This is a genomic window from Sporosarcina highlanderae, from assembly GCF_030433715.1.
Classification (GTDB): domain Bacteria; phylum Bacillota; class Bacilli; order Bacillales_A; family Planococcaceae; genus Sporosarcina; species Sporosarcina highlanderae.
Window position 1 is genome coordinate 115,343 of sequence record NZ_JAROCC010000002.1, and the last position, 57,671, is coordinate 173,013.

67 protein-coding genes and 5 tRNA genes (1 of these 72 cut by a window edge) are annotated in these 57,671 nt (G+C 42.1%); 16 read left to right on the forward strand and 56 right to left on the reverse strand.

The genetic code is table 11. The annotated features are described in order from the left end of the window. The 3 genes in view from P5G49_RS02945 to pxpB are tightly spaced (at most 11 nt apart) and all read right to left on the reverse strand, a layout consistent with a single transcriptional unit that may run on beyond the window. On the reverse strand, positions 1-95 hold the 5' end (the start) of the coding sequence (locus P5G49_RS02945; protein WP_301241982.1) for a LamB/YcsF family protein. The gene continues 673 nt to the left of window position 1, outside the view; 95 of the gene's 768 nt are visible here — the first part of the coding sequence; it begins with the start codon at positions 93-95; its stop codon lies beyond the left edge, outside the window. 11 nt (positions 96-106) lie between these two features. After that, complete coding sequence (locus P5G49_RS02950) at positions 107-1,099, reverse strand: 5-oxoprolinase subunit C family protein (RefSeq protein WP_301241983.1); 993 nt, start codon at positions 1,097-1,099, stop codon at positions 107-109. After that, positions 1,096-1,797 (reverse strand): 5-oxoprolinase subunit PxpB, encoded by a 702-nt coding sequence (pxpB, locus tag P5G49_RS02955; protein WP_301241984.1) that lies wholly within the window; start codon positions 1,795-1,797, stop codon positions 1,096-1,098. The genes P5G49_RS02950 and pxpB overlap by 4 nt, the downstream gene beginning before the upstream one ends. Positions 1,798-2,001: 204 nt before the next feature. Here pxpB and dacB point away from each other — a divergent pair, with 204 nt between their 5' ends. Beyond that, positions 2,002-3,531 (forward strand): D-alanyl-D-alanine carboxypeptidase/D-alanyl-D-alanine endopeptidase, encoded by a 1,530-nt coding sequence (gene dacB, locus P5G49_RS02960; RefSeq protein ID WP_301241985.1) that lies wholly within the window; start codon positions 2,002-2,004, stop codon positions 3,529-3,531. A 197-nt stretch (positions 3,532-3,728) separates the two neighbouring features. On the opposite strand, the gene P5G49_RS02965 is transcribed toward dacB, so the two are convergent. After that, on the reverse strand, positions 3,729-4,133 hold the full coding sequence (locus tag P5G49_RS02965; protein WP_301241986.1) for a hypothetical protein: 405 nt from the start codon (positions 4,131-4,133) through the stop codon (positions 3,729-3,731). 94 nt (positions 4,134-4,227) lie between these two features. On the opposite strand from P5G49_RS02965, the gene P5G49_RS02970 reads away from it, so the two are divergent. After that, positions 4,228-5,112: a hypothetical protein gene (locus P5G49_RS02970; protein WP_301241987.1), complete on the forward strand. Its 885-nt coding sequence runs from the start codon at positions 4,228-4,230 to the stop codon at positions 5,110-5,112. Then, positions 5,105-5,593: a DinB family protein gene (locus P5G49_RS02975; protein WP_301241988.1), complete on the forward strand. Its 489-nt coding sequence runs from the start codon at positions 5,105-5,107 to the stop codon at positions 5,591-5,593. The genes P5G49_RS02970 and P5G49_RS02975 overlap by 8 nt, the downstream gene beginning before the upstream one ends. Before the next feature lie 49 nt (positions 5,594-5,642). Here P5G49_RS02975 and P5G49_RS02980 read toward each other — a convergent pair whose 3' ends face one another. The 11 genes from P5G49_RS02980 to P5G49_RS03030 all read right to left on the reverse strand — a co-directional run bounded on the left by P5G49_RS02980 (position 5,643) and on the right by P5G49_RS03030 (position 12,503). Next, the gene (locus P5G49_RS02980) at positions 5,643-6,023 is read right to left on the reverse strand and encodes a CopG family transcriptional regulator (RefSeq protein WP_301241989.1); all 381 of its coding nucleotides are present in this window, start codon (positions 6,021-6,023) and stop codon (positions 5,643-5,645) included. Between the two features lie 155 nt (positions 6,024-6,178). Further along, on the reverse strand, positions 6,179-6,565 hold the full coding sequence (locus P5G49_RS02985) for a hypothetical protein (RefSeq protein WP_301241990.1): 387 nt from the start codon (positions 6,563-6,565) through the stop codon (positions 6,179-6,181). 118 nt (positions 6,566-6,683) lie between these two features. Continuing rightward, positions 6,684-7,034, reverse strand: a complete 351-nt coding sequence (locus tag P5G49_RS02990) for a VOC family protein (protein ID WP_301241991.1) — start codon at positions 7,032-7,034, stop codon at positions 6,684-6,686. Beyond that, the gene (locus P5G49_RS02995; protein ID WP_301241992.1) at positions 7,031-7,573 is read right to left on the reverse strand and encodes an NUDIX hydrolase; all 543 of its coding nucleotides are present in this window, start codon (positions 7,571-7,573) and stop codon (positions 7,031-7,033) included. The genes P5G49_RS02990 and P5G49_RS02995 overlap by 4 nt, the downstream gene beginning before the upstream one ends. Before the next feature lie 10 nt (positions 7,574-7,583). Then, a complete protein-coding gene (locus tag P5G49_RS03000; protein WP_301241993.1) occupies positions 7,584-8,291 on the reverse strand; it encodes a nucleotidyltransferase domain-containing protein in 708 nt (235 codons plus the stop codon). 28 nt (positions 8,292-8,319) lie between these two features. Then, positions 8,320-8,703, reverse strand: a complete 384-nt coding sequence (locus P5G49_RS03005; RefSeq protein ID WP_301242277.1) for an NUDIX hydrolase — start codon at positions 8,701-8,703, stop codon at positions 8,320-8,322. Between the two features lie 10 nt (positions 8,704-8,713). Then, complete coding sequence (locus P5G49_RS03010; RefSeq protein ID WP_301241994.1) at positions 8,714-9,253, reverse strand: GNAT family N-acetyltransferase; 540 nt, start codon at positions 9,251-9,253, stop codon at positions 8,714-8,716. Between the two features lie 171 nt (positions 9,254-9,424). Continuing rightward, positions 9,425-10,519, reverse strand: coding sequence for a helix-turn-helix domain-containing protein (locus tag P5G49_RS03015; RefSeq protein ID WP_301241995.1), 1,095 nt, complete (start codon positions 10,517-10,519; stop codon positions 9,425-9,427). A gap of 119 nt (positions 10,520-10,638) precedes the next feature. Further along, a complete protein-coding gene (locus tag P5G49_RS03020; RefSeq protein ID WP_301241996.1) occupies positions 10,639-11,256 on the reverse strand; it encodes an NUDIX hydrolase in 618 nt (205 codons plus the stop codon). Further along, positions 11,253-11,900 carry an HAD family hydrolase gene (locus P5G49_RS03025; RefSeq protein WP_301242278.1) on the reverse strand — a complete coding sequence of 216 codons (648 nt, stop codon included), beginning with the start codon at positions 11,898-11,900 and terminating at the stop codon, positions 11,253-11,255. The genes P5G49_RS03020 and P5G49_RS03025 overlap by 4 nt, the downstream gene beginning before the upstream one ends. 63 nt (positions 11,901-11,963) lie before the next feature. After that, positions 11,964-12,503, reverse strand: coding sequence for an AAA family ATPase (locus P5G49_RS03030; RefSeq protein ID WP_301241997.1), 540 nt, complete (start codon positions 12,501-12,503; stop codon positions 11,964-11,966). A 374-nt stretch (positions 12,504-12,877) separates the two neighbouring features. Between P5G49_RS03030 and P5G49_RS03035 the strand changes: the two genes are divergently transcribed. Genes P5G49_RS03035 through P5G49_RS03050 form a run of 4 tightly spaced genes read left to right on the forward strand, consistent with a single transcriptional unit; the run spans position 12,878 to position 15,261 of the window. Continuing rightward, on the forward strand, positions 12,878-13,597 hold the full coding sequence (locus P5G49_RS03035) for an ABC transporter ATP-binding protein (RefSeq protein WP_301241998.1): 720 nt from the start codon (positions 12,878-12,880) through the stop codon (positions 13,595-13,597). Between the two features lie 12 nt (positions 13,598-13,609). Further along, positions 13,610-14,353 (forward strand): ABC transporter permease, encoded by a 744-nt coding sequence (locus tag P5G49_RS03040; protein ID WP_301241999.1) that lies wholly within the window; start codon positions 13,610-13,612, stop codon positions 14,351-14,353. A gap of 42 nt (positions 14,354-14,395) precedes the next feature. Continuing rightward, a complete protein-coding gene (locus P5G49_RS03045; protein ID WP_301242000.1) occupies positions 14,396-14,854 on the forward strand; it encodes a LytTR family DNA-binding domain-containing protein in 459 nt (152 codons plus the stop codon). Then, a complete protein-coding gene (locus P5G49_RS03050) occupies positions 14,851-15,261 on the forward strand; it encodes a DUF3021 domain-containing protein (protein ID WP_301242001.1) in 411 nt (136 codons plus the stop codon). The genes P5G49_RS03045 and P5G49_RS03050 overlap by 4 nt, the downstream gene beginning before the upstream one ends. A gap of 16 nt (positions 15,262-15,277) precedes the next feature. Here the strand turns inward: P5G49_RS03050 and P5G49_RS03055 are convergent, their stop codons facing one another. From P5G49_RS03055 to P5G49_RS03070, 4 genes are all read right to left on the reverse strand, one after another. Then, the gene (locus P5G49_RS03055) at positions 15,278-15,898 is read right to left on the reverse strand and encodes a LysE/ArgO family amino acid transporter (RefSeq protein ID WP_301242002.1); all 621 of its coding nucleotides are present in this window, start codon (positions 15,896-15,898) and stop codon (positions 15,278-15,280) included. A gap of 95 nt (positions 15,899-15,993) precedes the next feature. Then, positions 15,994-17,190, reverse strand: coding sequence for a class I SAM-dependent rRNA methyltransferase (locus P5G49_RS03060; protein WP_301242003.1), 1,197 nt, complete (start codon positions 17,188-17,190; stop codon positions 15,994-15,996). A 203-nt stretch (positions 17,191-17,393) separates the two neighbouring features. Next, on the reverse strand, positions 17,394-17,990 hold the full coding sequence (locus P5G49_RS03065; protein WP_301242004.1) for a hypothetical protein: 597 nt from the start codon (positions 17,988-17,990) through the stop codon (positions 17,394-17,396). 336 nt (positions 17,991-18,326) lie between these two features. Further along, the gene (locus tag P5G49_RS03070) at positions 18,327-19,049 is read right to left on the reverse strand and encodes a MerR family transcriptional regulator (RefSeq protein WP_301242005.1); all 723 of its coding nucleotides are present in this window, start codon (positions 19,047-19,049) and stop codon (positions 18,327-18,329) included. A gap of 163 nt (positions 19,050-19,212) precedes the next feature. On the opposite strand from P5G49_RS03070, the gene P5G49_RS03075 reads away from it, so the two are divergent. After that, positions 19,213-20,187, forward strand: coding sequence for an MraY family glycosyltransferase (locus P5G49_RS03075; protein WP_301242006.1), 975 nt, complete (start codon positions 19,213-19,215; stop codon positions 20,185-20,187). A gap of 82 nt (positions 20,188-20,269) precedes the next feature. Here P5G49_RS03075 and P5G49_RS03080 read toward each other — a convergent pair whose 3' ends face one another. From P5G49_RS03080 to P5G49_RS03095, 4 genes are read right to left on the reverse strand one after another with little or no spacing between them, the layout of a single operon-like run. After that, on the reverse strand, positions 20,270-20,689 hold the full coding sequence (locus tag P5G49_RS03080) for a GyrI-like domain-containing protein (protein ID WP_301242007.1): 420 nt from the start codon (positions 20,687-20,689) through the stop codon (positions 20,270-20,272). A gap of 26 nt (positions 20,690-20,715) precedes the next feature. Beyond that, positions 20,716-21,459, reverse strand: a complete 744-nt coding sequence (locus P5G49_RS03085; protein WP_301242008.1) for a GyrI-like domain-containing protein — start codon at positions 21,457-21,459, stop codon at positions 20,716-20,718. A 58-nt stretch (positions 21,460-21,517) separates the two neighbouring features. Next, on the reverse strand, positions 21,518-22,288 hold the full coding sequence (locus tag P5G49_RS03090) for an aminoglycoside 6-adenylyltransferase (protein WP_301242009.1): 771 nt from the start codon (positions 22,286-22,288) through the stop codon (positions 21,518-21,520). Between the two features lie 15 nt (positions 22,289-22,303). After that, the gene (locus P5G49_RS03095; RefSeq protein WP_301242010.1) at positions 22,304-23,191 is read right to left on the reverse strand and encodes a DMT family transporter; all 888 of its coding nucleotides are present in this window, start codon (positions 23,189-23,191) and stop codon (positions 22,304-22,306) included. A gap of 145 nt (positions 23,192-23,336) precedes the next feature. On the opposite strand from P5G49_RS03095, the gene P5G49_RS03100 reads away from it, so the two are divergent. Continuing rightward, the gene (locus tag P5G49_RS03100) at positions 23,337-24,086 is read left to right on the forward strand and encodes a DUF3888 domain-containing protein (protein WP_301242011.1); all 750 of its coding nucleotides are present in this window, start codon (positions 23,337-23,339) and stop codon (positions 24,084-24,086) included. A 48-nt stretch (positions 24,087-24,134) separates the two neighbouring features. Here P5G49_RS03100 and P5G49_RS03105 read toward each other — a convergent pair whose 3' ends face one another. The 6 genes from P5G49_RS03105 to P5G49_RS03130 form a co-directional block, all read right to left on the reverse strand. Further along, complete coding sequence (locus P5G49_RS03105; RefSeq protein ID WP_301242012.1) at positions 24,135-24,551, reverse strand: PhoU family transcriptional regulator; 417 nt, start codon at positions 24,549-24,551, stop codon at positions 24,135-24,137. A gap of 17 nt (positions 24,552-24,568) precedes the next feature. Next, positions 24,569-25,573 carry an NAD(P)H-dependent flavin oxidoreductase gene (locus tag P5G49_RS03110; protein WP_301242013.1) on the reverse strand — a complete coding sequence of 335 codons (1,005 nt, stop codon included), beginning with the start codon at positions 25,571-25,573 and terminating at the stop codon, positions 24,569-24,571. 21 nt (positions 25,574-25,594) lie between these two features. Beyond that, complete coding sequence (locus P5G49_RS03115; protein ID WP_301242014.1) at positions 25,595-26,743, reverse strand: PstS family phosphate ABC transporter substrate-binding protein; 1,149 nt, start codon at positions 26,741-26,743, stop codon at positions 25,595-25,597. 120 nt (positions 26,744-26,863) lie between these two features. After that, complete coding sequence (locus P5G49_RS03120) at positions 26,864-27,055, reverse strand: YwbE family protein (protein WP_301242015.1); 192 nt, start codon at positions 27,053-27,055, stop codon at positions 26,864-26,866. 30 nt (positions 27,056-27,085) lie between these two features. Then, positions 27,086-27,547, reverse strand: a complete 462-nt coding sequence (locus P5G49_RS03125; protein ID WP_301242016.1) for a DUF2691 family protein — start codon at positions 27,545-27,547, stop codon at positions 27,086-27,088. A 29-nt stretch (positions 27,548-27,576) separates the two neighbouring features. Further along, entirely contained in the window at positions 27,577-29,145 is a 1,569-nt protein-coding gene (locus P5G49_RS03130) for an amidohydrolase (protein ID WP_301242017.1), read from the reverse strand. Positions 29,146-29,248: 103 nt separating this feature from the next. Here P5G49_RS03130 and P5G49_RS03135 point away from each other — a divergent pair, with 103 nt between their 5' ends. The 5 genes from P5G49_RS03135 (at position 29,249) to pstA (ending at position 33,700) form a co-directional block, all read left to right on the forward strand. Next, the gene (locus P5G49_RS03135) at positions 29,249-29,689 is read left to right on the forward strand and encodes a YtoQ family protein (protein WP_301242018.1); all 441 of its coding nucleotides are present in this window, start codon (positions 29,249-29,251) and stop codon (positions 29,687-29,689) included. 132 nt (positions 29,690-29,821) lie between these two features. After that, entirely contained in the window at positions 29,822-30,637 is an 816-nt protein-coding gene (gene pstB / locus P5G49_RS03140) for a phosphate ABC transporter ATP-binding protein PstB (protein WP_435877178.1), read from the forward strand. A 184-nt stretch (positions 30,638-30,821) separates the two neighbouring features. Further along, a complete protein-coding gene (locus P5G49_RS03145; RefSeq protein ID WP_301242019.1) occupies positions 30,822-31,802 on the forward strand; it encodes a PstS family phosphate ABC transporter substrate-binding protein in 981 nt (326 codons plus the stop codon). A gap of 70 nt (positions 31,803-31,872) precedes the next feature. Continuing rightward, on the forward strand, positions 31,873-32,814 hold the full coding sequence (gene pstC / locus P5G49_RS03150; RefSeq protein WP_301242020.1) for a phosphate ABC transporter permease subunit PstC: 942 nt from the start codon (positions 31,873-31,875) through the stop codon (positions 32,812-32,814). 37 nt (positions 32,815-32,851) lie between these two features. Continuing rightward, entirely contained in the window at positions 32,852-33,700 is an 849-nt protein-coding gene (pstA, locus tag P5G49_RS03155) for a phosphate ABC transporter permease PstA (protein WP_435877179.1), read from the forward strand. 64 nt (positions 33,701-33,764) lie between these two features. On the opposite strand, the gene glmM is transcribed toward pstA, so the two are convergent. From glmM to P5G49_RS03215, 12 genes are all read right to left on the reverse strand, one after another. Then, positions 33,765-35,117, reverse strand: a complete 1,353-nt coding sequence (glmM, locus tag P5G49_RS03160; RefSeq protein ID WP_301242022.1) for a phosphoglucosamine mutase — start codon at positions 35,115-35,117, stop codon at positions 33,765-33,767. 43 nt (positions 35,118-35,160) lie between these two features. After that, entirely contained in the window at positions 35,161-36,432 is a 1,272-nt protein-coding gene (locus P5G49_RS03165; RefSeq protein WP_301242023.1) for a CdaR family protein, read from the reverse strand. Then, on the reverse strand, positions 36,425-37,261 hold the full coding sequence (gene cdaA / locus P5G49_RS03170) for a diadenylate cyclase CdaA (protein ID WP_301242024.1): 837 nt from the start codon (positions 37,259-37,261) through the stop codon (positions 36,425-36,427). Before cdaA ends, P5G49_RS03165 begins: the two co-directional genes overlap by 8 nt. 316 nt (positions 37,262-37,577) lie before the next feature. Next, positions 37,578-38,210, reverse strand: a complete 633-nt coding sequence (locus P5G49_RS03175; RefSeq protein WP_301242025.1) for an anti-sigma factor family protein — start codon at positions 38,208-38,210, stop codon at positions 37,578-37,580. Between the two features lie 13 nt (positions 38,211-38,223). Next, entirely contained in the window at positions 38,224-38,787 is a 564-nt protein-coding gene (gene sigW / locus P5G49_RS03180) for an RNA polymerase sigma factor SigW (RefSeq protein WP_301242026.1), read from the reverse strand. 160 nt (positions 38,788-38,947) lie between these two features. Further along, complete coding sequence (gene rocF / locus P5G49_RS03185) at positions 38,948-39,853, reverse strand: arginase (RefSeq protein WP_301242027.1); 906 nt, start codon at positions 39,851-39,853, stop codon at positions 38,948-38,950. A gap of 76 nt (positions 39,854-39,929) precedes the next feature. Beyond that, complete coding sequence (locus tag P5G49_RS03190) at positions 39,930-41,657, reverse strand: putative bifunctional diguanylate cyclase/phosphodiesterase (protein ID WP_301242028.1); 1,728 nt, start codon at positions 41,655-41,657, stop codon at positions 39,930-39,932. A gap of 216 nt (positions 41,658-41,873) precedes the next feature. Next, positions 41,874-41,945 (reverse strand) — tRNA-Gln (locus tag P5G49_RS03195). Between the two features lie 45 nt (positions 41,946-41,990). Continuing rightward, a tRNA-Tyr gene (locus P5G49_RS03200) sits at positions 41,991-42,075 on the reverse strand. Between the two features lie 120 nt (positions 42,076-42,195). After that, positions 42,196-42,270: transfer RNA gene (locus P5G49_RS03205), tRNA-Glu, on the reverse strand. Between the two features lie 157 nt (positions 42,271-42,427). Further along, positions 42,428-42,503 (reverse strand) — tRNA-Thr (locus tag P5G49_RS03210). 7 nt (positions 42,504-42,510) lie between these two features. Then, positions 42,511-42,585, reverse strand: a tRNA-Asn gene (locus P5G49_RS03215). A 179-nt stretch (positions 42,586-42,764) separates the two neighbouring features. On the opposite strand from P5G49_RS03215, the gene P5G49_RS03220 reads away from it, so the two are divergent. Beyond that, complete coding sequence (locus P5G49_RS03220; RefSeq protein WP_301242029.1) at positions 42,765-43,430, forward strand: polysaccharide deacetylase family protein; 666 nt, start codon at positions 42,765-42,767, stop codon at positions 43,428-43,430. A gap of 108 nt (positions 43,431-43,538) precedes the next feature. On the opposite strand, the gene P5G49_RS03225 is transcribed toward P5G49_RS03220, so the two are convergent. Beyond that, positions 43,539-44,198: a KinB-signaling pathway activation protein gene (locus P5G49_RS03225; RefSeq protein ID WP_301242030.1), complete on the reverse strand. Its 660-nt coding sequence runs from the start codon at positions 44,196-44,198 to the stop codon at positions 43,539-43,541. 142 nt (positions 44,199-44,340) lie between these two features. Between P5G49_RS03225 and gerD the strand changes: the two genes are divergently transcribed. Beyond that, the gene (gerD, locus tag P5G49_RS03230; protein ID WP_301242031.1) at positions 44,341-44,973 is read left to right on the forward strand and encodes a spore germination lipoprotein GerD; all 633 of its coding nucleotides are present in this window, start codon (positions 44,341-44,343) and stop codon (positions 44,971-44,973) included. Between the two features lie 15 nt (positions 44,974-44,988). Here the strand turns inward: gerD and P5G49_RS03235 are convergent, their stop codons facing one another. The 14 genes from P5G49_RS03235 to rplM form a co-directional block, all read right to left on the reverse strand. Further along, the gene (locus P5G49_RS03235; RefSeq protein ID WP_301242032.1) at positions 44,989-46,047 is read right to left on the reverse strand and encodes an Mrp/NBP35 family ATP-binding protein; all 1,059 of its coding nucleotides are present in this window, start codon (positions 46,045-46,047) and stop codon (positions 44,989-44,991) included. A gap of 78 nt (positions 46,048-46,125) precedes the next feature. After that, on the reverse strand, positions 46,126-46,839 hold the full coding sequence (locus P5G49_RS03240) for an N-acetylmuramoyl-L-alanine amidase (protein ID WP_301242033.1): 714 nt from the start codon (positions 46,837-46,839) through the stop codon (positions 46,126-46,128). Positions 46,840-47,122: 283 nt separating this feature from the next. After that, positions 47,123-47,419 carry a rhodanese-like domain-containing protein gene (locus P5G49_RS03245; RefSeq protein ID WP_301242034.1) on the reverse strand — a complete coding sequence of 99 codons (297 nt, stop codon included), beginning with the start codon at positions 47,417-47,419 and terminating at the stop codon, positions 47,123-47,125. Positions 47,420-47,519: 100 nt separating this feature from the next. Further along, positions 47,520-48,737, reverse strand: a complete 1,218-nt coding sequence (locus P5G49_RS03250; RefSeq protein ID WP_301242035.1) for a NupC/NupG family nucleoside CNT transporter — start codon at positions 48,735-48,737, stop codon at positions 47,520-47,522. Between the two features lie 45 nt (positions 48,738-48,782). Then, positions 48,783-49,742 carry a nucleoside hydrolase gene (locus tag P5G49_RS03255; RefSeq protein WP_301242036.1) on the reverse strand — a complete coding sequence of 320 codons (960 nt, stop codon included), beginning with the start codon at positions 49,740-49,742 and terminating at the stop codon, positions 48,783-48,785. A gap of 207 nt (positions 49,743-49,949) precedes the next feature. Further along, positions 49,950-50,264: a DMT family transporter gene (locus P5G49_RS03260; protein WP_301242037.1), complete on the reverse strand. Its 315-nt coding sequence runs from the start codon at positions 50,262-50,264 to the stop codon at positions 49,950-49,952. A gap of 1 nt (position 50,265) precedes the next feature. After that, positions 50,266-50,619, reverse strand: a complete 354-nt coding sequence (locus P5G49_RS03265; RefSeq protein WP_301242038.1) for a DMT family transporter — start codon at positions 50,617-50,619, stop codon at positions 50,266-50,268. 82 nt (positions 50,620-50,701) lie between these two features. Next, the gene (locus P5G49_RS03270) at positions 50,702-51,274 is read right to left on the reverse strand and encodes a TetR/AcrR family transcriptional regulator (protein ID WP_301242039.1); all 573 of its coding nucleotides are present in this window, start codon (positions 51,272-51,274) and stop codon (positions 50,702-50,704) included. Positions 51,275-51,447: 173 nt separating this feature from the next. Continuing rightward, entirely contained in the window at positions 51,448-53,004 is a 1,557-nt protein-coding gene (locus P5G49_RS03275) for a hydantoinase/oxoprolinase family protein (RefSeq protein WP_301242040.1), read from the reverse strand. After that, complete coding sequence (locus tag P5G49_RS03280) at positions 53,004-54,098, reverse strand: S-methyl thiohydantoin desulfurase family protein (protein WP_301242041.1); 1,095 nt, start codon at positions 54,096-54,098, stop codon at positions 53,004-53,006. The genes P5G49_RS03275 and P5G49_RS03280 overlap by 1 nt, the downstream gene beginning before the upstream one ends. A gap of 28 nt (positions 54,099-54,126) precedes the next feature. After that, a complete protein-coding gene (locus P5G49_RS03285) occupies positions 54,127-55,452 on the reverse strand; it encodes a purine-cytosine permease family protein (protein ID WP_301242042.1) in 1,326 nt (441 codons plus the stop codon). A gap of 149 nt (positions 55,453-55,601) precedes the next feature. Then, positions 55,602-56,204 (reverse strand): TetR/AcrR family transcriptional regulator, encoded by a 603-nt coding sequence (locus P5G49_RS03290; RefSeq protein ID WP_363322154.1) that lies wholly within the window; start codon positions 56,202-56,204, stop codon positions 55,602-55,604. Between the two features lie 459 nt (positions 56,205-56,663). Beyond that, on the reverse strand, positions 56,664-57,056 hold the full coding sequence (rpsI, locus tag P5G49_RS03295; protein ID WP_301242043.1) for a 30S ribosomal protein S9: 393 nt from the start codon (positions 57,054-57,056) through the stop codon (positions 56,664-56,666). Positions 57,057-57,075: 19 nt separating this feature from the next. Beyond that, positions 57,076-57,513, reverse strand: coding sequence for a 50S ribosomal protein L13 (gene rplM, locus P5G49_RS03300; protein WP_301242044.1), 438 nt, complete (start codon positions 57,511-57,513; stop codon positions 57,076-57,078). Positions 57,514-57,671: the final 158 nt, after the last annotated feature.

The window sequence follows — 57,671 nt, forward strand, 5'->3', positions numbered from 1 at the left end:
GACGTAATCGTCTCCAAGATCGCCTCATCATTCCCCATCACATACGCACCAAAGCTTTCACCCATATCACAATTCAAATCGACAACAAATCCCAATCCGCCCACTCCTATCTAAGTCTATTGCGTATTGCAGCACGCAGTACCCTCAAATCCATTTCCTGCTTAATGAAAAGCCTTTGCGATTCCTCGATTGTCACTTCCTTGAATGAAAGCTGGTCCCCTGCCTTTGCCTGCGCTAACTTCGCGAAATCAACTGATGATATCTGCCCGACTTTCGGATAACCACCCGTCGTCTGTCGATCTGCCGCCAAAATGATTGGATTCCCATCCGCAGGGACTTGGATGGAACCATATGTAACTGCCTCTGAAACCATTTCAATAGATTCCCTTAATCGCAATGTCGGTCCGTTAATGCGGTAGCCCATCCGGTCCGATTGAGAGCTGACAGTGAATGATTCATTCCAAAAATGGTGTCGACTCTCTTCATCGAACAATTCGTACTGCATGCCTCGCATGACTAAAATTTCATAATGCCCCGATAGATTAGGTAGAAGTTTCGGCGTGATCTGCCAGTCCGCCGCACGTAAAGGCAGGCCGGATACAAGTTTTCCTTTCATCACTTCCGCCAACCTTGATGACGAATTAAAACGAAGGATGTCCTCTTTCCGCAATGCCCTTCCATCCAACCCGCCAAGCCCGGCCTTCACATACGTTGACCTGCTACCAAGCACTTCCGGTATATCAAACCCGCCGGCAACCGCCAAATATGCCCGGCATCCGGCCCTTGCTGCCCCGAACCGTAGTTCACTACCTTTGCGAATTAACACCGGCTTCCACATCGGCACAGGCTCGTCCGCAACCATTGGTGTTAAATCTCCACCACCTATTGTGATCAATGCATCTTCCTCAAACAATAGATGTGGACCAACAAGCGTCAATTCTAAAGTTGCAACCGCCTCTTCATTCCCAACAAGCATGTTTGTAACCCGATGTGAGAAAGGATCCATGGCTCCGCCCGCCACAACTCCAAATCTCTGATAGCCATACCTTCCCAAATCCTGAACCGTATCATGAAGACCTTGTTTGATGACCGTTATCATTCATCATCACCTCGCAAGTCCTTGTACTCCTCGATTGTTATCTCGTAAAAACGTATTTTATCCCCGGGTGCAAGCAAGCTTGGTGGATGTTCATTCGGAAGGAAAAGCTCAAGTGGCGTCCGCCCCATCAATTGCCAGCCCCCAGGTGTTTCAATTGGATAAACTCCAGTCTGCATTCCGGCTATGCCAACCGACCTTGCAGGAATCTTTAACCTCGGAGTCTCCTTCCGAGGTGCGCTGATTTTCTCTGACATTCCGCCAATGAATGGAAAACCCGGTGCGAAGCCTATCATATGTACTGTATAATCACCCGAAGTATGGATTTCGATTACTTCACACGGCGTCAAACCGTTATACTCAGCAACAAAATCGAGGTCCGGACCATACGATCCTCCATATAAGACCGGAATGCTTACAATCCGTTGTTCAGTATCTGCAACATCTTGCACACCAATGAGTATTTCTTGTATCCGAAGGCAAACCTGTTCAAAAGGCGGGTGCTTTCCAATGAACTCTCCAAGTTCATAAATAACCGTGACCGTTGTATAAGCTGGTATATATTCGACCATCCAAGAAGGCGCAACTTCATCCAATCGAGCAACAATCGCATTCACTTTACGTTGCGACAAGTTGCTGATGGCTGCCTCGACTGCTATCATCACCGCTTGATCACCAAGTGGTGAAAAGGTATATTCCATATTTCCGACACATCCTGACTGAGTCTTATGAATATACATTATTTTACCTTATACTATCGGATTAGTAACCTATGTAATTTTCTTGCTTCTTACTATTTGAATGAACAACAAACAAAGAAATTCTAAATTATCTGTATTTAGATATGTCCAATCTAAAAAATATGAAGTACAATCAAACAAATGGATGAAGGGATGTAAGCAAAGATGAAAAAGAACTACATACTAAAAAGGTCGTACCTCGCATTGGCAGTTGCGTTTATTGCATTGTTCCCAGTCACACATAAAATACCAAATCAGCCTATCGCTGCATCCACAGAAATGATTTACGTAGCATCCATTGAAAAAACCACTATCGACGAAGACCTCAGTCAGAAAATAAATGCGATACTGCAAGATCCGAAGCTACAAGGTGCTATTACAGGGGTAAGTATACGAAAAGCTGTAGACGGGGAAATCCTATATTCACATTTCAGTGACATCCGCCTCCGCCCCGCATCCAATATGAAATTACTGACAGGTGCGGCGGCATTGGATATCTTGGGACCGGACTATCAATTCTCGACAGAAGTACTTACAGACGGACAAGTAAAAGGAGTAGTTCTCCACGGAAACCTTTACCTAAAAGGAAAGGGTGACCCCACATTGATGAAGATGGATTTAGATCAGTTCGCAAAAGAATTAAAGGCGAAAGGCATAACCAATATCAACGGCAGCCTGATCGCCGATGACAGCTGGTATGATGATATCCGCTATTCGCAGGACCTGAACTGGTCGGATGAACATAGCTATGTCGGGGCACAAGTTTCTGCTTTGACACTTTCACCGAACGAAGACTATGACGCGGGTACTGTGATTATCGAGGTGCACCCTAACACTAAAATCGGCAGTCCACCAAAGGTGACACTCAACCCGAATAATAGTCACGTTGAAATCGTCAACAAGGCTACCACTGTCTCAAAAGGGCAGGCGAAAAGCATCTCAATCGAGCGTGAGCATGGTACAAATCGAATCTTTATTGAAGGAAATATGCCGCTTGGTGGTACAATGTCCCGATCCTGGGCAGCTGTATGGGAACCAACTATGTACGCATTGGATGTATTTCAAAAATCACTTGAAGCGGAAGGCATCCAGTATGTGGGGGGAATGAAAACCGGAGTTACACCTGAAAATGCAACCATTCTTGCTTCAAAAAAATCAATGCCACTTGAAGAGCTATTTATTCCATTCATGAAGTTAAGCAACAACGGACACGGGGAAACATTGGTGAAGGAAATGGGGAAAGTTCAGAGCGGGGAAGGCAGCTGGAATGCGGGTCTCTCTGTAATGAAAGAGAAACTGAAGGAATTTGGCGTCAACACAGATTCTGTCATGCTGCGGGACGGCTCCGGCATGTCGCATAAGAACCTTATTTCAGCAGATGAACTCTCAACAATGTTGTACAACATACAAGCAAAAAGCTGGTTCCCTGCCTTTGAAACATCGTTGCCAATTGCCGGTATCCCTGAACGAATGATCGGCGGCACGCTACGCAATCGCATGGGAGAGGGAATGACCGCAGTAAATGTCAAAGCAAAAACCGGTACCATAACAGGAGTCTCAACCCTTTCCGGCTACGTCACTGCAAAAGACGGTACAGAATTAATTTTTTCGATTTTGATCAATAATTACATCTCCGGACCGGTTTCGCCAATTGAAGATGCGATTGTATCAGCGCTTGCGGAATATGAATTTTGATTAAAAAAAGGACTGCATAAGCCGCTCCATGCAGTCCCATTCTATTTTCACTTTTTTGTTCGCAATCACGCATAAAAGTCCCGAAATGCGCATAAACACTTGCGATTCACGCATAAATTCTCCCAAAAACGCATAAAAATAATTTATGCGTGTTTAGGAGGATTTATGCTTCTTTCAACGAATTTATGCGTCAATATTCATTCGCACCTCACAATATTGAATAAATGATCGGTTTCCTTATACTTTTGATTTTCATAGTCCACTGAAAAATGATACAGGATGCTCTCATTTTCCTTAAATATATGGTTAACTGTGAAAATGCCTTTCCTCCCTTCACTCTCCCCGATTAAAACCTTCTGTGAGGCAGTATTTGTCCCCGTTGGTGTCAGATAAAAATACATTTTCTTAGTGTTTTTCGCTTGAACTCCAACAGTAAGTTCGTGTTCGCCTTCCGGAATGCATACCCATCCGTCTTTAACCTCAAAAGGAATGGTTTTGTATTCTACGATCTCAGGTTCCACCGAATTTGAATTAACAATTTGTTGTACACCTATTAGAGCTCCAAAAATGAAGAAGATAAGGATATCTCTTAGCAGCTTCAACTATATTCCCTCCATTGTTTTCATTGTTGCTTGAAGGATTCCCTATTTCAAATAGCGAATACGTCTATATCATACTTTTGAAGGAGGGAATCAATTGGAACAATTATTAAATGACCACTATCAACATGCCGTAACATTTCTAAAAACGAAGGCCCGGCCATTGGAAAAAGCCCTTTATGAATTTGAATTCGAAAATGGTAGTCGCGAGCAGGTTTTAGAGGAGCTTAAGGTTTATCAAAATGAAGATGGCGGTTTCGGCAAGGGACTTGAACCCGACTTCCGATGCGACGCTTCTTCAGCATTGGCGACAACAATCGGATTGCAGCTTTTGGCTCGAGTTGGGGCAGATGAATCGGATCCGATGGTGCAAAAGGCTATTCAATATGTGCTCCATACATTTAACGAGGAAAAGATGGGTTGGGAAATCGTACCGGAGGAAGTGGAGACCGCACCACGCGCCATTTGGTGGAATTACGGCGGTGATTGGCCCTGGGGAAATCCTAACGCTGAAATGACTGGTTTACTTCACCATTATAAAGGGCTTGTCCCATCTACCTTTTTGGATAAACTAACGGCTCACGCTTTTTCATACATCAACCAATTAGAGACAGATGATCATCATGAATTGCAATGTTTGGTGAAATTGATGAGAGCATTACCTTCTGAAGATGCAGAGAAGATTTCAGTTAGGGTACGCGAGACTGCACAAAAAAGCGTAACGACCGACCCAGAAAAATGGCATGGCTACTGCCTTCTCCCTCTTCAGGTCGTACCTTCTTCAAAGTCATTCTTATATGAGGAATTCAAAGACATCATTCCTGCAAACATCAAGCATCTCCTTGACACTCAAGCGGAAGATGGCAGCTGGAAACCGGCTTGGGAATGGGGACGGTTCGAAGATGTGTGGGAAATCGCAAAGCAGGAATGGAGCGGTGTACTTACACTTGATAATTTGAGGGTGTTGAGAGCATTTGAGTAAGGAAGTAGAACGGAATCAATATATAGAAACTGTGTTACATCAAATCCATATTGCTGTAAAGTCAACAATTGAAATAATGGACAAGTTAGACACAAGAGATTTAGAAATAAGACCTACAGAAAACAAGTTTTCCATTGGGCAGCTGATAGCCCACATATCGCTAATTTGTAAAGCAGACTTGCTTATTTCGGCCGAGGCTAGCGAGGAAGAGATGAGGAACTTTTATTCTTCAAATGCCCTTCACTCAATAGCTGAAATGAAAGAGGCTCTGCTTTCTAACTTTGCTTTATTGGAAAACCGATATCTCAGTTATACAGAGGAAGAGCTAATGCAAAAGATGGCTTCTTATTGGGGCGTATACTACACACGGTTTGAATGGCTATTAGAAATCTCTTCCCATCTTTATCATCACCGCGGACAGCTTCATGCCATGCTCGTGCATTGTGTTAGGAAAGATCCTGAAGTCGCGTTGTTTGATTAAATTTGTTTATAAAGCCTCCCGGCATATTCATCACCGGGAGGCGTTTCTTTCATAATTCCTGTAAAGCTATTTTCACTTCAGCATTCGCTTTCAGCACACCTCTAACCTGCACTGAAGCCAATGTCTGTTTTACAAGGTCCGCATCTACATCATCTGCAAACACTAACAATCCCGCAACTTTCACATCAATCTTCGTCCTTGAGTCACGAAGTTTTTCTAACTCTTTCTTTCCATATCGGACTACCCCAACGACATACGACTTCCTGATCACGATGTCTTTAACTTCATCCGAATGCGTTTCCAACTGACTTCGAATTGCAGTTCGAATGAAATCCGTTCTGTTGGAATAGAATCCTTGGTCGACCAATAAATCAACTTTCCCCAAATCGACAACGTTCATGTTGATTGTGATTTTTTCCGATTCAGCCATCCTTACCATCCCCTTCCTTTGGTATGAATATTATAGCACATTTACCATCCATATGGATGGTATACAGATGATAAATGATAAAATAAAAGAATGCCTGCGCAAGATTGAATCTGAAATTCAATCTTGTACAGACATTCTTTGCCCCTTATTACTATTCACAACTCGATATTATCACTCATCTCAAACACATCAAAAACATTTTTCTGTATGATCAGCGACATGATTTTGCCCTTTTTCTCAAAATAATGAACGTGGCCGACCCGCTTTTCTTCAAGCTCCGTCCAGCCCCATTTTTGAATTTCCTCCAAATAGTCTTCAGGCGGAGTACCCTCTTCATCCCCGATGCCCTTCAACTTATACTTCGCGGACTTCGCAATTTTCGTCGTGCAATCTTCCGGTTTCACTTCATAGGCATTTTTCGGAACTGGAAATCCTTCATTGATGACCGCCATCCGATAGCCATCTTCTTCCGTGTATTCATACGCACAACCAGTCATTATCACAGCGGCAACAAGCAGTATCGGTATCAATATTTGCCTCACCACGGCAACCCCCTCACGGACTTCACATCTGTTACCTTTAGAGTAATAGGAAAGTTACCGTTTGTCACTCGACGAAATTGTGACAACATGAATCTTTAACTGGACAGTTTGTTTTCGATTATTTCTCCCATAGTTCAATCCATCTTCCTTCTGGATCAGCAATCCAAACAAATGTCCCATATTCGCTTTTTTCTGGTTGTTTTAAAAGTGGGATTCCAATTTTCTCGAAATGTTTTAGCCAAGATTCGATATCTTCCACTTGAAAATTCAGCATTACAGATTGTTCCTTTGGAAAATAATCACTATCTTCTTTAAACAAAGAAAAGATTGTTTCGTTGTCTACTTCTGGTTTTAGAATCGTACCATTCCACTCTTCCATCGATAAACCAAGGGTTTCTTTATACCATCTTCCCAGTACATTAACGTCTTTTGTTCTCCAAAAGACACCACCGAAACCTTTAATTTTCATAATCCTAACCTCCTATTAAATAGTTCATTGTCACATAATCCAGTTCTTCTCTTTTTTACTCCTAATGCTGCATCCATAATTTCATCAAAGCCCTTCTGCCATCCCTTATGATAGTGAGCAGCCTCTTCCGGCCTGATCAGCATACGTTCCGACGATTCAAAACCTGCATCAAACGGCAATAATTCCGTTATATCCATCCTATAAAACACTTGGTAACCCACTTTTGGATAAGGACTGGATGGATTCCATAATGGATTTTCCTCATGATTCACTTCTATTGCGCCCAAAAGTGTCCAGTCCCCCGTCACATAAGCCTCCTCCATTACTTCACGAATGACACATGCTTCCACAGTCTCGCCATCTTCGATATGTCCTCCTGGAAAATCCCAACCACGATCATTCAAATTAACCAAGAGCAGCTGCCCCTCATAAAAACAAAAAGCATGGACACTTGTGATCAATTCCCTTTGCGGCATCAAATCTTTCATCCACATGAGCTTCAGTTTATGTCCGCCCCAATCGACATATATTCCCGTCACCAGGAATCCCTCATTTCCCCAAAGAATAACCTTCAAATAGCCTTCCCCCGTACGGGGCAAGCACTTCGTCGGTGATATTGATAATTCCTTCCCGATCACCGGTCTTATAAAATGAATGAAACGCACTTACAAACCGATTGGCAAAATCCTCGTCGTATTGTTTCAATGCACGGATAATCCACTTGGACGCACCGATCCATTTACCATTCGTCCGGAGTACAAATTCATGAATTGCTTCACCAAGTGTATTAGCGATGAAAAGCGCTTCCGCCTCATTTTGCGTGCCTAATAAATCGCCGAGTGCGTCCGTTAGCATATATCTCTTTGTTAACAAGGTCTGTTCAGACCAGGGGGCTGGTCCATTATTTAACAGCACCGCTGCTTCATTTTTGATGTTCGATAGAATTCCTGCATCCACTAAAACAATTCCTTCCGCCACCATTCGCGGCAAGGTGGGACGCGCTCTTTCTGCGTCTGTTTGAAAGTAGGTTTTATAGGAGGTCAAAGTATGTACGAATACTTCAATTGGCCAGTTGTATTCAATGCGGGATTCGCGATAGGCATTCTGAATTTGATTATCAAAAATTACGATATCCAAATCGGATGTAGGCGTCTCTTCTCCCCTCACAACGCTTCCCGCAAGGACTGCAGCTTGACACTGAGGGTAATATTCATCGACAAACCGGTTTGCTGCAAATAGTGCTTCCATCCTTTTCATCTTGGTTCCTCCAACCATTTTCGAGTCTTTATTTAATCAATCTCTTTACAATTTCCATAGGGCGAACATCCAACATTTCAAGCTTGTCAATAGGTATCCACATCGGCTTATAAATTCCCCTATTCCGATCTGCCTCATATTCCTCACCTTTTCCCGCACCAAATGTCCCTCCGACAATCGTTGAAAGAAAAAAATGCTGAGTCCCATTATTATTCACAGTTCCAATAAGCGTCTGTATTTCAATTTGTACACCTAACTCTTCCATCGCCTCCCGGACGGTTGCTTCCTCAGGGCTTTCCCCGTCCTCAATTCCACCGCCAGGAAAAACGTAATATTCCGTTCCATCGCGAATCCTCTGAATGACTGCCACCATATCTTCTTTAATAATTACAGCAGTTCCTCGATTTCTCAGTTTCAAAACGTCACTTCCTCACATACTCAATCAACCAGCAATCCCGGTACTCTCCCTCATGCCATTCATGCTTCGGCAGGAGCTTCACCTTCTTGAATCCGCACTTTTCATAACAACGAATTGCCCGCTCATTCCAAACTTGCGGATCCATGACAATTCGGTCTGCATTTTTTTCATGCAACAAATATGTAACTATCATTTCGACAAGTTGCGTTCCAATTCCTTTATTCCAATAAGCTGGTTCGCCAATGAACTGGTCCATCCCGTAAAGGATTTCCAACGTATCGGCATATCCATAAATAAATCTTTCTTTATCTCCGACTGGATAAAACTGCACAAATCCAATCGGCTCCTCATCGTATAAAATGAGGCATCTTGTTTCACCATCCGCTTCCCCGTAAAAACCCTCTTCTACTTGGGCGAGGTCCAACGGCCGATCCCGCCCCTCATAATATTGCAATACCTCCGGATCGGACAACCATTTGACCAAAAGGATTTTATCTTCATGAACCAATTCCCGAATCGCCACACGACTGTGTTTTGTTAACATCTATACACCTCTTGATTTTTTTCAATCAATGGACTTTGTAATTTTGAAAACTATGCTATTAGTCTCGCATTATACCATACGCACGTTCCTGATTACCAAATAATTCACACTTGAGGGATAATAATTAATGCAACAAAAAAACAGCACCGTTTTTACAGTGCTGCTTCCCAATCACTTTGCCAACAGACCTTGAATCCATCTACTTAACGTCCCTTTATCCACAAACGGCGCTAATTCCGCAATAGTTTCCGGAGCAAATTTGCTCATATCCATCCGATCCACAATCCTGCTCAAAACTTCCCTGTCAATGAAAGGTGCAAGGGAAATTAGGCGACTTGAGTCCAATTCACCCTCTTTAATTTGTTCAGCTAATCGATTCAACATTGCTCGGCTGCAAAATGGAGCTAATCTGACGACAAATGCCCATTCCAAATCCTCATTTACAGCCCTCTCAATCAATTTATCTACACTTTCTCTTCCGATAAACGGAGCTAACTTGATAACGGCATCATAATCCACATTATCCGTAACAGCCTTATCAAGTAAATCCCCTAAGGCTTCTCTGCTAACAAAAGGGGCCAATTTCCCAATCTGCTCCAATTCAACGCCATCATCCATCGCCTGAATCACGAGCCTATCCAATGATTCCCTTCTCACAAACGGAGCCAGCCGAACTAAGGCATTAAAATCCACCCCGTCCGTAATAGCCTTTTCCAACAATTGCCCCAACGCTTCACTGCTGATAAATGGAGCTAATTTGCCGATCAACTCTATTTCAACACTTTCCTCCGCCGCTTGAAGCACAAGTCCATCCAACAACTCAGTTTCCACAAAAGGTGCCAGCCTCACAATCATATCCTGATTGAATAAGCTTTTATCAACTTTTTCCGTCACTGCGGCTAACTCACTCGCTTTTAATAAAGGAGCTACTTCAATTAATTCATCTATTTCTGCTTCTCCCGTATTAATCATTTCCGCGACTTCTTCCCGTCGGTCTTCAGAAAACCCCTTCATGATACGGCCAAGATTATGGACATACACCGAATCCTCCTTCTCGGCACCCCCATTCATCAACTCATCCACCGACACTCCAAAAGCCTGTCCGATGTTCATCAATGTCCCAAGGTCCGGCAATGATTCTCCGCGTTCCCATTTAGAAACAGCCTGATGACTCACATTCAACCGATCCGCCATCTCCACCTGCGTCCAATCCTGCTCTTTTCGTAGTTTTGAAATATAACTCCCAATCTTTCGTGTATCCAACATCCAAACCAACCTCCCCAATAATTTTCAGCGCGCACTGTTAACTTCAGCGTAGCATATTGCTCCCAAACCGCCTATCAACTATTGGTTGAATGTTAGATTCTACTTGTGGTGGAATAGAATCAATCAAAAACAGTTTCCTTTTCAGGATCCCTTAAGAATTCAAACATAGTTGTGATTTGAGACTCGGTATTTCGATTTATAGAAAGCGGAGGTAAATTGTTCTTAGAAAAGAACTTAACTTGATTCGTTTCCGGTCCTACAGCAGGCTCCCCTCCAATAATTTCACACAAAATGAAAACCTTATAATAATGGTATGGTTCTGGAGGATGAGGATGCTTGTTTTTATCTAATAAGGCAATTAATTTTACTGGGATTACATCATATCCAGATTCCTCTTTAATCTCCTTTACTACATTCTCTGTAGGTGACAATTCAATGTCGCAAAATCCGCCCGGCAAAGCCCATTTATCATCTATCTTTTCTCTCACCATTAAGAGCTGATCATTTTTAAAAACGACACCTCGAACATCAACTTTTGGTGTTTGATAGCCCGTTTCATTCGTAAATAAGCCTTCAATTTTATTCATTTCAAGATTGGTATACTCCGCTATTATCTCAACACTAATTTTTCGTAACTCCTCGTAACGCTCTATATCATAAATATCCTTTGAAAAGGCTAACCCAGACTGAGACAATGCCTGAATTCTTTTGGCCCAATTCAACCACTGCGTACTCATTTGACTCCCGCCTTTACATAATTCTCAAATTCCGCCACGCTACTTATCAGCAAATTTGGTTGTTCACCAAATGACACAGTTTGATATTCAGGGAGCCACTGTACACCAATTGTAAAAACATTAGCTTGCACACCGGCAATTATATCCGCGTCGCTATCCCCAACAAAGATCGCTTCAGAACTATCCACTTTTAGTAAAGATAAGGCTGTCATAAGCCCTTCTGGATCAGGTTTAGGCTTACATACATCATCGCCCGTAATGATTACATCGAATAACCCTTCCATATCTAATTTTTCCAAGGAGATGTCTAAGCTTCTTTTTGCCTTACCTGTGAAAATCCCCAACTTTATATCCATTCCTTTTAGAAAAGTAACCATTTTATGTATGTCTTGATTAGCTTCCACCAAGTCCATATGAAACTCTGAATATTGTTGGTAGAAATATTCGATTGCCTCTTCTTTACGAGCGCTTAAAAGATTCTTTCTAAGAATGCCAACTTCGGAAGGACCAAACATACCTATAATTTCATTTGGCGTAATTTCCCTATTATCGTATTTCTTAAAGACGCTTTGAAATGCGTAATAACAAATCGGTAATGTATTCGCCAATGTCCCATCAAAATCAAATATAATTGCTTTCATTATTAATTCCCCCTATACTCGACCTTCTTTTTTGCCTAAAGAGATCCCTCGATTTGTAACCTGCACTCAATTCATCTCTCCTTTTCCGATTTCTTTGCAAATGAATTCCACAACCTTATCTATCCCAATATCTTCAGTCGGTATAAATTGACCGAAATGCGGATCTTCAAATCCTGCGAGGCATTTATCCGTTTGTTCAAAGCACCAATTTCCTTGCTCTTCACCGCGTTCGATAAGCCTCTGATGAATCGTTTCCTTTTGCGCAGTTAAACAGAAATGGTAGGTTTTCGGATCAATTTGTAAAAACCCATCGTGAATCGTGTTGAAATACTCTTTATTATAAATCGTCATCGGCACGATCAAATCCTTGCCATATGTTCCTTGTAGCTGTCTTGCCACTCCAACAGTCAACGGTTTCCACATGTCTAAGTCCTGAAAATCTCCGGTCTGCTCATGTTCCAATCTCACATCTTCCGATATGATATGCCTTAACATGAAGCCGACTTCTTCCGGATCAAACAGCATCGCCCCGTCGAGCTTGCGCAGCAATTCATTCGCCACAGACGTCTTCCCTACCCCGAACGCTCCATTGATCATCACAATCATTTCCTGTCCTCCCTCATATGTAAATAATGGTTCACTTGTAACCCAATCTACCTTTAATTCAACAAGTATTCTCTATTCTCCTTCATTACTGGCCTCTTGTACGAGAGAATGGACCCTGAAATGGAATGAATGGACCCTTGTGCGAGAGAATAGACCTTGAACTGAAATGAATGGACCCTTGTGCGAGAGAATGGACCTTGAACTGAAAAGAATGGGCCTTTGTACGAAATAATGGACCTTGAAACCGAATGCAACTGACCGCCGTTTTTCTGCAACTGACAGTAGAAATATTGCCGGTCATCGAAAACCGGCATACGAATCCGGAGCTTCCGTATATAGTAAGTTTACGAAGAACAACAACGGAGGGATTCGGAATGGAAATTGTGCGCGTCAACAATTTGAAAAAAGCGTATGGGGATAACAAAGTGTTAAGGGGAATCGATTTTAAAGCAAATGCAGGAGAAGTTATTGGAGTCATCGGTAAAAACGGGGCTGGCAAATCGACATTTCTTGAAATCCTGATGACACTGAAGCCGTACGACTCAGGGAATGTTTTATTGTTTGGTAAAGAACTTAACGGTTTATCCACTAATCAGCTTGAGCATATAAGAAAAGACATTTCGGCTGTTTTGCAGCCAACACAGTTTTACAAGACTTTAAAAGTTGTCGAACTGCTGAAGTTGTTCAAAGCATATTACAAATCACCGGTTGATATCGAACAGATCATCACAGATTTCAAACTTCAACCGCACCGGAAGAAATACTTTGATAAACTATCCGGCGGATGGAAGCAAATCGTCAGCTTGGCAATCGCTTTTTTATCCGAACCGAAAATGCTAATTTTAGATGAACCGACTACCGGGCTCGACCCGCATATGCGAAATATGCTTTGGTTGTATATTACTGATTACAACAAACGTACAGGCGGGACGGTCATTTTGACGACACATAATATGGATGAAGTCGAACTGTATTGCGACAAGGTGATGCTACTGAATGACGGCATTAATGAAATGTTCGATACGACGGAATGGATTTTATCCACCGGCTATAAATCAATCAATGACTTTTACCTTTCAAAGGTATCCATTTAAGGAGGAATTCATATGTTAGCGACTCAATTGAAATACGACTTACTCATGTTTACACGCGAGATCTTTTATATGGTATTCACAATCATCATACCCCCGGTCACTTACCTATTCATGGGGCAGCTTTTCGGGGACGCCATGTATGCAGGGAATCTTAGTTATGCCGAAACGTACACCCCTTCTTTCATTCTTCTAATCACATTCGGGGTGGTCTTTTTCGCTTTCGGATTCGACCAAGTGATGAACCGTACGACTGGAGTTGAAAAGCGAATTAATTTAACGCCCGTCTCAAAAAGAACATTGCTTGTTTCAAACATAATTAGATCCATCATCATTACAAGCTTCGGGTATTTCCTAATTTTCTTCATTGGAATGATTGCGTATGACCTTTCATTTCAACCTGCAAATTTCATAATAGCATTCATGACGTTCATGTTATTCAATGCGGCATTGCTCATCATTTCTTCAGCAATCTATTCTTTATTCACAAGCATGAATGGTGCGCTCGTATTCTCCATCGTCATTTTTCAAGTCGTCATGTTCACTGGCGGATTCACGATGCCAATCGACATGATGCCAAAATTCGTGCAAGTCATTGCGGATTTTAATCCTGTCTATCATATGAATCAATTATTCATTGCCGTCTGGAATGGACAGTTCCAAGTCGATAACAGCTCTCTTCTATCAAGTGGTTTTATTATCGGCTGTGTAGTTGCATCGCTCGGTGTGCTTCGCTTAGTTAATAAAGTAAGAAAATAAGTTCTCCCGAATGGTATTATATGGTCAGGGGGGATGGACGAAATGAAAGTTACATTGGACATCGACAGTGATTATGAAGAGACGAAAGTGACCATCCAGTGCAATGAAGTGGATGATTCGATAAAGGATATCCTAGATTTTTTGAAGGGAAAGAAAACAGAGTTTCTCGTTGGGCGGGATGGCGAGATGCAGCATATTCTGAAACCCGATGAGATTTACTATTTCCATACGGAAAAGGAAGGCGTCATGGCCGTCACGGCTTCCGGCTCCTATTCATTGAAAGAGAAATTGTATGAACTGGAGGAAATGCTGCCTGCTGCGAAATTCATCAGGTTATCGAAATCGGTCATCGCTAACTTGCATGAACTAAGCCGTTTTGAAGCCTCTTTTAACGGGACATTGGTCGTCCATTTCAAATCAGGGACGAAGGAATATGTATCAAGGACGTATGTGAGTGGCATAAAGGAAGCATTGAAAATGAACAGGAGGAAAAACGGATGAAGTCGTTTATGACGAGAAGCATATTAGGCATCTTTTTCGGATCATTCTTAGGGATAGTTACAATCTTGGCTGTTGTTTATATTGGCAGAAACGAAACGTTAGATGCAGCAATCCTTGCGAAAAACATGCTCGGCACTGTGTTCTGCGGCTGGTTTTTCTCAGTGACCCCATTACTGTTTGAGAATGAAAAACTGACATTAATAGTGCAAACAACCTTGCATTTCCTCAGCGTCACCGTTTTGTATTTCATCGTCGCGTTTGTTATCGGATGGATTCCGTTCACAGTGAAAGGATTCCTTGGTATGCTCGGTATTTTCATTGCGTTCTATGCCATCATTTGGTTCGCCTTTTACATGTATTTCAAGAAACAGGCAGAGAAATTGAATGAGGAGCTAAGGGGGTTGTAATCCCTCGCTCCCATTTTTATCCAAACCCGCCGATTAACCGGACCGCCATATAGACCGCAACTCCCCAAACGACGAATGCGGAGACTTTATTCAAAACACCTATGAATCTTCCACCTGTATCCATCTTACCAAGTAGCCTTCCTGCAAGTGCGAGCCCGAAAAACCAACACCATGAAATGATGATTGTCGTCAACGTGAACGCGAAACGAGCATCCCCTGAATAACTCAATGCGTTCGATCCGATGACACCGATCGTATCAAGGATTGCATGAGGGTTCAATAAAGACACCGAGGCAGCGAACATGATTTGCTTTTTAGGAGAAAACCGTTCCCCTTCCGGTGTTGCCGAGGGTGGAGTACTTCTCCAAAGGGAAATTCCGATAAAAATTAAAAATAGGATTCCTACCGCAAAAATAATCGTTTCCAGCCAGTGGAATGTCAAGATGAGCAAAGATACTCCCGATACAGCCGCCACTATCAAAATCGTATCGCAAATTCCCGCGGTAACTACGACTGGAAGTGCTCTTACTAACCTCGGTTGCAATGCACCTTGATTGAACACAAACACATTTTGAGCACCCAATGGTAAAATTAGCCCCAAGGCCAAGACGGCGCCATGCAAAACAGCCTCGATCATCCACTCTCCCCCTTTTCTCTCTCTTTCTATCTATTGAACGGTTTTCTTCCGTGATTTGCAAAAAAACCACCTCCGCGTGGGAGATGGTTTTGTCCTTATTTCAACTTCTGTAAAATAACGACTTTCAAATAATTGAATTCAGGGAAATCACGGTTAGTACGGAAATCCTTCGGCAATGAAGACTCCTCAAGTATCTTATAGCGTGAATTAGCATCCGCAAAACCTTTATCGATAAACGACTTGAACTTCTTCATGCTGAAGCTTGCGTTATTCGTCGAAGCGATAATGATACCGTTCTTTTCTGTGAGCGCAACAGCGTCCATTATCAATGCAGGATAATCCTTCGCTGTACTGAATGTGTATTTCTTTGATCTTGCAAAGCTTGGCGGATCAAGTACGACCACATCAAACTTCAACTCATGGCGTTTCGCATAACGGAAATATTCGAACACATCCATCACTTGGATGTTTTGTGCTTCGTAATCAATACCGTTTACGCTGAATTGCTCAATCGTCTTCGGCAAACTGCGCTTTGCTAAATCGACGCTCGTCGTCTCGCGTGCACCGCCAAGGACCGCTGCGACCGAAAATGCACCAGTGTATGAAAATGTATTCAACACATGCTTGCCTTCTGAGTAGTTGTCGCGCAACGCTTTCCGAACATCGCGTTGGTCAAGGAAAATCCCGGTCATTGCGCCATCATTCAAATCGACAGCAAAGTTCATGCCGTTTTCCTTTACGATGATCGGGAAATCGCCAGGAGTCCCCTTCACGAAGTCATCCTGCTCGATGTATTGACCTTTCGTATCGAATCGCTTTTTCTCATAGATCGCCTTATAGCCAACAAGCTTGTCCAGTACACCATACACATGATGCTTCATGGAATAAATTCCTTCACTGTACCAGCTAACCATGTAATAGCCGTCAAAGAAATCAATCGTTAAACCACCGATACCATCACCTTCACCGTTAAAGACACGGTATGCAGTCGTCTCACTATCTTCGAAGAATGATTCACGTCTTGACAAAGCCGCTGAAATCTTCGACTCGAAAAATGCAAAGTCAATCTCCTCGTCGTCATCCCTTGTCAATACCCAGCCGACCCCTTTGTTTTGATTGCCATAATAGCCTTTCGCGACAAACTTTCGGTATTTATCGACCAAGCGGATGAGCGTGCCTTCCTCTTTCAACACTTCCGGATTCACCACAGCGTCTTTTAAAATGAGTGGATATCCTTTCTTAAACGCCGCTATACTTTGTGCATTTACTTGTACATCTATTGTTTTCGTCATCGTGTCATCCTTTTTTTCGTCTTTTTTTCATTATCGCACTAAAATTGTGCAAAAGCGAATGGCGCCTGCTTAGGGGCGACAGGCATAAGGCAAAGATGAGGCGTGGCGATCTTTGCCACAGAACAGCTTTGACTTATGACCCCGAGCCCCTGGCGCCAGTAGCTGGATGTAAAAAAAGCTTCCCATAATGGAGAAGCTTTCATTCAAGCAAGCAGACGAAACGCTAAACTTTTCAAAAGTCCCATGCGTATTGGACGTTCCACTTGCGGCTCTCTTACTTTATCTAAATAAGTCTTTAAATCGCCTTCATAAATTAGCTCTAAATGCGGCAGGCATGTCAAATGATGCGGCATCGTCAGGTAAGGTGTTGTCAGGAGACGGTGCGTTTCACTCTCCTGCATGACTGTTGCCACGAATTGCGAACAAAAGAATGCTCTTTCACGACGGATTTCTCTATTCAAAGCCACTCCGAACAAGCCGATAAAATTATATTTATAATTGCTTTGATTCAACTCAAACTGAACGATTTTGTCACGAATTCGTGTATATGCATCAGCTGATACTTCACACCGATACACAGCGCAATCAGCATCCTGAAAAATGCCTTCTGCCACATTTTCTCGTACGAATCCACCGATGAACGGATTATATTGCTGTTTCCGTCCGAAACTGTATATTTCCATCAATTGCTCGTCAAATGCGATTGAGGCATGATTCAAATCCTTACGTGTATACATACCTATTGCCTTTGACAACAATGTCCCTGTGTCAGTAAGTACTATATATATTGTTTTTTCCATCTCCCCAACCCCTAACTCATCTCTGTCTACAAGTATGTACAATTTTTTCCGGAAGCTAAACCGTCTGCAGTAGGAAACATCCTAAGACTAAAGTTGTATGTAGGCATGATGCTTGAGCGGACAGTTATGCTTATCTATATCTATTATACGTTTGAACCCCACTTGGAGTTTCACTTCACTGAAGATTTTCAATTCTTAAACGCAAATGATGTGAGATAAAAAGCTGCTGACCTGTTAGTGGTTTTCCTATTATACTACTTATCGTGAAAACAATCTCCTGTTTTTTTAAAAAAATAAAAACACCGTAAGAATAGCTTCCTACGGCATTTTTATCGGTTAATTCTTCTCCGCATATACTTTCATCGCGTCTCGCATGAAAACGGACAATCCTTCCCCGAATTGGTCAATATTCTTCATGAATCGCTCGTCTGCGACATACATTTCACCTAAACCAGCAAATGCCTCCAATGAATAGTCGGCAATTTTATTCAAAAATGTGTACCAATCGGCAATTGCTGCCTGTGCTTCGACTGAAGCTGGATTAGTACCACGCAGTGCCGCTAAGACGGAATAAATTCGGTTCATCTCCTGTTGTTCTTTCTCGCCAAACTGGGCAACGTTTTTGTTCGCCTTGTCGACCGCTTCATCCCCCCACCGATCCCGCGCTTCTTGCTCATATGGATTCGAACTGAAGTCGAACCCTTTAAATTTCTCTTCGTTTGTCATTGTCCTTTCTCCTCTCTCAGATTGGAGCGTGTTGTCAATCGTCTCAATCATCGTCTCCAATTGCTTGCGTTTCGCCACTAACATGTCGCGTTGCAGCTCGAACGCCTCCAAGCGGTTAAACGAAGGACTATCCAATAGCTCCTTAATTTTCTTCAAAGGGAAGCCAACTTCACGAAAGAATAAAATTTGCTGGAGGGTTGTCAAGTTCTCATTAGAATAAACCCGATAACCCGCCTCCGTCACTTCGTCCGGTACAAGTAAACCGATTTCATCATAATGATGAAGCGTACGCACACTCACACCGGTCAAATCTGCAACTTCTTTCACTTTCATACTCCCCGCCTCCCTTCACTATTGACTATAGAGCATGACGTAACGTGAGAGTCAATACTAATGTATGAAGCAACCTTACTTTTAGTAAAACGTCCATCTATTAAACATAGACATATATCGACAATATTATTAAAATTCCGTATACTAATAGGGAATTAATAAAATGGTGGTGAGAAAGATCTTTTACCTATTGGCATTTATAACATCACTTCTTCTTGTATATGGGTTAATCCCTCCACTACGAAAGCTTGCTTTCCATCTTGATTTTGTGGACAAGCCGCAGGAAAATGTCGAACGAAAATTGCACCGAAAACCAATTCCACTAACAGCAAGTTATGCACTATTCATTGGTTTTTTTTCCGTCTATCTACTATTCACTAAGGAGTTTACTTGGGAAACCGGCGCAATATTTGTGGGCGGTGTGTTGCTTTTAACTATCGGGACTGTCGACGACTGGTTCAAGACAAAGGGGAAAGATTTCCCGGCATTCCCCAAATTCATAGTACAAGTATCCGCAGCAATCTTAGTTTTTGCGTCGGGCATAACATTTAATGGATTTGTAAATCCACTATCAGGTGAATATGTCACCCTCCCATTCATCCTTCAGTTTATACTGACAATTTTATGGATATTTGGGGTAACGACGGTAATTAATTTTTCGGATGGCATGGATGGACTGGCGGGAGGATTAGTCTCGATATCTGCTGTTACTCTTTTCATTGTAGCCATTGCCAAAAATCAGCCCAATTCCGCCATGATGGCCATTGTGCTTGTTGGCATTACAGTTGCCTATTTACGCTTTAATAAGCCACCGGCCAAAATATTTATGGGAGATGCAGGTGCCAGCTTCCTTGGGTTTATGCTTGCAGTTATCGCCTTGGATGGAGCCTTTAAACAAGCAACTGTTCTATCATTGTTCATTCCCATTTTGGCATTGGGAGTGCCGATCTTCGATAATCTCTTTGTTGTAGTAAAAAGATATATGCAAGGTAAGTCAATTTACCAAGCGGACGCTAGCCAAATTCACTATCGGCTGTTGCGTGCCGGTCTGAAGCCTAAGCAAGTACTAGCCTTTTTGTTTTTGGCAAGTGCATGTCTATCTTTATCTTCGATTATTTTGTTACTCATACAGTTTTAATATATTTTTCCCACCACAATCTGGTGGGTCTTTTTATGTCGTCTGAAACAAAAAAAGACCCGGCTACAAGCCAGATCCCGTCTTACTCAATCGCCACCCAAACTTCTATCTCGTATCCTTTAGAACCTGAAGGATGGACGTATCGTTCAAATCCGTAGCTATGTCTAAGTTTCACATCCGGATTGCGCAACAATTCATTAAAAGCAGCTGGAATTGCTTCAATTCCACCTTCGACTGTCGCGACAATGAAGTTTCCGCTTGGAATGATTAATTCCTTTGTATTCGTAAACCCTTCTGCTAACTCCGATTTAACACCCGCCATGTAGTGATAATTTCCATTGCCCATTCCTAACGTGATTCCAAATGACTCCTCAGGCATAGCTCCTTTTTCCTGAATAACCCTGTTCAATTCATCCCATAGCTTCGGAATTTGTGTAACTGGCCCATTCACTTCATACCCTTTTACCGTGAATTGTTCAACTTTTTTAATGCGTGTCCCCATTGGTTCCATCCCTTTCTGAACTTACCTTATTCAATTGGCATCCAAATTTCGATTACGTCCTCTGAAACTCCTGCCGGATGGACATAGCGCTCAAAATCATAGCAATCTCTTAGTTTAATATCTTCCATTTGAATAATGTAATCATACGCAGCAGGGATTCCTGGAATTCCGCCTTCCACTGTTGCAACGATGAATTTGCCCGCTGGAATGATGACTTCTTTCGTATCCGGAAACCCTTCTGTTAACTCAGATTTCAGCCCCGCAATGTAATGGATAATGTCATTCTCCATCTTCAGGCAGACGCCAAATGATTCCTCTACGACAACATCGTTCTCATTGATTTCTTTAATCAACCGATCCCATTCTGCTGGAATTGCTGATACAGGCCCCACCACCTCATATCCTTTTACTGTAAACCTTTCGCTTTCAACGATACGTGTTTCCATGTCATTCTCCCCTTTGTTTAATAATTGATCAATTCCTTCCATCTTCCCTTGTAGCTCATTGATCTCCTGCTCAATTTCCCTCTTTCGGTGGAGCAACAACCGGTCCATCTGTTCATCCCCCTCTCGTAAAATGTCGGAAAGGGATACTCCAAAACTCCTCATTGTTCTGATTCGTATTAGTTGTTGCTGTTCCTTTTGTGAATAAAACCGGTATCCCGATTCGGGATTTACATAAGCAGGTTGGATAAGTCCAATTTCCTCATAATGCTTGATCGCCTTAACCGTCAACCCGACAAGATAGGCTGTTTTTCCGATTGATAGCATACCCTCCCTCCCCCTCTACGTATACTTTAAACCCGTCCCCAAGGGAGAGGTCAATCAATTATTTCAGCAAATCATACAAATTTTCATCTATTATCATAGAAGGGGTTTGCCTTGCAATTTCCACAAACAGTTCTTTTAATTGATCAGCCGAGGTCGTCAATTTCTCCACTGTTATTTCATCCGGATAAGTGGAAAGATACGCGTCAATGAAGGAAGAATCCAAACTGTCATACGCCTTAAACTGGTGTAGCTTTTTCTTTTCATTCATAGCCTGTACAAGTAAAATGTACTCTCTCATATTTTCAAGCATCTTCAGTGCATAGATAAGATTATTTCTTTTCAGCTCTTTCTTTACACTCAATGCACTATAAGCAAATTCAAATTGTATATCGATGTTCACCTCATATTTGACAGGCTTGTTTTGAAAGATTTCATTTTCTCCACGCATTTTCTCAGTTACTAACCCATTTTTATCAACAACGACTTTCCACAGAGGGGATTTCACATTCAACAACTCACTTGGTAGGACGGAGATATTGAACTCAAGTGAGTTTTCCATGAATACTATGAAAAGGAAGATATGTTGTGTGAATTGCTTTTCCTTTATATAAACAGGATTGAACTCTTTAAGAAACTTGTAAATTGCATGTTTAGCATCTTCCATGTCTTCCTTTTTATATGTAGAAACCATTAAATCGATGTCAGAGTATGCATCGGTGTACCCTTTCACTCCGGACCCTAATTGGACAACTCCTTCAATTAGATTATTCGATTCGAACTTATCAACGATTCTCTTAAAACAATGCTCCCTTTCTCCAACACTAAACAAAACCCCACCCCATTTTCACTCGACTTTGATTAAACCCGCTTTTTTCCTATTAATAAATCCTAACTTCGTTTCCGATAAAACGATTGCTGCAAGTATTAAAACAGCACCGATGCCCATTTTAAGCGTAATGATCTCACTCAATAAAATTACTGAAAAGACCATTCCCCATAACGATTCTGTCGAGAGGATAATCGCTGCTTTCGTTTCCGTGATAAATTTCTGTGAAACTGTTTGCAATAAAAATGCAATCGTTGTCGAGAAAACACCTAAATAAAGTAATGATGTCAGCCCTTCCGGCTGCATACTGAATGCCATTTCACCTTTTAGCAACACAACGATGATTCCGATTATACTGGCTGTTGCCATTTGGACGATCGTTAAAACGATCGGATGCTCTTGTTTTACGAATTGTGCCGTATAAAATATATGGAAAGCAAAGCCGAACGCACAACATAACGATAGGAAGTCGCCAAAATTCACCCCTGCAGACCATTGAAGCGACAGGACCGCGACACCGAACATTGCGAGAAAAGCGCCAGTCAATTCGAAAGCGTCAAGCTTCTTTTTGTAAATCGCAAGACCGATAAATGGTACGACAACAACATTCACCGCTGTTAAAAATGCGTTCTTGGATGGAGTTGTAAATTGAAGGCCGACTGTTTGTAACGCAAAAGCGATATACAAAAATATCCCCAATATTGCCCCTTTAATTAGTACGCTTTTTGAGATGAATTTTAATTTCTTATAAAAAACGGCGCATAGTAAAACCGCGCCAATTAAAAACCTTCCAGCCAAGATTTGATATGGCGTATATGAATCGAGCGCAACCGCACTACCGACAAATCCACTTCCCCAAATAATTGCGGTTAGCATCAACCCGATTTCACCAATATATTTCTTCATATAATCCCCCGATACAGACTTTTCATTTTTTCCATTATATCGCAACATCGTGAATCCGCTACTACTTGTTTTCGAATTTGAATAGCGTATTGTTTCATTCGCATTGGAAACGCTAAGTATAAACTCGGACAAGGAGGTATTTAGTTTGAAAAAAATTTATTTCTTAAGCATTTTACTTGTTCTAACACTACTCCTCCAACCTCTTATACCGAAAGCAAACGTGTCTATAGATGATCCGGACTCCCTTGAAGATGCACTGTTGGTCACACTTCAACCCTTTATCTCACAAGGAATTATCGATTTTTACGGATACGATAAACCTTATAGGATGCACGACGCTGAAGTGGTGAAGATCACGCGGGAGAAAAAAGGCAGTTTTGCGTTCATCGTGGAGGTTCGAGTGAAAACGTTTGAAGCTGCTGAAAATCCACCTTACGGAGATGAAACAATGCGATTTGGCATTAATTCCAAGGGGACTAAACTGTTAGAATTCAACCATGTTGGTGATGAGGAAGAAAAGAAATTAAAACAATTTTATAAAGAGGTGATAATTGATATTAAAAAATCGCTCCGCTTAAATTTATTGCCATACGAACAATACAATTACAATCAGCTGCGATACAAAGCAGAAAAGAATAATGAATACGATTCCCTTGCACATATCGCAGAGGAAATCGTCATGAACATCCTTAGCCCCGAAATTCAACCCCCTTACAAAAACGTCATTGACCCAGTAACGTTCGTAAAAGACGATGAAGGCTTTATCCTTTTCAAAAAAGCCGACGGGACAAATTTCTATTACAAAGTACAGAAAGAGAACGGAATTTGGAATGTCGTCGAACAGGGAAGTGAAAAAGGGAAAAAGATGGATTATGAATTGTTATGGTATATGTAAAAAGAGGCGGGAGAACCGCCTCTTTTCTTATAAATTTGGATCTAATCCTTACATTTTACGCTCTTGGTCTGTTCCATCAGGATTAACCTGGTATTGCCAAAGTTCACCGTCACTGCCTTTATAAATAAATAGGTACATAAATGCACTCTCTTCGACAAAATTCACATATAACTGGTAATCTACATGTTCTTTTCGTATTGCATCGAACGGTACGATTTGAGTGCTTATTTCATATTTATAATCATCACTAACCCTGTCGTAGACCCATACTTCATTTGTCTCAAATTCACCTTCACCAGAGAAATAATCCTTGCCGAATATTTCTTCGACCTCGGTTTTGGATAGCCCTACTTCCGCATGGGTCTCAATAAATTCTTTAGTTAAAATTGGATCCGACTCGCCATTTTCTTTTGAACAGCCAACCAATAGAACGCAGAAAAATAGTGCTAATAGAATTCTTTTCATTTCAGACTTCCCTTCTATTAAATGAACCTCTCAACTATTTCTTTCACCGTTCCACCAACCGTTTCATGTACACTTTCTCCGGCCCATAACGACATGAATTCGGGACGACCTTTAGCTGCCGCCTCACTGCGAATCTTTTTCGTCAAGTCGTTTTGGTATGGATACGGGGCAATCGGTATATCTTTCATCATCTCGATAAACTGATTTCGGATACCTCTTGCAGGTTTTCCCGAGAAAGCTTTCGTCAGATCTGTGCTGTTTTCGGTTGCTCCTAAGATCGCTTCTTTATAAAGCGGATGGGCTCCGCTTTCCTCAGTTGCAAGTAATGCTGTGCCAATTTGAACCGCTACGGCTCCTTGGGCAATTTGCTGGTCTAAATGCTCCTTATTAGCGATTCCACCAGCCGCTATGACTGGAATGCTAACGACTTCGACGATTGAAGGCAATAATTCATCAAGCGGCACAAGTATTTTGTCAAGGAATGACCCACGATGACCTCCTGCTTCCTTTCCTTGTGCGACAAGAGCGTCCATTCCGACTTTCTCTGCCATTACCGCTTCTTCTACTGTTGTTGCGGTACCGATCAAAAAGACATCATGCTCTTTCAACTTCCGAACTACCGCTTCATCCGGCAATCCGAATGTGAACGAACAGATTTTAACGTCTTCTTCAATGATGACGGCAACCTGTTCCACAAAAGATGACGCCGACAAAGGCGCCTTCCAAAAAGGCATGCCAAGTTTCTTTCCGACCGGTTGTAATCCTAAATACGCCTGGCGAATAAGTTCTTGGTCCATTTCTACGTCTTCCGGCACGAATAAATTGACGGCAAACGGCTTATTCGTAAGCTTCTTCACTTCTTGGATGAATTCCCTTGTTGCCTCCCCGGATAGATAACCTGCTCCAATAGATCCAAGGATATTAGCCTCTGCAGCAGCTGCCACGAATACCGGTGTCGACACCCCCGCCATTGGTGCCTGAATGATTGGAAACTTAATTCCCAAAGTATCTGTAAAACTCATAGTTCAGCTCTCCCTTGATCATCACTTCCCGACCGGCACATACCCCGTCTTTTCTATGATTTCTTGCCCTTCATCCGACAATATCCATTCAATAAACGCTTCGACATGCGGATTATCACTGCCCGCCGTCACGGCATAGAACTCACTCGTAATTGGATATTCCCCCGAACGGATTGTATCCACTGTCGGTTCAACCCCGTTCACACTAAGCAGGCGGATTTTATTATTTTTCACCATCTGAGTCGAGTAGTACCTGAACGTATAGCCGATTGCATTTTTATGATTTTTATAGTCAGACACTTCCCCGATTATTCCTCCCATTAGCGACATGACATCCTCTGTCGGCGGCTTCATGATTGGTGTGAGACCCATGAATTGTTGCAATGCAGTTTGACTGCCGCTATTTTCAGGACGTTGGAATGCACGGATTTCCACGTCTTTCCCACCGACATCTTTCCAATTTGTTATTTTCCCAGAATAAATCCCTTTGATTTCCTCCTCCGTCAGGCTTGTCACCGGATTCTTGGAATTGACGAAGAAGACGAAGGCCTCTTTCCCAATCGGAGTAAGCTTCAATTCTTTTCCTGCGTTTTCCGCCTGGTTCAGCTGCGTAGTAGATGGCCCCGAAACAAAAATGATATCCACTTTGCCGTCAATCAAGTTCGTATAGGCAGCACCGGTCCGATTGGACATTACCTCACTGTCATAAGGCGGGTACTCTTTTTCAGGATAAACTGATTGCACAAATGCAGCATAAATCGGATAAAGCGCCGTTGCCCCGTCGATAATTGGCAAGTCATCTTGAATGTGTAAAGATGCAGGTCCCTCTAAAAATACAGCCTTTGTACTTTTTTCAAATGGCTGGTATTCAGTGAGATCGACTTGAACGTCTGTTATTGTGGGCCGAGTTTTCTCATAGACGCTTGGTATTGTGAAGACAAGTGATAAGGCTATGGCAGCCGCTGTGCCGAACCAAAAATATTTCTTATACGCGAATAGTTCAAAACGAGCCATGACGAGCATTGCACCGAATGATAAATACGCCGCGATAACAAGCGGTACAAAATACCCCTGGTTTGAAACATATAGAAAAAACGCGGCGATACCCGCAATCGGAAAAACTAACGCCCAAATGAATAAAACTGACAGTATTCCCCAAACAGTTTTCAAGGTGGTTCCTCCTAACTCTCTCTCTTTCAAACAGTATACAATATTATGGAAACTTTTGGTTGATGCGAAAGAAATAAAAAATGCCGAATGGAATAATCCATCCGGCACATAAAAAACTCACTATAAAATATCGCTGACCCTTCCGACTTGCCCGTCTTCCAGTCGGACTTTGATACCATGCGGGTGGAAGCTTGAGTTGGTCAATAAATCCTTGACGATTCCTTCCGTCTTAGCACCTGTGCGCTGATCTTTTTTTAGAATGACAGCAACTTTCATTCCCGGTTTCACATCACTTCGATTGCGTCCGTCCATAGTTACACTTCCCTCTCACTTTGCTGTAATTCAACCCCATACATTCAAGATTGTATTATCATCATCGCCATCAGATATGGCCTTTATGTTTGTATAGCCATTGGCTTCCGCACACTTAATCAGATTTTGAATCAACTGCTGGTCTTTTGCAAGTATCCAAACATACACTTGATCAACCACAATGAGTGAAAGCTGGCAAGAACTGTTCTTGAAATCTTCATAGACTTTTACTTCCACAATGCTTTCTTTTGTCGGAAAGGCTTTTATATCCGTAAAAATAAGATAAGATTCAACGTCGGAAATATGATTCAGGAATGATTGGCCATCCATAATCGTTTCATCAAAAAGCGGGACGGTCAGTTTACCATTTTCTACACGATAGGACTCCACGAGATCGATGGACCAAAACCAGGATGGGTCGACAATGCCTTTTAATATATTTGACAACTGTTTACCAAACACGTTTTTTATTTCAAAAAACAGCCCACGCATTTCCCCACCTCTTATGGTTACTGTACAATTCATTTCCGATACATAATTTCCCCCGCCACAACCGTCATCACAACTGCCGCATCAAGGATTTCCTCTTCTTCCACTTCAAACAGATCCTTATCAAGAATCGTGAAGTCTGCGTCGAAACCGACAGCTAATTTTCCGCGTGAATCCGCCTTTCCGATTGTCGCTGCACTGCCTGAAGTAAATAAGCCGATTGCCTCAAAACGGCTCAATTTCTCCTTCGGCAAATACCCCTCATGCGTCTGGCCAGGTTTTCTCCTTGTCACCGCCGCATAAATTCCAAACCGCGGATCTACTTCTTCTATCGGTGCATCCGACCCTGCTCCACAAATGAACCCTTCGTCAAGAAGACGTTTCCAAGCATACGCCCAATCGAAGCGCTCTTCCCCCAAACGATCCATCACCCAAGGAAAATCGGATGATACAAAAACAGGCTGAATATCAAGCACGACAGGAAGTTTCTTCATCCGCTCCACCAAATCATCACGCAACACATTCACATGGATGAGCCGATCGCGCTTCCCTTCAGGCGCTGGATGGCGCTCAATTGCATCCAACCCTTTTTCAACCGCTCCGTCCCCGATCATATGCATTGCAACGGCTTGTCCATATTTCCGGGCAGTCGCCACAAGTTCATCAATCTCCTCATCCGTCAACACTGCTGTACCGGAAGTGGACGGATTATCCGCATACGGTTCGCTCAACAAAGCTGTACTCCCACCAAGTGCACCGTCGATGAAGAACTTCATTTCACCAGGCTCAATCCACGGTTCATCATAGGTAGCCTCATCTTCTATCAATTGTGTAAACACCGTCGACCTCCGCAATAAATGCGCACGGAACTTCTTCTTTTCCCCAATTACATTTCTGAATGCCTGCAACGGATTACGATAATCCCCGTAATAACCAAGATCATCCGTCACAGCACCCGTCAATCCAAGCGACAGCAGATCATCTACCGATTTTTCAAGTGCCTTCGTCAGCATTTCCTCCGTTGGCTCCGGAATAAGCTGCAACAGGCGATTCATCGGGCCTTCTTTCAGCAAACCGTTCGGCTCTCCATTCTCATCCCGTCCAATGACACCGTCATTCGGATTCGGCGTGTCCTTCGTAATGCCGGCAAGCTCCAACGCCTTCGAATTGACAAGCGCCGCATGCCTGCATGTCCGTTTTAGGAACATCGGTGAATTTGTCACCTTGTCCAGTTCGTAACGCGTAAAAATCTTTTTATCATCAAAATTGTTTTCATTCCAACCCTCGCCTATGAACCACTCATCCTCTTTCAGATCTCTATGGGCATTCATGAGCATATCCATCATCTCATCTGCTGACTTCGACTTTGACAAATCGAGGCTAAGCAGTTTCTGACCATGCCCAATCATATGCATATGATTGTCAATGAACCCCGGATAAAGGACTGCCCCTTCGAGGTCAACCGCTTCCTCCGCTTGAACCTTCAAGTCATCATAATTGCCGACAGCAATAATTTTTCCATCTTCAGTAAGAATTGCTTCTACCGTTTCCCCTACTTTATCCATTGTATATAGCTTTCCATTATGCCAAATCGTTTTCATCTTGACGCCCCCTTTCCTTTATTCTAATCTTTCAGGCAGTTGCGGGCAATCTTATTTGGGAATGAATGCTATAATGGGTCTATCATATAGAGGAGGGGTTTTTATGAGATTGACCGTTTATCTTGCAGGTGAAATCCATACTTCATGGCGTGAAGAGGTGAAACAGAAGGCAGCGGCTCTAAAATTGCCAATCGATTTTGTTGGACCTATGGAAGACCACGACCGTTCAGATAACATCGGTGAAGAGATTTTAGGCAAGCAGCCAAACGCCATTTTCAAAGACGCCGCCGCTTCCAACTTCAATAACTTAAGGACTGAACTCTTAATGAAGAAAGCGGACCTCGTCATCGCATTGTTCGGAGAGCAGTACAAGCAATGGAATACGGCAATGGATGCAAGCGCAGCAGTTGCATATGGAAAGCCGCTCATCCTCATCCGTTCCGAACAGCACCATCATCCACTTAAGGAACTTTCCCGCAAAGCTCACGCCACGGTCGAAAATGTCGACCAGGCGGTGAAAGCACTGAAGTATATTTTCGACTGAATGAATGGCTATCCATGAGGATGGCCTTTTTACTTCGTTTACAAAACCTTTACATCCCCTTCATACTCACTCAATAATCCTCCCGTACACTATACGTAAGCCTCAATCCAACAAGGAGGATTTCAATTGACAATTACATTTCAAGAACGTATTAAGGAAAAACCGTTATCAGTCGTGCGAAACGAAAACTGGAAAAAGCCGATTTATGAAACAAACGGCCTGAATCTCTGGTATGGCACCTCGCATGCTTTAAAGAATATAGATTTGGCAATCAATGAACGCGAAGTAACAGCCATTATCGGTCCATCCGGTTGTGGGAAATCGACTTACCTTAAGACACTTAATCGAATGGTCGAAACGGCAACAGATGTCACCATTTCAGGCAACGTAACATTCAAAGGGAATAACATTTTAGGCAAGGCGATGCCTGTTGAAATCCTACGTTCAAAAGTCGGCATGGTATTCCAAAAACCAAATCCTTTCCCTAAATCGATTTATGAAAACGTCGCATTTGGACCGAGAGTACACGGAATCCGCAATAAGGCAACACTTGACGCCATCGTTGAAGAAAGTTTAAAGAAAGCTGCCATATGGGATGAAGTGAAGGATCGGCTTCATAAAAATGCGTATGGCCTTTCCGGCGGACAGCAACAAAGGCTATGCATTGCAAGATGCCTTGCCATTGACCCAGAAGTGATTCTCATGGATGAACCGACATCGGCTCTTGATCCAGTTTCCACACACAAGATTGAAGAATTGATTCATTCGATTAAAAATGACGTTACGATTGCGATCGTTACGCATAATATGCAACAAGCTTCACGAATTTCCGATCGTACAGCCTTTTTCCTGAACGGAGAAGTGGTTGAGGAAGATCGAACGACGACAATTTTCACGAATCCATCCGACAAGTTAACGGATGACTATATTAATGGAAGATTCGGATGATCTGAACCAAATAATCACCTAACCCGCTCCGTTCTTTGGAGCGGGTTTTAATTTATTAATAAAACAAGTATTTACAAATCCTTTACAATTTAACAATACCATCTTAACATTCACCCGTTATCATATTAGTTGTGAAGGGGAATTCCTTCATCTAAATCAGATTATCAAGGGGAGGACTTATCAAATGAAGTTCAACAAATTTCTTTTATTCATGATCATTGCGACATTCGCAGTCGTACTTGCTGCATGCAGAACAGACGCTGGGGAGGAAAACGGTTCGAAGAAAAACAATGCTTCGGCGAAAGTTAGTGCAGATCTAAAAGGTAGCGTTGTCATCGATGGTTCTGGAACAGTTTACCCGCTAATGGCACGCCTTGCTGAAGAGTATATGGTGAATGAACAAGAGAATGTTTCCGTAGAGGTGAGCCGCGCAGGTACAAGTGCAGGATTCAAGAAATTCTTGGTTGATAACGGAACAGACTTCAATGACGCTTCCCGACAAATTAAAGACGAAGAGGCTGCGGAAGCTGATAAGCTTGGAATTGAAGTGAAAGAATTGAAGGTTGCGCTGGACGGTCTAACTTTTGTCATTAATAAAGATAATGATTGGGCGACTGAAATGACGCCTGAACAATTGATCAGCATTTTCCTTGCAGACGGCACAGTTGAAAAGTGGTCTGATATTAACCCTGACTGGCCGAATGAAAAAATCAATGCGATGGGCCCAAATGAAAACCATGGAACGTATGAATTCTTCTATGAAAAGATTTTGGATAAACAAGATATGAAAAGTACAGTCAATTTACAACAAGAGTATTCGACGCTTGTAAACTTGGTATCAGAAGATAAAAACGGAATCGCGTTTTTCGGTTTCGGCTACTACGTAAATAACGGTGACAAATTGCAGGCTGTTGCGGTGGACTTCGGGAACGGAGCTGTAGAGCCCGCATTGGATACAATCGCTGAAGATGGAGCTTATGCAGACTTCACGCGTCCAGTCTTCACATACTTGAATGTGAACCACGCTAAAGAGAAGCCGCAAGTGAAAGACTTTGCAATTTACGTCATGAACAATATTAATAAATTCGCAGGCGAAACAGGCTTTGCACCGATTCCTGAAAATGAAGCAAAAGAGAACATCAGCTTCTTAGAAGGCCTTAAGTAATTTATACGCGCAAGAAGATGGGGGCTATTAGGCTTTCATCTTCTTGCAACTTTTCGGAGGGAATTCTCTTATGATAACTATAAAGGATAAATCTAACATCCGTGAGATGATTGAGCAAAACCAAAAAAGCAATTTGCTACGGCGAAAAGTGGAGCGTTTGATTCCCATTTTTCTCATGCTTCTTGCTTCACTTTCCATAATTACGACAATCGGCATTATTTGGACCTTACTTTCCGAGACGGTTGAGTTTTTCAAACGGGTGCCACTCGTTGATTTTTATACAGGAACTGTCTTAAAGCCACTTAGCCAGAACCCTGAATTTGGGGTGCTGCCTTTATTGATGGGAACAGTTACATCTTCATTGATTGCAATGATAGTCGCTGCACCAATCGGATTGATGGCTGCCATATATTTGAGTGAATACGCATCCCCGAAGGTGCGAAAAGTCGTGAAACCCACGCTTGAGTTGCTTGCAGGGGTACCAACAATCGTCTATGGCTTTTTCGCTTTTACTTTTGTTACACCTCTTTTACGGGAGTTCATCCCTAATCTTCAAGCAACGAATATCCTTAGCCCAGGCATTGTAATGGGAATAATGATCATCCCGATGATTGCCTCTTTATCCGAAGACGCAATGAGCTCGGTTCCCCGGTCGATGCGTGAAGGAGCGTATGGTTTGGGTGCCACCAAACTTGAAGTTACACGGCGTGTAGTTATACCCGCAGCATTGTCGGGTATCATTTCTTCCTTTGTGTTAGGCATATCCCGCGCAATCGGTGAAACGATGATTGTTACGATTGCGAGCGGTAGTACGAAAAATTTTTCGTTCGATATAACACAATCGATGCAAACGATGACTGCCTATATTGTTGAAGTGACAGGTGGCGATGCAGCAACCGGGTCCACTGTCTACTACAGCCTGTATGCAGTTGCAATGACGCTTTTCGTTTTCACTTTGCTTATGAATTTACTTGCAAGGTTTGTATCGAAGAAGTTCAGAGAGGAGTATTGAGATGAACCATCTTAGTCAACAGCAACATATGCGATGGATGAAAGTTCGTTTGTTCACGAATCAACTATCCAAAGTAATCTTCATGCTTTCAGCCTTTTTTGGACTATTCGTTTTGGCCGTTTTGCTATACCGTGTTGTTTCTGAAGGCATCGGGTCAATCAATTTCAGCTTCCTGACAGGAAAACTATCGACTCAGCCGGAACGGGCTGGAATTATGGGGGCCATTCTTGGGACACTTTGGCTCATGCTTGTTGTAGCTCCAGTGACAATGTTTGTTGGCGTGGGGACGGCAATCTACTTGGAAATGTATGCGAAAAAGGGTCGCCTCGTCAGTTTCATTCAAACGAATATTTCCAACTTGGCAGGAGTGCCATCGATTGTGTACGGGATACTTGGATTGACGGTATTTGTAAGGACCTTGAACTTAGGCAATGTCGTGTTGGCTGGTGGGCTGACGATGTCACTGCTTATTTTACCGATCGTGATCGTTGCAAGCCAGGAAGCGATCCGCTCGATTCCGTTTCATTTAAGCGAGGCTTCTTACGGGCTTGGAGCAACAAAATGGCAAACGATTCAACGGGTCATCCTACCTTCTGCACTTCCCGGTATTTTGACAGGTGCTATCCTTTCGTTGTCGCGAGCCATCGGGGAAACCGCACCATTGGTCGTCATCGGAATCCCGGCCCTCCTCATCCCCTTCCCAGGGAGCATCATGGACCGTTTTACAGTTTTACCGATGCAAATTTATTACTGGACACTTGATGCTTCGTTAGTTGCGGAATACGCCAATCTTGCCGCCGCCACCATCATCGTCCTATTAGTTACATTATTCATCCTTAACTCAACCGCAATTATCATCCGCAATAAGTTTGGGAAAGTGGAATGACTATAATTGTAGATAGTAGAAAAAAGGCTGGAAACGTCTCCTATGAGAGTTTCCAGCCTTTTAGTCATTCCTCTATACCCATTTCTTCGCGTACGACTTGTGCAATTTGGTTTACATACCGTTCACATGCATCATGATCTGGCGCTTCAACCATAACCCGGACAAGTGGCTCCGTACCCGACGGACGGACAAGTACCCTACCGTTTCCTGCCATCTCCTTTTCAACTTCCTTAATTGCAGCTGCAACACGGTCATTCTCAGTTACCTTGTTTTTATCCGTTACGCGCACATTGACAAGTTCCTGTGGATAAATCGTCATTGCACTTGCTAATTCTGACAGCTTCTTGCCTGTTCTTTTCATGATGTTAACAAGTTGCAAGGCAGTCAATAGTCCATCGCCCGTTGTATTGTAATCGAGAAGGATTATATGACCTGATTGCTCTCCTCCAAGATTGTAATTCCCTTTTTTCATTTCTTCTACAACATACCGGTCACCAACAGCTGATTTGACACTCATCATGCCGTTCTGTTCCAACGCCTTGTAAAAACCAAGGTTACTCATAATTGTTGAAACGATTGTATCCGACTTAAGGCGTCCTTTCGAGTGAAGATGACGACCAATAATGAACATGATCTGATCGCCATCGACAATCCGCCCCAATTCATCGACTGCGATTAGACGGTCTCCATCACCATCAAATGCTAGACCGATGTCCGCGCCTTTTTCAACTACGAGTCCAGCAAGGACTTCCGGATGTGTCGAACCTACACCATCATTAATGTTCAATCCATTAGGGGAAGCACCCATCGTTGTCAAATCCGCATCCAAATCCGCAAAAACATGCGTTGCCAATGAAGAAGTTGCGCCGTGCGCACAATCCAATGCAACGTGAAGATCAGTGAATTCCTCGTCAACTGTCTGCTTTAAATACTGGATATATTTATGTCCACCCTCAAAGTAATCCGTTACCGTGCCCACTTCGGACCCAACCGGACGTGGTAAATGATCTTCATCCGCATGTAAGAGGTTTTCAATCTCCTCTTCCTGCTCGTCCGTCAGTTTAAATCCATCAGCGCCGAAGAACTTAATGCCGTTATCCTCAACCGGATTATGGGATGCTGATATCATGACACCCGCCTCTGCATTCATTGCACGGGTCAAATATGCAACACCTGGCGTACTGATCACACCAAGTCTCATTACCTCAATTCCCATTGATAAAAGCCCTGCAATCAATGCATTTTCCAGCATATGACCTGAAATACGGGTATCCCGGCCAACAAGCACTTGGGATGGCTCCTGAGCATCCTTCGTCAACACATAGCCGCCGATTCTTCCAAGTTTAAAAGCCAGCTCAGGTGTTAGTTCTTTATTTGCAATCCCACGGACGCCATCCGTCCCGAAATACTTTGTCATTATTCATACTCCCTTTCAATGATGTCTAACAGCTTCTTCATCGTTAAGCAAGCTTTACTTCCATAGTTACTTCATCTTCTGAAAGCTTCCATGCAATATTATCCGGTGCTTCCACAACCAACGGATAGATGTACTCACCCTCACTATCCGTTTTGGAAGCATCAACACTAATTTTGAAATCTGAGTTACTAAGCGTATTTATCACTTCCGGCTTCGCAGTGACGGTTAGATTGACTTTGCCATTTTCCGGTTTACGGAAAAAACTTTTGAATTGATTATCCAGCCCTGTCACATCTACCGGTATACCTTTAAATTCCTTTGTTACATTTTCCACATCTGCTGGATCCATCGAAACTTCAGGAGGATCCTCCAGACTTTTTACCGTGGCGGATACGCTCACTTTTATTTTATCTAAAGAAATTTGCGAGACCCCTTTTGGCTTCTGGATGTTCAATTCCACTGAACCGGATTCTTTCACGTTGGAAATATCTACATCCACAACGATTTCCCTGATGGAATCCAATACCTTTTTCGGCCCATGTAGCCTAATGGTCTTCGTATCCGTATATATGGAGTCAATCGTCACATTTTCACTTGCGACTCCCCTTTGCCTTAAAACAATCGGTACCTCGGTATTGTATTCTTCAACTTCCACTTTTACAGTTACTTCTTCAGGAACGATTTTTACATTTAATTTATTTAGATCACGGTCAAGGACACGAACCCGGGCTTTTTGATTAAAGGATTTGTTAATACCTTTATCTCCTGTTACTGAGACTTTAACAAAACTGATTGCCTCAATAACGCTTTTAGCGCCTGTAACTTCAATTTTAGCTGGTTCAACTTCCATTTTAACGACATTAAAATCTTCAGCAAGCAGACGCTCATTCAATTCCGGGTCCACCCTGAAGGTTTGGGTGATTTTTTCTTCGTAAAGTACATCCACTGTTGCCGGTTCCAATTTTACATCTAACTTATCGGAAAGGTTCTCTGTTTGAATTTTTAATGTGTGCCGACCTAATGTCTCTTCTCTTAAATCGACTTTCAATGTAAAGTCTTTTAGCAGTTTTGCCGATTGGACAAGGCTTGAAGGACCTTGAATTGTAACATCCACTGTTTCAGGAGCTCCCGTTACAACATAATTATCTTTATCATAGTAAACCTCAAGTGGAACATCTTTGATTATATCAACGGCGTCGCCTATGCCAGACCTATTCGTTTTTTCATCCTCCGCTTTGACGGAAAAGAACAGGATAATGGCAAGAGCCAATGCAGTGAACCGGAGAAACCATGGGCGGTCCATAAACTTATCCATTTTTCCGTTTCCCCCATTTCCAGAAAGAAGTTTGCGACATTTCGTTCTCTTCTCCAAACCAAATTTGTCGCAACTGCTTTTCGAATTCCTCCATCGATAGATTTCGGTTAATATCACCATTTGCAGTCAAGCTGATGCCACCCGTCTCCTCCGAAACGACAATCGTGATGGCATCGGTTACTTCACTTATTCCAAGAGCCGCCCTGTGACGCGTCCCTAATTCCTTTGATATGAAAGGATTTTCAGAAAGTGGTAAATAACAACCTGCCGCAGCAATCCGATTTTTTTGCAAAATGACAGCTCCATCATGCAATGGGGTGTTCGGGATAAAGATATTGATTAGCAATTCTGAGCTGACATTTGAATTCATTTGGGTTCCGGTTTCAATATACTCACTTAACCCTGTTTCCCGCTCAATTGAGATGAGCGCCCCTATGCGCCGCTTCGCCATATAGCTAACTGACTTGCTGAAAGCTTCGATTAAGCGGTCGCGCTCTTCCTCTTCCTGCATCGCTGAACGCGCAAAAAGACGGCCGCGCCCCAACTGCTCCAACGCACGCCTCACTTCCGGCTGGAAGATGATGATCACCGCAAGAAAACCGAAAATCAGCACCTGATCCAGCATCCATTTAAATGTGTTCAACTCAAGGTACTCGGTCAGGATACGCGCGAAGATGATGACAAAAATCCCTTTTAGCAGCTGTACTGCTTTTGTACCTTTTATAATTGCGATCAATTTATAGAAGACGTACCAAACGAGAAGCACATCCACTATATTTTTAAGTATTTCAATTGGACTCATATTAGTTATAATATCCCAAACAGGCATGCGCTTCCCCACCTTCATCCCAAATTCTTATACAATAGTATATCACACAGCCCTGGTCCAATGCTCCCGTAAACGTACGGGAATTGGATTTATTAGGCAGTTGTTTTTGGTGTATACCATACTGCTGAAATTGGACGAATTTGGATGAGTTTGGTTGCGTGGGGAGTGCGTTAGACGGAGGGCGGGTGGCTTGTTTGAGCGCGGAAGTGTCATGCTTGAACGCGACAGCGGTCTTCTTGAGCGCGGCTGTTAGATCATCAGTTATCCGAATCAAAAAACGACCGCGCTCCCACTTGTCGGGAACACGGTCACTTTCCTATTCCTCCACCGGCTCACTCTTCGAGGCAGGGAAGATATCTTTTACTGTTGTTTTAATTTTATACCATAGCCAATCAAAAGCTCGATCGATTTCTTCGCTTTTTCCTGTCACTACGGCTGTGGATGCCATGTATTTTGATCCGCGGATGACGGTTACGTTGCCATCTACTTCCCCTTCGATACGGAGGTTCCCATTTTCCACAACCAGATCGCCTTTCACAATCTCACCGGCAGGTACAATAACCGTCTCACCTTCGATGACAAGATTCGGCTGTTTCGTAAATGAAAATTGCTGGTTGTCACCGAAGCTAGAAAAGAATGTCGCGCTCATTAATATGAAAAAGAGAGCAGCGGCAGCTAATAATGGGTGCCTGCGTAACTGTCGTTGTAAACCTGCTTGCGATTTTTCTTTCGGGAGACGTGCCATCACGCCTGAGACAAATCCATCGGGTGCTTTTAAGGGAGCCGCACCTTGAAGGAATAAAGCCGACATTTTCAATTCATCCATCATTTCCCTGCAATGCTGGCATGCAAATAGATGCTCTTTCAACTGTTGCTCATCTTGGCGGCTAATGTCTCCGTCTAAATACGCGTGCATTAATTGGATAACTGGTTCCTGACACGTATTCATACTTAATTCCCTCCTACATATTACCCATCTGTTTCCGGAGCGCTTCGCGTCCACGGTGCACACGGGTTTTTACAGTTCCTAATGGTAGTTCTAAAATATCACTAATATCCTGCAACGGCAATTCTTCCAAATAGCGCAATATGATGACGGTGCGGTATTTCTCAGGCAGTCGGCCAATTTCGTATTGAACCCGTTCCTGGGCTTCCATACGCTCAACTTCTTCTTCAGGTAAATCTCCTGATGCTGCAATCTGAGAATACATATTAAGGCCGTCAGTTCCTGGTACAGTCGCATCCAGATAATAATCCGGCTTTTTCTTTCGAATGCGGTCGATGCATAAATTTGTTGCAATCCGAAACAACCATGTGGAAAACTTACGCTTCTGATCAAACGTATGTATATTTACATACGCACGTACAAAAGCTTCTTGGGCAATATCTTCCGCTTCCTGTGGATTGCCAAGCATTCGATAACAAACGTGATACAGCCGATGTTGAAATAAAGTAACAATTTCTTCGAATGCATCCTGATTGCCTTTGATCACTTCATTTATTCGTTTATTGACCAATTCATCCAATGACTTTCATCCTCCGCTCTATGCGGCTGTTCCTTCTATACGTTTGAAGGGTTCAACAGGTTTCATTTTTTAATCGTTATTTTTCATTTTACCAAAGATTGATAATTATTTCCTTATATCTTCAATAAAAAACCGCTTGGAAAAATCCAAGCAGTCCCTTTTATAGTAGTTTTTCACCGAAAAGCGAGCCCATCAGGCCAACCGCAACATCGGCAGTTTTATTTTTTTCATCAAGAATCGGATTTACCTCAACAAATTCCGCTGAAGTGATAAGTCCAGAATCCTCAAGCATTTCCATTGCCAAATGGCTTTCACGGTAACTGATTCCGCCTGGAACCGGTGTACCGACGCCCGGTGTATAAAGTGGATCCAAACCGTCGAGATCCAATGACAGATGAACCCCATCTAAGTTTTTGGATTTCAAATAGGCAAGTGCTTCCTTCATAACAGACGTCATCCCATCACGATCGATTTCATGCATCGTGAATACTTTGATGCCTTTTTCTTTAATTAACGCACGTTCTCCTTGGTCAACTGAACGGGCTCCAATAATGACAATGTTTTCCGGCCTCACTTTTTGGCCAACACTGAATATATTAACAAGTTTTTCATGACCAAGTCCCATCGATACCGCGAGTGGCATGCCGTGGATATTGCCCGAAGGAGATGTTTCTGCAGTATTCAAGTCTGCATGGGCATCGTACCAGATAACACCTAAGTTTTTATATTTTGAAGTCAATCCTGCCAATGTTCCAATAGCAATGCTGTGATCCCCGCCAAATACAAGTGGAAACCTACCATTTTCGACAACTTTTGCTACTCGATTGGCAAGTTCACTTGTTGCCTGAACAACTTCTTCTAAGTTTTTTAAATTTGTTTCCCCGTAATCTTTATTTTCGATGGCACTTACTCGGATATCGCCTTCATCTTGAAGACGATGTCCAATCGCCCCAAGTCTTTTTATTGCACCAGCGTAACGGATGGCACTTGGCCCCATATCTACACCTCTGCGGCTTTGCCCGTAGTCCAGTGGAACACCAATTATTGATATATCTAAAGTTCTCATTTTTACCAACCCCCCTACAACATATAATAGGTCGTTAAAGGGAATGGCTCAACTCGACAAGTTTTCGGATATTTATTCATTTTTCTACTTTTGAAAACGTGGATTCAATCGCTTCGGGTGGGAGAGGTTTACTATACAAATAACCTTGTCCTTCCCTGCAGCCAAGTAATTGAAGAATCCCTGCTTGTTCAGTAGTTTCGATTCCTTCCGCAATAACATTCAAGCCTGCAGTATCAGCCAGTGTTATTATCGCTTTGACAATTGCTTGGCTGTTTTCATTCACATCGATATCCCGGATGAATGACATGTCAATCTTCAATGTATCTGCTGGCAATTCCTTAATGTAGCTGAAAGTACTATACCCGGTTCCAAAATCATCTATGGCGACAACGATTCCTAAATCACGGATCCGTTGAATGGTATATCTCATTTCATGACGATCGGCGAAAGAGCTTTCGGTTAGTTCAATCCCTATCATTTCAGGACCGACTCCCTCTTCCATCATGATTCTTTCAATTGTCTCTACAATTTCCGGGTCTTCCAGTTGGATTGTGGACATATTGACCGCAATGCGTATTGGGTCGTATCCTTGACGTTTCCATTGTGCCGCTTGGTTACATGCTTTCCGCAAGATCCACTCGCCTAAAGGCAGTATGATCTTGGTTTCCTCCGCAAGAGGAATGAATTTATCGGGTGGAATTTGACCAAGATCCGGATGATTCCAACGCACCAAAGCCTCAACGCCAGATAATTCACCGTGCACCAAATTCATTTTCGGTTGATATTCAAGCGTGAAATATCCCAAATGTACACTTTTCCGTAATTCGTTTTCCAAAAGGATCCGCTCCAATGTTTTTGCCGCAGTTCCCGGCTCATACATTTGATAACTTCCTCCGCCTTGCTCCTTCACATAATGAAGTGCCTTTCCGGCGTTCATAATAAGCTCCGATGGCGTTTTGGCGTGCTTGGGGAAAAGTGCAATTCCGCAGCTTGTGGAAATGCTAAAGGTTTCTTCGTCAATCTGAATCGGCATTTCCAAGCTGGATTTTATTTCATTCGTTAACCGCTCTGCTTCCTCCTCATTATCTACATCCTTTAATGTGAAGGCGAACTCATCGCCCGAAATTCTACCAATAATATCTTCGCTTCCAAGAATTGTCTTTAGTCGTTCTGAAATGACAGAAAGTGCATAATCACCAGTTTTGTGCCCGAAGGAATCATTTACATGTCGGAGTCGGTCGATGTTCAAATATACTAAGCCTAATTTGGATCCTCTTTTTTTAGCCGACTGCAATACCACGTAAAGCTTTTCGCTGAATGCATTACGGTTCAGCAAAGAGGTTAACTGATCCTGATAAGCCAGCTCACGTATCTTCTCTTTCATGAGCATTCGTTCTGTAATATCGTAGCGAATCGAGATGTAACGGTTTGGGATTCCTTTTTCATTCAGAAAGGGAACAATTTTCGTATCAACCCAATAATAGTTGCCATCCTTTGCACGATTTCGAATTTCACCGGACCAAATTTCACCACGGCCGATTGTTGCCCACATGTCTTGAAAGAACTTTTTTGGATGAAGGCCAGAATTTATAAGTTTATGTGTGGAGCCAATCAGTTCATGAGCTTCATATTTTGACACTTTTATAAATAATTCATTTACATAAGTGATTTTCCCGGTACGGTCGGTGATTGCGACGATGGCAGATTTGTCTAATGCGAAAGCAATGTCACCTAACATTTCCTCCAAATCTCGCTGATTCCCCGTGCCTGTCATTTTCCGCATCATTTCAATATAATCATGCATAGGATATCAATTTCCTCCCGTTTTACCGACTCGATAAGTATTTCTATTATACAATATTTTTTATCATACCCGTATACTTTGTAATTGATAGATGGATAGATGTAATTTATGAACTTAAGGGTTTTTGGAGAAATAAAAAAACCTTTCATCAGTATGAAGGTTTGCGTAATTTTTAATATATTTGGTTGTAATATGTTTTAATTGTTTAACTATAAGCTGGGGTAGCTGGATTCGAACCAACGAATGACGGAGTCAAAGTCCGTTGCCTTACCGCTTGGCTATACCCCAATGATAAAATCGTGATAAGCTGCTTCCCAGATGTGTATGTATAAATGGTGGTGGGGGACGGATTCGAACCGCCGAACCCTGAGGGAGCGGATTTACAGTCCGCCGCGTTTAGCCACTTCGCTACCCCACCAGGTTAAAATTGTGAAAAGCTGCGCATCTCTTTGTCAGCTTCTCACAATTTTAAAAGAATGATTGTGATAAGCTGCATATTTATATGTCAGCTAAATATTCAACAAAAAAGGAACAAACATGGTGACCCCTACGGGATTCGAACCCGTGTTACCGCCGTGAAAGGGCGGTGTCTTAACCGCTTGACCAAGGGGCCGTTAATAAGAAAATATTCACTGTGTGAATCGCACAAATGTTATATTAACAAATTTGAAGTAAGTATGCAACCCTATTTTTAAATTTATTCTTTAAATCTTTTAAAAGATAAGGCATAAAAAAAGCGTGTTCCTTGGAATAGGAACCACTAAGATCACTGGAGCTTCCAACCGGATTCGAACCGGTGACCTCTTCCTTACCATGGAAGCACTCTACCTACTGAGCTATGGAAGCATAAAAATGGCTCCGCAGGTAGGACTCGAACCTACGACCGATCGGTTAACAGCCGATTGCTCTACCACTGAGCTACTGCGGAATCGTAATAGTATTTTTATATTCCAACGACAAAACATAGTATAACTTTAAATCCACTTCAAATCAAATGTTTTTTCAAACTATGTCTTAGCGACTTTTTTATAGTAGCATGTTCCACTCATATTGGTCAAGCCTTTATCATAAAGTACTTTATAGATTGCGTTTCAAAGGGGATGTGACTTGAGAGCTAAACTACTACTACTCATTTTCGTTTGCACTGCCGCCGCCTTGATCTTTCCAAGCATACCCGGCTCTGATTCCTTGAAATCAGTTTTCAGGTTGACGGACGAGCCTCATGAAGTCATCGTTAGGGGGATGTCAGGTTCAGCATTGACCATCAATATTTCCTTCGGCGATAAGGAAGTGGAGCAGCTGATAAGTGAATTGAAGGCTCCTTATCCTTTACTTCTTCTTGATATGGATTGGGCAGATCGCTTTCCAGAAATTGTACAAATGATCAAGAAACGTAATATTCCAACCGGCCTATTGGGACATGAAGGGTTGGAATATGAACAAAACATCCCTCTTCTCATTAAGCAGTTAGAGAAATACGAGGAATTATTTGGTTCAAAGCCATTATGGTTTAGGACTTCGGATGAGTTTTTCCCCCAATCCTTACGTAATGCACTTTGGGACACGGAAGTGAATGCACTTGGTTCAACTGTGCAATGGAGCACCGGTGAACCTCCGCCTGTCCTTGAGGGAGAGATCCTTTCAATACCGCATTTCCGTGAAGAGCGTATAACTTTAGCGAATTTAAACAGGCTCAATGAAACCCGACAGTATAAATCCTTGGAGGACGTTCTGTTTAATATGTCGATCAAGACAAAAAAGATACCAGAATGACCAAAAGCGGAGAGCGCCTAACGACCGAAGCTATACGATGAATTTTCAAAAGCACAGCTTCCCTAAACAAAGGGAAACTGTGCTTTTGTCATTTTGCTTTCGCAGTTTTCATATTCGCTTTCTTGCTTTCTTTCGGGAATCAAGCTTTGCTTTATCCTCGTCCGATTGACGGTTGTATTTAGGCAACATTAAAATTTGATAGGCATTTACTGCAAGAAGCGGGAATAATAGAATTGTCACCCACGAATCAATGTTTCCTGAACGCACCATCAATGCCGGTAACCATTCGAGAGTTGTTATGACAATCATAAAAAATAATGCTGAAATCAACGTGTGCTTTTTCGTCCATTTCGCTTTGAAATAAGCAGTCAGAATAGAGACTACAAGTAACGAACCTAACAATGTCAGATATAGAAGAGTACGTCCTGTATCACCTGCAGACAACTTGAATCTGAAAAATACGAGGTCGAAAAGAACAACTGCAATAATTAATAGCTGGACCCAATTCCATAACGTCAACGATTTAAACAAATTGACCCCAAATTGGTGTACTGTCAAATAAGCGAAGAAGCCCATTTGTGCAACGACACTCATTGTAAATCCAAGAAAGATCATCCAAATAAAAGCACCTAAAAACTCCAAGTACTCTCCGTTGGATAAATATTGCGAGAAAAATTCCCAACGAACTATCAACCCAATGATACCCGTGACAATTCCTCCGATTAACAATGCATTAAAAAAGAATTTTACCCAATTTCGTATGGTCACGATAGTGTTCCCCCGTTTTCAATTGCTTTTTATAGTGTAACAACGTTTTGTTGAAAAATCTATTTAGTTGAGCATCCAATGCATATTCTACCCTATTTTGTGAACAATAATTGAAAATGCAATCGGAAGGGAAATTGATTCCATGACAAAAAAATGGGTTCATTTACTATTAGTTGCCATACTCTTATCGGGTTGTAGCATGCAGCAACAAAGTCCGAATTATGATGAAATGAAGAAAATGATGACAGATGCATTGCAGACCGAGGATGGGAAAAAGGCTATTCGAAAAATGCTTGGTGAAACAGAATTTCGTGAATTAATTGTGTTGGAACAGCCCGAAGTGAAGAAGTCAATTGAGGATACTTTATTATCGGACAAGGGCCAGGAATTTTGGAAGCATGCTTTTGAAGACCCGAAATTTTCGGAGACACTTGCAAAAAGCATGAAAGATCAACAACAAGATATTATGAAAAAATTAATAAACGATTCTTCATTTCAACATGAAATGGTGGAGTTTTTCGGCCAACCCGATATGCAAAAGCAACTCGAGACAATCTTGCAATCAGCAACAATGAAAAAGCAGATGGAGAAATCTATTGAAGAGACCATTAACAGTCCGTTACTAAAAGCAAAATGGCAGGAATTGATCCTTAAAGCCGGAGAGGTTGCCCCTACGGAGAAAAAAGGTGGGGAATCCGGTGGCGGTGGCGGCGGTGGCGGCGGTGGTGGCGGTGGCGGAAAAGGAGGAAACGAAAGCGGAGGCGGAGGCAAATGACCTCCATCTCCGCTTTTATTTTTGTGTTTTATCTATAATCGCTTGTGCAATTTCCGCATAGGTCTGCCCGATCGGATGGTCCTGCGCATAGACCGAAGGTGCGAAATCAGTTTCACTCCAATCCGGTTGACCAAGTGGGATTTGCCCTAATAGTTCAGTACGTAATTCCTCGGCAAGACGTGTTCCTCCGCCTTGACCGAAAACATATTCCTTCTCTCCAGTCGTTTTCGACTCGAACCAAGCCATGTTTTCGATGACGCCTAAAATCGAATGATCTGTTTGTAACGCCATCGCTCCAGCACGTGCGGCTACGAAAGCAGCAGTTGGATGCGGAGTCGTAACAACAACTTCTTTTGAAGAAGGAATCATTTGATGGATATCAAGTGCAACGTCCCCCGTTCCTGGCGGCAAGTCAAGAATTAAATAGTCAAGCGGGCCCCAATCTACATCACGGAAGAATTGGTCAAGCACTTTCCCTAACATAGGTCCACGCCATACAACAGGTGCATTGTCTTCCACGAAGAATCCCATGGAAATTACTTTTACACCAAAACGCTCGACCGGTATAATTCGGTTTTCTTTTATGACAGGCAACTCGGTGATACCCATCATATCCGGCACACTAAAGCCATAGATATCTGCGTCAATCAAACCAACCTTTTTACCAAGACGGGCAAGTGATACTGCTAAATTGACGGAAACGGTGGATTTACCAACGCCACCCTTCCCTGATGCAATGGATATGAATTCAATATTATTCAATGGTGAGAGCAGATCCTGTGCCTCCGCTTCAGTTGCGGTTCCACGGAATTTCTCAAGTGCTGTAGGTGGTAGCTGTTCAAAACGGATACCAACCGATTCAGCGCCTGCAGCTTTGATGACTTCAACCACTTTCATCTGTAAACTCATTTGCTCCGCCGTGTTGACTTTGGCGATGGCCAATTTTACACTGACATGCTTCTTCTCCGGTTTAACCGATACGCTGATAACACCATCAGTTTCCGCAAGTGTTCTATGTAAAAACGGATCCTTTAACTCGCCTACAACGTCACGGACAATTTGTTCATTTATCAATTTGGCCACTCCTTAGAGGTTTATTCGATCTCCTCTAAGTATACCATAGTGAGCACTTCACAAAGACAGTATACGATTTCAATTTTCATCGGATAGGTGAAATTGGATTATCCCCTCAACGATAGCATCTGCTACTTTCAACTGGTAGGCCGGATCAGTTAAAAGCGAACGTTCCTCCGGATTTGAGATAAATCCAGTTTCGATGAGAACAGAAGGCATCGGCACCTTCTTCAGTAAATATACTCCTTTTATCGCCAACGCTTCGCGGTCCGTGTTCTTTAAATTATTTCGGAAGGAGCCTTGAATTGATTTAGCTAACAGTTCTCCGCCGGGGTGCCCTTCAGCATGGTAGAACACTTGTGAGCCTCTCCATTTTTCTTGTGGAATCGCATTTACATGTACGCTCAGGAACATATCTGGGTCTTCCTCAATTGCAATGGTTTCCCGAAGCTTTAAATCTGCAAGCTTGCGTTGCCGGATCGAACCGAACTTTTCACCCGGTGCGTGTTCAGCCAACGCATCCCCTTCCTTTTCACGCGTCATCACAACCATTGCACCCTTCTTTTCAAGTTTCTTTTTTAACTCATGCGCAATTTTCAATGTGATATCCCTTTCAATTACATCGCCGACAGATGCTCCCCCATCTAACCCACCATGACCCGGATCAATTACGATTTTCAAGCCGCCTAACTGCTCGGGCATGAAAAACCCACGGTCCGAAGCCTTTACCCCGTAAATAACTACAAGCAATGAGGTTGCAAATAATAATCCGATGATTAGCCAACGCTTCAAATTCCACACCGCCTTTTTCCACACTATACGCAGAAGTGGGCCAAGATATGAATACAAAAGCGGAGGGTGGCGGTTAACAGCGACAGGCATAAGGCATTCAAGGAAGGCAGTCTAAGTTCGCCACCTCCTGTGGCAACGACTGCATACCCGCATCCTTGCGGGCACGAAACGGCGCTTTTTGCCGTGTAGCAGATATGACTTATGACCCGAGCTGTTGCCACCCGGAGTCTAGACGTGAACTAATAAAAAAAGGAAGCCACCAAGGCTCCCTACTATCCAAAGCTTATTCAACTTCTCCGTGCCAGTCCAGCATGCCGCCGATCATGTTAGTAACGTCGTAACCTTGTGCCTCTAAAAACTCACATGCCCGACCGCTACGTCCGCCTGACCTACAAATCATAATATACGACTTTGATTTATCGATTTCGTCCATACGTTCCGGCAACTCACCAAGCGGGATATGGACAGCCCCTTGAATCATGCCTTGCGCCACTTCATCATCTTCACGAACGTCAATCATGTTAAGATCCGCGCCATTTTCCAATTGTTCCTGTAATTCATCTGTTGTTAGTTCTTTCATGTGAACTCCTCCTTGTACTCGCTTATCCCATCTTAAATAAGAGCGTAGGGTATAGTCCAGCACTTTGATTTTGCCTTGTATCACTTAAGAAAGTCCCCTCTCAGCCAATCAACATCCCCGCAACAGCTGCACTTAGAAGATTAGCGAGGGTTCCCCCGATGATTGCACGCAATCCCAATTCTGCAATATCTTTTCTTCTTGAAGGAGCCATTCCGCCTAAACCGCCGACCAACATAGCCAGCGCCGATAGATTGGCAAAGCCGCATAGTGCAAAGGTGATCATTGCAACGCTTTTATGTGAGAGATTTCCTATTTCAGGCGCAAAGGAAGTGTAGGCAACGAATTCATTCAATACAAATTTCTGCCCAATAAACGAACCTGCTTGTAATGCTTCATCCCAAGGAACTCCGATTAGGAAGGCAAGCGGGAAGAAAAGATAACCTAATATCTGTTCAATTGTGAGTGAAGCGTATCCGAAAACTCCACCAATCGACCCGATTATCAAATTGGCTAAATAGATGAGTGAAATAAATGCGAGTAACAGTGCACCTACGCCAACCGCGATTTTTAATCCATCCATCGCCCCGCGAGATGCTGCATCGATAACATTTCTGGACTCCTCGTCTTTCACCATTTGAACATCTTCAGCTATGTTCAATGGTTCTGTTTGAGGTACGATGATCTTCGCAAATAATAAGCCCGCTGGCGCACCCATGAAAGCCGCAGCTAACAAATATTCTATAGGAACGCCTAACAAGGCATACCCGCCTAACACAGCACCCGAAACGCAGGCCATCCCCCCTACCATTACTGCAAATAACTCTGATTTAGTCATTTTTTCAATATAAGGCTTGACGACTAATGGGGCTTCTGTCGGTCCTAAAAAGATATTGGCAGCTGCTGACATCGATTCGGTCTCACTTGTCTTAAGGGCTTTTGCCAAAAGTCCGCCGACCATTTTCGTCGCAAACTGCATAATTCCTAAATAGTAGAGCACCGCTATTAAGGAAGCAAAGAAAATGATGATTGGTAGCACTTGGAACGCGAAGGTAAATCCTACACCTTCTACACCAAGGATTCCTCCAAATAAGAACTGAATCCCCGCATTGGAAGAGTCGATCACTTTTTGAACAATTCCTGAAACGAATTCCAAGATTTTTCTTCCGAACTCCCATTTCAACACCATAAAACCAAAAATGATTTGAATCGCTAATGCGCCAAAAACAGTTCTTGGATTAATGGATTTACGAGCTGTTGATAAGCACCATGCAATCGCTAAAATCCCAATGATGCCGCAAATTCCCCAGATGTATTGCATAGTATCTCTCCTATCGTTAATGAATGAAGACTTTCACACATTACATTACTTCGAGTTTTCTCCGCTCACTTGCTTCGCCAATTCCGTAATGTAATCGAAGAAGGCGTTGCGATCCACATCGTAAACAACATTGACCGGTCGTCCATCAGAAGTTTCTACGGTACGTCCCTGACTTGGCCCATCTGGAACTACGATGCTATTGACTGTTTTCACTTTTACAAGTTCTGTTTTCCCAATGAAAGCAGTCGTTAAAACATCCCATAAATAGTACGTGGAATTTGTTTTAAAGTGAACGAGCGGTGGTACCATCGCATAACATTGACCAATAAAATCTACACCGATATAGCTACGATCCATCGCCCACCGTTCGCGCACGTCCAACGTTAAAGGCACCTGGTTTGTACTTTCAAGCGCGACTAAATCAATTTCGATATTCGTCTTCCATACCTTTGCCGCTGCTTCCGGATCCCAAAACACATTCCACTCCGCTGTTCCATCGTGCTCAGGCTCATGAACATTTCCATCCTCTCGGAAAGTGCCGCCCATAAAAACAAGTCTTTCAATTTTATCTTCAATATCCGGTGCTTCGTCCAATGCACGGGCAAGGTCCGTAAGCGGACCAGTGAAAAGTAAAGTCGTCTTTTCTGAAGTGTTTCGAATTGCATCGATCATATGTAGATGTGCCGGCTTTTCTGCTACTGGTGTAACAACATTCCCGGACTCATTTAAAATCGGCAGGGCATCAACCAAAAACGCATGCATTCTCCAGTCTTTTGGAAATGGATTTTTCCCACGCGAATTTGATGCAGCGACATCAAGATTGACACCATTCCCGAAGCGATCAATAATTTTCCGACTTGCAAAAACAGCTGGCTCTAAATAACAATCCGCTGGAATTACAGAAACACCCGTCACTTCGACATTATCCATACGAAGCAATATGAATAACGATACAAGATCGTCTACTCCGCCGTCATGATTAAAATAAATCGGTTTCTTTGTCATTATCACAATCATCCTTTGTGCCAAAATATATTTGAATTGATATTGGATAGTCTCCCGTTATTAGTGGATGGATATTCATTTAAATTCGGTGTTTCTTTCCTATCGAACATATTTATCTTAAAAAAAGAAGTTGCTATTGCAAAATCAATGCAATAGCAACTTCAATTCCCCCAACTGATCTTTGCGCTAAAAGATGGAACGTCTCAATTAAGAAACAGCTTTTAACCCTGTTACACCAATAATTATAACCATCAAGCTTATTATACGCCACAAGCTCTTTGACTCATTGAAAAAGATCATATTTACTATTACAGCTGCAGCCGTTCCTACACCAATCCAAACAGCATACGCAACACTTACTTGGAGATAATTAAAGGAGGCATAAAGAAAAACAAAAGCCCCCCCAAATCCTCCGAAAAATAGTGAAGTATTAATAATCGATTTCCTTTCATTGAATCTATTTATACCAATAACACCAATCAATTCAAGTATCGCAGCAATAAAAACATATATCCAGCCCATATTAAGCGACTCCTTCTTCTGATTTTACATCTGTATTCGACGTATTATCCGCAAGATTCAAAGCGATAACACCAAAAACGAGTAATACGATAAAGAATCCTTTTTTCGCACTAAATACTTCCCCAAAAATAAAAATATCCATAAGAGTAGTACCCACTGTACCAGCTGCTGCAAAGATTGCATAAACAGTACCTGTTTGTAAGTTCTCACATGCTTTTGAAAGAACAAAAAAGTCTACGATAATAATCGTGACAATAATAGCCCAGTGCCACCAAGCATCGGCAACATTGAAACCATAAATCCATAGTAATTCGAATAAACAAGTCATTAGTACATACATCCAAGCTCTATTCATATTGAATACCGTCCTTCTAAGTTTAGTATTGAAATTTTATATTATGAATGAATGTCAGTCATTAAAAAGGGAAAAAGAAACGCTACCGGTAAGCTCCTATAGCGTTAGCTACAAATTTATGTAACTCATTTTTATACCTAATTATGGAGTCTTCATCTAAATGATCGTATAGATAAACTTGCTCTGCTACCGATTCAACTGACCCTATAATAATCTTCGCAGTAAATTTAGTGTTCACATCGGAATTAATTGCTTGTGCTTCCTTTCCTCTCTGCAACAAATTCTCCACCCAATTATATAAAGGTGCATAGATTTCTTCCCAGCTACCTACATACTGCGTTTGGGTTAGTCCTGTGTAAATTAACTTCGTAAGCACTTTATATTCATTTGTTATTTTAAATATTACATGAATAATGTCTCCAATTTGCTGATCAATCGGACCATCCTTAACCTCACTTGTTAAACCCTCTAAAATTTTACGAACCATCAATTCTGCAATATCTGGCATAACGGCTAACTTAGAATTAAAATACAAATAAAATGTACCTTGAGCAATGCCTGCCTTCTTAACAATTTCAGAGATAGTCGCTTTTTCAATGCCTTTATCGGAGAACACATCAATCGCTGCTTGAATAATTCTTTCTCTTTTATCCACGATAGTAGAGCCCCCTTAATATGACTGATTATCATTCATTATCATAACAAGTCTTTTAATTATTATCAAACTACTAATTAGCTGTTCCCCTTGTGAAACACATGTAAAATAGACGTTAACTTTTATTTAGTCAACGTCTATTTTACTTAAACATTTAAGGTACGATGACCTGATTAAACTAATTCTCCAGCCGCTTTGACACGCACCCTTGTTGCGTTTCCTGGAAGGTATGCAAGTGGTACGTCTTCGATGTCAACAATAATAAGGCTTTCTTTATTCGCACCTGCATTTATCGCTACATCCATTGCTTCTTCCTTGGCTGCTTTCAAAGCATTTTCCCTACCAATTTCATCTATTAAGTAGATTTTTTCAATCTGACCGCTAACTTGAGAAATTGCAGATCCAATAGCATTTGCAACACCAGAATTCTCAGGACGAAATACCCCGGAAGCACCTTTTAATTCTTTTGGAAAGAGTACACTTCCCCCACCAACTAAAATAACCGGCATAGGGTTTGCACTTACCTTCATCTTATCAATTGCTTCTTCAACCATTTCCACCATTTTGTTATACACTCGTTGAAGTAATTCCTTATCCAAATGCGCTACATTAGATTGGTCACCAAGTTCGACTTTTCCTAATGCAACTGCTACATCTGTTGTCGTTAAAGTATTTCCACCAAAAATCATCGCCTCTTCAGGTAAGCGATAGCCTACGCTATCTGGTCCAATTGTAAATTCTCCATTTTCTTCGATTCGGACAATTGTCCCCCCACCTAAACCAATTGAAACTAAATCAGGCATACGGAAATTTGTACGCGCCCCACCAATCTCAACAGCTAAAGAAGACTCTCGTGGGAATGAATTCACTAAAATTCCTACATCTGAAGTTGTCCCTCCGACATCGACAACAATTGCATCTGTTAAATCACTTAAATAGGATGCACCTCGCAAAGAATTCGTTGGGCCACAAGCAATGGTGAAAATCGGATACTTTACTGCATATTCTACAGACATTAATGTACCGTCATTTTGACCGAAGAATACCTTCGCATGGATTCCTTCATTTTTTAGTGCTTGAATAAACCCATCTGCGGCTGTTTTCGCTACTTTTATAACAGAAGCATTCAAGATGGTGGCATTTTCTCTTTCTAATAATCCGACAGAACCGATTTCTGAAGATAACGAAATTGAAATTTCGTCACCTAGTATTTCCGTACATATCTTTCTTGCCCGTTCTTCATGTTCTCTAGAAACTGGTGAAAAGACTGATGTAATCGCAATGGAGTCTACTTTTCCTTTTATTTCATTTGCAATTTGATACAAATGTTCTTCATCTAAAGAAACAATTTCACGCCCATCAAATTCATGCCCACCACGTACAAGATATACATATTTTCCGAGTGCTTCACGAAGCTCATCTTGCACACCAGTCAATGGTTTTACTGCTAAAGTAGCAGGAGCACCTATGCGGATAACCGCAATTTCATTCAAACCTTTTCTCTCAACAATGGCATTCGTACAGTGTGTAGTTCCAAGCATGGCATAGTGAATCTCTTCCCTTGGAACATCTGCACTTGCAATTACTTTATGCATTGCATTATAAATACCTGTTGCGACATCGACCGTTGTAGATGATTTCGTTTCTGAAATCACCTGATTATTTTCATCTAATATTACAGCGTCTGTGTGTGTTCCACCTACATCAATTCCGATCCGATACGTCCCCATTATTTCTCCCCTCCTTTATTTGCAAGTTCTTCAACTGGAATATAATCAACATCATAGCCAAAGTATCTTGGACCAACCGTTTCAAGACCCTTTTCTGTACGCCATTTCGGATGGGACGGAATTCCGATAACAACACATCTTGAACCATAACGGATTCCTTCTGTTGTAATTGGAATGCCAGTCTCTGAATCTAATACAGCAATTAAATCCGGTGTCACGCAAAGTAGCTGTTTGTCTGTTTGTGCAAGTAAATGTTCATTTTGGAAACGTAGCTTTAGAGTTTCATCCTTATATTCGTTTATTCCTTCAAATACCGCTACCCCTTTTGCAAATCCTTTTTCCGTTTTACGATTAATATCAGTTACTTTCCCTTGAAACAGTTCAAATCCACCGACTGTTTTTAGTACTTCATGAATAGCATTTACATTATTCACTTTCGCAAGGCGAATTGTTTTTCCAATCTCTTCTTCCAGCCTTAAGATGTGAGGGATACCACTTTCTTTTAAATTTTTCCCCCTCATGGAATACATGGCATTCATAACGGATCCACCCATTTGAATTGTAGCAGCACGAGCAATTCGTTCTGTCCAAACATTATCTATGGTTGATAACAACGCTGTATTTCCTTTTTCATCAGCAATGACAGCAGGTGTCGCTGATATACCATCTAAATAAAAAGTGACCATCTGCAATTCTGGAAAAGCCCTGCCCATCCCATCTGCATCTACAACGGGCAATCCTAATCTTGCAGCAAGCGCGAAAGGAAGCATGGAGTTTAGCCCACCAGCTTCAATTGGAAATGTCGCATAAACCTTTTCTCCTAAATATTCTTCCAGTTTTAGAAAGGCCTCTATCGCCTCTTCACCACTAGGAATTTTCTCAAGCATTACGGTAGGTGCTCCCATCATGGAGGAAGGTACAACTAAAGCGTCATCAGGAACTTCATCCGGATCTAATACCGTTACTGGACCGAACTCTTCGATCGCTTGTAACGCCATAAGCTTTCCAATATAAGGGTCGCCGCCCCCACCCGTTCCAAGTAGAGCTGCACCAACTGCGATATCTTCAATCTCCTGTTTTCCAATTATCCTCATTTCACCAAACCTCCATTAATTGTATTACCTATACAGTTTTTCCTTCGTTCTTTCTGATATTAGAAGAATTCTTTATTAGTAATGCGCCAATATAATAAACAACTCCACTAACTAAAAGTGAATTAATGGATGGAATACCTATGTTTATTGTATAACCAGCAGCAAAACCAGCTATCCAGGCAATCATCGTAATCGGGTTCATCTTCCCAATCGCTGGCAATTCACCTTTTTCACGTGTTTCATCTAATTCTTTTCGGTTCGTTTTCAAGATGAAATACTCGACTACCATAATTCCTGCGATTGGTGGAACAAGTACACCAAGGAAAATAAGGAAACTTACAAAGTAGTCTATAATCCCAATAATCGATAACACTGTACCAATTACTCCTATAACAAGAGTTACTTTTCCTCGGTTAAGTTTCAAGTTGAATAGAGAGTCAAAAATATTTGTAAATCCTAATGAGGAAGAATAAAGATTTAAATTATTAATTTTCACCGTGGATAATACAACTACAAATGCTCCAAACCAACCAGCAGTTTGCACCATAATATTAACAATGTCGTTTGTTCTAGCGGCGAGTGCAAGTAATACTGCAATCATATTAATACCAAGTTCACCAACGAGAATACCTATTGTCGCCATCCAAAAAACGTCTTTACTACTTTTAGCAAACCGACTAAAGTCCGGTGTAATGACAGCACCAATAATAAATCCTCCTGCAATCATCGTTGCAGCAGCTCCCATTGTTAACACATCACCAGCTGGGGCAGCAGTTAACAAATCAGTAAACGAGTAGTCACTCAATACGTGATAGATACCAAATCCTACTGCTAATAGGAATGCAGGGACTGTAATTGTTGCGGTAATACTCAATAACTTAAATCCAAAGATAACCAGTAGCGTAACACCTAATCCTGTAATTGTTGCAGCTAAAGGAAGTGATAATTTACCTTCAGTTGCCTGCACAATCCCTTCTGCAAAAACTGAATTCTGAACGCCAAACCAGCCAATACAAGCAATCGCTATAACAGCTCCGATAATACTGGATCCATATCGCCCAAAACCTGTATACCTTGACAACAGACTTGTTGAAAGTCCTTCACGTGCACCAGCATAGCCTAGAAGAAAACTAATGATTTGTAGGATGATACTACCTAACACTGTTGCCCAGAATGCTTGCCAAAATGTCATGCCATACCCCAAGGTTGCACCTAACATAAACTGGCTAATGGTTGCTAATGCACCAACTCGTACAATGGTAATGCTCCATAGGGATTGTCGTGCTGTCATCGGCACCCTTGTTAAAGAATAATCATCTCCAATAGTTGCTTTCGCTTTTGTTGTGCTTTCCATTTTCTTACCTCCTAAATTTGGATGATTATTATATGCCGATAAACTTTTGTTCGGGTTAAAAGCAAAAGAAAGTTATGTGCCTTGAAGAGTTTTTTTATTCTGACACTTGTAAATAGAAGTGTTTACTGTATTCCTCATCATGCTTGATACTACCGAATGTATTTTTCATTCAGTTCTTCGAATAGTACATGAATTATTTGATTTGCGAGTACTTCCTGTCCCTTTAGATTTTCATTATCGTATAACTTAATTCCCCAAAAAACACCATTACCAATTAGAATGAATTTTTCTACGATACGATCCATATCCGATGATGATATATTTGGATATTCGCTTTTTAGAAGTGATCCAAGTATGTTCACAAGCCATTCGTTATAACGAAGCATGTGGTTATTCAAATACTTAGAGATTTCCACTACTGGAGATGTAACGAGTGAGATATATGCATCCGTTCCTTCCATATCGCCTTTATGGTGAGAAATAATTCCCTGTATCATCGCTGTAAAAATTTGCTCAACAGGCCTGTCCCAATTATCTTTTAATATCAGCTCCATTTTCTCAAAGTGATTATCTAATAATTGTTTAAATGCAGCTACAAATAACTCTTCCTTATTTTTGAAGAAAAAATAAATTGAAGGTGGCTTTATCCCAACTTCATCAGCAATTTTCCTCATCGTTGCTCCATGATACCCATGTAAAGCGTATTGTTTTATTGCTGCATTTATCAAATTCTTACGGATGCTTATCACCACCTAACAAATGTTAGGGTTAATTATATGTGCAAAATTTATTTGTTGTCAACGAGTTTTTTAACAATTTCAGTAACATAAATATTGTTAAAAAACTGGATAGGTGGAACTATCCCTGTATTTAAGCATATGAATTCGCTTACAAAGTTTTAATTAAAATCCTAAATTTTATCTTAAGTTTCAATAAAATTGTAAATAAAGTGATTCAACGAACCAAACAAACGATGGATTATTGTTGAGGTAAACTTTAGGGTAGAAGTTGGAAGGACTTAACAGAACAGGCTGAAGAGGAATTTTAGTCTGAGTAGTAGATATAGACTTTTTGAGGAGTTTTAAATAAAACCATAGGTATAATAGTATCAATAAATTTGTAATTAGTGGATGAACTATAAACATCTGCCACCCTTAAAATTAAAAAGGCCCTTTCCACATAAGTGGAAAGAGCCTTGAAACGTAGGTATATTAACGTTTTGAGAACTGAGGTGCACGACGTGCGCCTTTAAGACCGTATTTTTTACGTTCTTTCATGCGAGAGTCACGTGTTAGCAAGCCTGCAGCTTTCAATGGTGCACGGAAGTCAGGGTCTACGTTAAGTAGAGCACGAGCTACGCCGTGACGGATTGCGCCTGCTTGTCCTGTGTATCCGCCACCGTGGACGTTTACATGGATGTCATAGCTGCCAAGTGTTTGAGTCGCTACAAGTGGTTGTTTGATCACTTCGCGAAGTGTTTCGAATGGTACGTAGTCTTCTACGTCACGGTTGTTGACGACGATTTTGCCTTCGCCAGGAACGAGACGTACACGAGCTACTGAGCTTTTACGACGGCCAGTGCCGATATATTGTACTTGTGCCAAAGGTGTTTCCTCCTCTTAATTATCCACGAAGCTCGTATGCTTCTGGTTTTTGTGCCGTATGTGGATGTTCCGCTCCAGCATAGACATGAAGTTTCTTGATAGTTTGACGACCAAGAGGGCCTTTTGGAAGCATCCCTTTAATCGCAAGTTCCAACATTTTAGTTGGGTAGTTTGTACGCATTTCAAGAGCAGTACGTTGTTTAAGACTACCTGTATAGCCTGAGTGGCGATAGTAGATTTTATCTTTTAATTTATTCCCAGACAATTGGATTTTTTCAGCGTTGATGATGATGACGTGGTCACCAGTGTCAACGTGTGGTGTGAACGTAGGTTTATGTTTGCCGCGCAAAATCGCTGCAACTTCAGAAGCAAGACGACCAAGCGTCTGTCCTTCAGCGTCGACAACGAGCCATTTACGCTCTACTTCGTGACCTTTAGCCATGAATGTTGTACGCATGTATTGTTTCCTCCTAAAAATATCAATCTGTTCCGTTGTTTTCTCTATCCCTAAACACAAATAAACTTTCCGGGGCTTATTGTGGGGTTATTGAAATACCATTAATCATCTTACACCGAATACGCTCGCAAGTCAAGCACTTTCCTAAAAAACACCTG

Coding starts and splice junctions, on each gene's coding strand:
- P5G49_RS02950 (WP_301241983.1), bottom strand. CDS start 1,099: ATGATAACGGTCATCAAACAAGGTCTTCATGATACGGTTCAGGATTTG.
- pxpB (WP_301241984.1), bottom strand. CDS start 1,797: ATGGAATATACCTTTTCACCACTTGGTGATCAAGCGGTGATGATAGCA.
- dacB (WP_301241985.1), top strand. CDS start 2,002: ATGAAAAAGAACTACATACTAAAAAGGTCGTACCTCGCATTGGCAGTT.
- P5G49_RS02980 (WP_301241989.1), bottom strand. CDS start 6,023: ATGGCTGAATCGGAAAAAATCACAATCAACATGAACGTTGTCGATTTG.
- P5G49_RS02990 (WP_301241991.1), bottom strand. CDS start 7,034: ATGAAAATTAAAGGTTTCGGTGGTGTCTTTTGGAGAACAAAAGACGTT.
- P5G49_RS03000 (WP_301241993.1), bottom strand. CDS start 8,291: ATGAAAAGGATGGAAGCACTATTTGCAGCAAACCGGTTTGTCGATGAA.
- P5G49_RS03010 (WP_301241994.1), bottom strand. CDS start 9,253: ATGTTAACAAAACACAGTCGTGTGGCGATTCGGGAATTGGTTCATGAA.
- P5G49_RS03015 (WP_301241995.1), bottom strand. CDS start 10,519: ATGTTGGATACACGAAAGATTGGGAGTTATATTTCAAAACTACGAAAA.
- P5G49_RS03020 (WP_301241996.1), bottom strand. CDS start 11,256: ATGAGTACGCAGTGGTTGAATTGGGCCAAAAGAATTCAGGCATTGTCT.
- P5G49_RS03030 (WP_301241997.1), bottom strand. CDS start 12,503: ATGATTGTGATGATCAATGGAGCGTTCGGGGTAGGGAAGACGTCTGTG.
- P5G49_RS03035 (WP_301241998.1), top strand. CDS start 12,878: ATGGAAATTGTGCGCGTCAACAATTTGAAAAAAGCGTATGGGGATAAC.
- P5G49_RS03040 (WP_301241999.1), top strand. CDS start 13,610: ATGTTAGCGACTCAATTGAAATACGACTTACTCATGTTTACACGCGAG.
- P5G49_RS03045 (WP_301242000.1), top strand. CDS start 14,396: ATGAAAGTTACATTGGACATCGACAGTGATTATGAAGAGACGAAAGTG.
- P5G49_RS03050 (WP_301242001.1), top strand. CDS start 14,851: ATGAAGTCGTTTATGACGAGAAGCATATTAGGCATCTTTTTCGGATCA.
- P5G49_RS03055 (WP_301242002.1), bottom strand. CDS start 15,898: ATGATCGAGGCTGTTTTGCATGGCGCCGTCTTGGCCTTGGGGCTAATT.
- P5G49_RS03060 (WP_301242003.1), bottom strand. CDS start 17,190: ATGACGAAAACAATAGATGTACAAGTAAATGCACAAAGTATAGCGGCG.
- P5G49_RS03065 (WP_301242004.1), bottom strand. CDS start 17,990: ATGGAAAAAACAATATATATAGTACTTACTGACACAGGGACATTGTTG.
- P5G49_RS03070 (WP_301242005.1), bottom strand. CDS start 19,049: ATGAAAGTGAAAGAAGTTGCAGATTTGACCGGTGTGAGTGTGCGTACG.
- P5G49_RS03075 (WP_301242006.1), top strand. CDS start 19,213: ATGGTGGTGAGAAAGATCTTTTACCTATTGGCATTTATAACATCACTT.
- P5G49_RS03080 (WP_301242007.1), bottom strand. CDS start 20,689: ATGGGGACACGCATTAAAAAAGTTGAACAATTCACGGTAAAAGGGTAT.
- P5G49_RS03085 (WP_301242008.1), bottom strand. CDS start 21,459: ATGCTATCAATCGGAAAAACAGCCTATCTTGTCGGGTTGACGGTTAAG.
- P5G49_RS03095 (WP_301242010.1), bottom strand. CDS start 23,191: ATGAAGAAATATATTGGTGAAATCGGGTTGATGCTAACCGCAATTATT.
- P5G49_RS03105 (WP_301242012.1), bottom strand. CDS start 24,551: ATGAAAAGAATTCTATTAGCACTATTTTTCTGCGTTCTATTGGTTGGC.
- P5G49_RS03110 (WP_301242013.1), bottom strand. CDS start 25,573: ATGAGTTTTACAGATACTTTGGGAATTAAGTTTCCAATCATTCAGGCA.
- P5G49_RS03120 (WP_301242015.1), bottom strand. CDS start 27,055: ATGGACGGACGCAATCGAAGTGATGTGAAACCGGGAATGAAAGTTGCT.
- P5G49_RS03125 (WP_301242016.1), bottom strand. CDS start 27,547: ATGCGTGGGCTGTTTTTTGAAATAAAAAACGTGTTTGGTAAACAGTTG.
- P5G49_RS03130 (WP_301242017.1), bottom strand. CDS start 29,145: ATGAAAACGATTTGGCATAATGGAAAGCTATATACAATGGATAAAGTA.
- P5G49_RS03135 (WP_301242018.1), top strand. CDS start 29,249: ATGAGATTGACCGTTTATCTTGCAGGTGAAATCCATACTTCATGGCGT.
- P5G49_RS03145 (WP_301242019.1), top strand. CDS start 30,822: ATGAAGTTCAACAAATTTCTTTTATTCATGATCATTGCGACATTCGCA.
- pstC (WP_301242020.1), top strand. CDS start 31,873: ATGATAACTATAAAGGATAAATCTAACATCCGTGAGATGATTGAGCAA.
- pstA (WP_435877179.1), top strand. CDS start 32,852: ATGAAAGTTCGTTTGTTCACGAATCAACTATCCAAAGTAATCTTCATG.
- glmM (WP_301242022.1), bottom strand. CDS start 35,117: ATGACAAAGTATTTCGGGACGGATGGCGTCCGTGGGATTGCAAATAAA.
- P5G49_RS03165 (WP_301242023.1), bottom strand. CDS start 36,432: ATGGATAAGTTTATGGACCGCCCATGGTTTCTCCGGTTCACTGCATTG.
- cdaA (WP_301242024.1), bottom strand. CDS start 37,261: ATGCCTGTTTGGGATATTATAACTAATATGAGTCCAATTGAAATACTT.
- P5G49_RS03175 (WP_301242025.1), bottom strand. CDS start 38,210: ATGAATACGTGTCAGGAACCAGTTATCCAATTAATGCACGCGTATTTA.
- rocF (WP_301242027.1), bottom strand. CDS start 39,853: ATGAGAACTTTAGATATATCAATAATTGGTGTTCCACTGGACTACGGG.
- P5G49_RS03190 (WP_301242028.1), bottom strand. CDS start 41,657: ATGCATGATTATATTGAAATGATGCGGAAAATGACAGGCACGGGGAAT.
- gerD (WP_301242031.1), top strand. CDS start 44,341: ATGACAAAAAAATGGGTTCATTTACTATTAGTTGCCATACTCTTATCG.
- P5G49_RS03245 (WP_301242034.1), bottom strand. CDS start 47,419: ATGAAAGAACTAACAACAGATGAATTACAGGAACAATTGGAAAATGGC.
- P5G49_RS03250 (WP_301242035.1), bottom strand. CDS start 48,737: ATGCAATACATCTGGGGAATTTGCGGCATCATTGGGATTTTAGCGATT.
- P5G49_RS03255 (WP_301242036.1), bottom strand. CDS start 49,742: ATGACAAAGAAACCGATTTATTTTAATCATGACGGCGGAGTAGACGAT.
- P5G49_RS03260 (WP_301242037.1), bottom strand. CDS start 50,264: ATGGGCTGGATATATGTTTTTATTGCTGCGATACTTGAATTGATTGGT.
- P5G49_RS03265 (WP_301242038.1), bottom strand. CDS start 50,619: ATGAATAGAGCTTGGATGTATGTACTAATGACTTGTTTATTCGAATTA.
- P5G49_RS03275 (WP_301242040.1), bottom strand. CDS start 53,004: ATGGGGACGTATCGGATCGGAATTGATGTAGGTGGAACACACACAGAC.
- P5G49_RS03280 (WP_301242041.1), bottom strand. CDS start 54,098: ATGAGGATAATTGGAAAACAGGAGATTGAAGATATCGCAGTTGGTGCA.
- P5G49_RS03285 (WP_301242042.1), bottom strand. CDS start 55,452: ATGGAAAGCACAACAAAAGCGAAAGCAACTATTGGAGATGATTATTCT.
- rplM (WP_301242044.1), bottom strand. CDS start 57,513: ATGCGTACAACATTCATGGCTAAAGGTCACGAAGTAGAGCGTAAATGG.